The sequence below is a fragment of the Tsukamurella sp. TY48 genome (assembly GCF_019656655.1).
GTDB classification, from domain to species: domain Bacteria; phylum Actinomycetota; class Actinomycetes; order Mycobacteriales; family Mycobacteriaceae; genus Tsukamurella; species Tsukamurella strandjordii.
In genome coordinates this window covers 2,883,434-2,939,757 of the sequence record NZ_BPMV01000001.1, presented here as the reverse complement: position 1 = coordinate 2,939,757, position 56,324 = coordinate 2,883,434, and the positions used below count along the sequence as shown (strand labels likewise).

At 70.3% G+C, this 56,324-nt stretch carries 55 protein-coding genes and 1 tRNA gene (2 of these 56 running past the window's edge); 33 read left to right on the top strand and 23 right to left on the bottom strand.

What is annotated here, in order from left to right; translation table 11 throughout:
- Both TTY48_RS14445 and TTY48_RS14440 read left to right on the top strand, forming a co-directional pair.
- Positions 1-117, top strand: the end of a protein-coding gene (locus TTY48_RS14445) for a hypothetical protein (protein ID WP_220658146.1). 240 nt of this gene lie to the left of the window's left edge; 117 of the gene's 357 nt are visible here — the last part of the coding sequence; its start codon lies beyond the left edge, outside the window; it ends in the stop codon at positions 115-117.
- Positions 118-140: 23 nt separating this feature from the next.
- On the top strand, positions 141-785 hold the full coding sequence (locus TTY48_RS14440; RefSeq protein ID WP_220658588.1) for a TetR/AcrR family transcriptional regulator: 645 nt from the start codon (positions 141-143) through the stop codon (positions 783-785).
- On the opposite strand, the gene TTY48_RS14435 is transcribed toward TTY48_RS14440, so the two are convergent.
- Positions 769-1,320, bottom strand: coding sequence for a helix-turn-helix domain-containing protein (locus tag TTY48_RS14435; protein ID WP_220658145.1), 552 nt, complete (start codon positions 1,318-1,320; stop codon positions 769-771). The two genes, TTY48_RS14440 and TTY48_RS14435, sit on opposite strands and share 17 nt — an antisense overlap.
- A gap of 64 nt (positions 1,321-1,384) precedes the next feature.
- Here TTY48_RS14435 and TTY48_RS14430 point away from each other — a divergent pair, with 64 nt between their 5' ends.
- The gene (locus TTY48_RS14430; protein ID WP_255585679.1) at positions 1,385-2,062 is read left to right on the top strand and encodes an AzlC family ABC transporter permease; all 678 of its coding nucleotides are present in this window, start codon (positions 1,385-1,387) and stop codon (positions 2,060-2,062) included.
- Complete coding sequence (locus TTY48_RS14425) at positions 2,059-2,373, top strand: AzlD domain-containing protein (protein ID WP_220658143.1); 315 nt, start codon at positions 2,059-2,061, stop codon at positions 2,371-2,373. Before TTY48_RS14430 ends, TTY48_RS14425 begins: the two co-directional genes overlap by 4 nt.
- A gap of 1 nt (position 2,374) precedes the next feature.
- On the opposite strand, the gene TTY48_RS14420 is transcribed toward TTY48_RS14425, so the two are convergent.
- Positions 2,375-3,595 (bottom strand): HNH endonuclease signature motif containing protein, encoded by a 1,221-nt coding sequence (locus TTY48_RS14420; RefSeq protein ID WP_220658142.1) that lies wholly within the window; start codon positions 3,593-3,595, stop codon positions 2,375-2,377.
- 190 nt (positions 3,596-3,785) lie between these two features.
- Complete coding sequence (locus tag TTY48_RS14415; protein ID WP_220658141.1) at positions 3,786-5,180, bottom strand: lipase family protein; 1,395 nt, start codon at positions 5,178-5,180, stop codon at positions 3,786-3,788.
- Positions 5,181-5,356: 176 nt separating this feature from the next.
- Between TTY48_RS14415 and mfd the strand changes: the two genes are divergently transcribed.
- The 4 genes from mfd (at position 5,357) to TTY48_RS14395 (ending at position 10,950) form a co-directional block, all read left to right on the top strand.
- On the top strand, positions 5,357-8,947 hold the full coding sequence (gene mfd, locus TTY48_RS14410; protein WP_374758711.1) for a transcription-repair coupling factor: 3,591 nt from the start codon (positions 5,357-5,359) through the stop codon (positions 8,945-8,947).
- The gene (locus TTY48_RS14405; RefSeq protein ID WP_220658139.1) at positions 8,944-9,909 is read left to right on the top strand and encodes a MazG family protein; all 966 of its coding nucleotides are present in this window, start codon (positions 8,944-8,946) and stop codon (positions 9,907-9,909) included. Before mfd ends, TTY48_RS14405 begins: the two co-directional genes overlap by 4 nt.
- Positions 9,910-9,944: 35 nt before the next feature.
- Positions 9,945-10,673 (top strand): lytic transglycosylase domain-containing protein, encoded by a 729-nt coding sequence (locus TTY48_RS14400; protein WP_220658138.1) that lies wholly within the window; start codon positions 9,945-9,947, stop codon positions 10,671-10,673.
- Positions 10,674-10,737: 64 nt separating this feature from the next.
- Entirely contained in the window at positions 10,738-10,950 is a 213-nt protein-coding gene (locus TTY48_RS14395; RefSeq protein WP_220658137.1) for a hypothetical protein, read from the top strand.
- Here TTY48_RS14395 and TTY48_RS14390 read toward each other — a convergent pair.
- The gene (locus TTY48_RS14390) at positions 10,926-11,276 is read right to left on the bottom strand and encodes a hypothetical protein (RefSeq protein ID WP_220658136.1); all 351 of its coding nucleotides are present in this window, start codon (positions 11,274-11,276) and stop codon (positions 10,926-10,928) included. The two genes, TTY48_RS14395 and TTY48_RS14390, sit on opposite strands and share 25 nt — an antisense overlap.
- An 89-nt stretch (positions 11,277-11,365) precedes the next feature.
- Positions 11,366-11,437, bottom strand: a tRNA-Gln gene (locus tag TTY48_RS14385).
- A gap of 121 nt (positions 11,438-11,558) precedes the next feature.
- Between TTY48_RS14385 and glmU the strand changes: the two genes are divergently transcribed.
- From glmU to TTY48_RS14360, 5 genes are all read left to right on the top strand, one after another.
- On the top strand, positions 11,559-13,010 hold the full coding sequence (glmU, locus tag TTY48_RS14380; protein ID WP_220658135.1) for a bifunctional UDP-N-acetylglucosamine diphosphorylase/glucosamine-1-phosphate N-acetyltransferase GlmU: 1,452 nt from the start codon (positions 11,559-11,561) through the stop codon (positions 13,008-13,010).
- The gene (locus tag TTY48_RS14375) at positions 13,007-13,984 is read left to right on the top strand and encodes a ribose-phosphate diphosphokinase (RefSeq protein WP_220658134.1); all 978 of its coding nucleotides are present in this window, start codon (positions 13,007-13,009) and stop codon (positions 13,982-13,984) included. Before glmU ends, TTY48_RS14375 begins: the two co-directional genes overlap by 4 nt.
- A gap of 21 nt (positions 13,985-14,005) precedes the next feature.
- Entirely contained in the window at positions 14,006-14,350 is a 345-nt protein-coding gene (gene arsC / locus TTY48_RS14370; protein ID WP_220658133.1) for an arsenate reductase (glutaredoxin), read from the top strand.
- 6 nt (positions 14,351-14,356) lie between these two features.
- The gene (locus TTY48_RS14365; protein ID WP_220658132.1) at positions 14,357-15,265 is read left to right on the top strand and encodes a LysR family transcriptional regulator; all 909 of its coding nucleotides are present in this window, start codon (positions 14,357-14,359) and stop codon (positions 15,263-15,265) included.
- Between the two features lie 134 nt (positions 15,266-15,399).
- The gene (locus TTY48_RS14360) at positions 15,400-16,578 is read left to right on the top strand and encodes an NAD-dependent formate dehydrogenase (protein WP_220658131.1); all 1,179 of its coding nucleotides are present in this window, start codon (positions 15,400-15,402) and stop codon (positions 16,576-16,578) included.
- A 13-nt stretch (positions 16,579-16,591) separates the two neighbouring features.
- On the opposite strand, the gene TTY48_RS14355 is transcribed toward TTY48_RS14360, so the two are convergent.
- Together TTY48_RS14355 and TTY48_RS14350 are read right to left on the bottom strand one after the other, a co-directional pair.
- Positions 16,592-17,515: an FUSC family protein gene (locus TTY48_RS14355; RefSeq protein WP_255585678.1), complete on the bottom strand. Its 924-nt coding sequence runs from the start codon at positions 17,513-17,515 to the stop codon at positions 16,592-16,594.
- Positions 17,516-17,682: 167 nt separating this feature from the next.
- Positions 17,683-17,874, bottom strand: coding sequence for a hypothetical protein (locus TTY48_RS14350; RefSeq protein WP_220658129.1), 192 nt, complete (start codon positions 17,872-17,874; stop codon positions 17,683-17,685).
- Positions 17,875-18,001: 127 nt separating this feature from the next.
- On the opposite strand from TTY48_RS14350, the gene TTY48_RS14345 reads away from it, so the two are divergent.
- Genes TTY48_RS14345 through TTY48_RS14335 form a run of 3 tightly spaced genes read left to right on the top strand, consistent with a single transcriptional unit; the run spans position 18,002 to position 22,432 of the window.
- Positions 18,002-19,024 (top strand): Dyp-type peroxidase, encoded by a 1,023-nt coding sequence (locus TTY48_RS14345; RefSeq protein WP_220658128.1) that lies wholly within the window; start codon positions 18,002-18,004, stop codon positions 19,022-19,024.
- Positions 19,021-19,818: a family 1 encapsulin nanocompartment shell protein gene (locus TTY48_RS14340; RefSeq protein WP_220658127.1), complete on the top strand. Its 798-nt coding sequence runs from the start codon at positions 19,021-19,023 to the stop codon at positions 19,816-19,818. Before TTY48_RS14345 ends, TTY48_RS14340 begins: the two co-directional genes overlap by 4 nt.
- Positions 19,819-19,873: 55 nt before the next feature.
- A complete protein-coding gene (locus TTY48_RS14335; RefSeq protein WP_220658126.1) occupies positions 19,874-22,432 on the top strand; it encodes an ATP-dependent Clp protease ATP-binding subunit in 2,559 nt (852 codons plus the stop codon).
- 119 nt (positions 22,433-22,551) lie between these two features.
- Here the strand turns inward: TTY48_RS14335 and TTY48_RS14330 are convergent, their stop codons facing one another.
- From TTY48_RS14330 to TTY48_RS14320, 3 genes are all read right to left on the bottom strand, one after another.
- Complete coding sequence (locus TTY48_RS14330) at positions 22,552-23,379, bottom strand: dienelactone hydrolase family protein (RefSeq protein WP_344186334.1); 828 nt, start codon at positions 23,377-23,379, stop codon at positions 22,552-22,554.
- A 20-nt stretch (positions 23,380-23,399) separates the two neighbouring features.
- On the bottom strand, positions 23,400-24,218 hold the full coding sequence (locus TTY48_RS14325; protein ID WP_220658124.1) for an LLM class F420-dependent oxidoreductase: 819 nt from the start codon (positions 24,216-24,218) through the stop codon (positions 23,400-23,402).
- A 67-nt stretch (positions 24,219-24,285) separates the two neighbouring features.
- Positions 24,286-24,729: a limonene-1,2-epoxide hydrolase family protein gene (locus TTY48_RS14320; protein WP_220658123.1), complete on the bottom strand. Its 444-nt coding sequence runs from the start codon at positions 24,727-24,729 to the stop codon at positions 24,286-24,288.
- A 267-nt stretch (positions 24,730-24,996) separates the two neighbouring features.
- Between TTY48_RS14320 and TTY48_RS14315 the strand changes: the two genes are divergently transcribed.
- The 4 genes from TTY48_RS14315 to TTY48_RS14300 are packed head-to-tail and all read left to right on the top strand — an operon-like array spanning position 24,997 to position 28,345.
- Complete coding sequence (locus tag TTY48_RS14315; RefSeq protein WP_220658122.1) at positions 24,997-25,605, top strand: 50S ribosomal protein L25/general stress protein Ctc; 609 nt, start codon at positions 24,997-24,999, stop codon at positions 25,603-25,605.
- Between the two features lie 5 nt (positions 25,606-25,610).
- On the top strand, positions 25,611-26,195 hold the full coding sequence (gene pth / locus TTY48_RS14310; RefSeq protein WP_220658121.1) for an aminoacyl-tRNA hydrolase: 585 nt from the start codon (positions 25,611-25,613) through the stop codon (positions 26,193-26,195).
- The gene (locus TTY48_RS14305; protein ID WP_255585677.1) at positions 26,192-26,734 is read left to right on the top strand and encodes a GNAT family N-acetyltransferase; all 543 of its coding nucleotides are present in this window, start codon (positions 26,192-26,194) and stop codon (positions 26,732-26,734) included. The genes pth and TTY48_RS14305 overlap by 4 nt, the downstream gene beginning before the upstream one ends.
- A gap of 6 nt (positions 26,735-26,740) precedes the next feature.
- Positions 26,741-28,345: a peptide chain release factor 3 gene (locus TTY48_RS14300; RefSeq protein WP_220658120.1), complete on the top strand. Its 1,605-nt coding sequence runs from the start codon at positions 26,741-26,743 to the stop codon at positions 28,343-28,345.
- Positions 28,346-28,432: 87 nt separating this feature from the next.
- On the opposite strand, the gene TTY48_RS14295 is transcribed toward TTY48_RS14300, so the two are convergent.
- The gene (locus TTY48_RS14295) at positions 28,433-29,077 is read right to left on the bottom strand and encodes a LysE family translocator (RefSeq protein WP_220658586.1); all 645 of its coding nucleotides are present in this window, start codon (positions 29,075-29,077) and stop codon (positions 28,433-28,435) included.
- Complete coding sequence (locus TTY48_RS14290; protein ID WP_220658119.1) at positions 29,077-29,622, bottom strand: DUF6790 family protein; 546 nt, start codon at positions 29,620-29,622, stop codon at positions 29,077-29,079. Before TTY48_RS14290 ends, TTY48_RS14295 begins: the two co-directional genes overlap by 1 nt.
- Before the next feature lie 54 nt (positions 29,623-29,676).
- Here TTY48_RS14290 and TTY48_RS14285 point away from each other — a divergent pair, with 54 nt between their 5' ends.
- Positions 29,677-30,114: a MarR family winged helix-turn-helix transcriptional regulator gene (locus tag TTY48_RS14285; protein WP_220658118.1), complete on the top strand. Its 438-nt coding sequence runs from the start codon at positions 29,677-29,679 to the stop codon at positions 30,112-30,114.
- 1 nt (position 30,115) lies between these two features.
- On the opposite strand, the gene TTY48_RS14280 is transcribed toward TTY48_RS14285, so the two are convergent.
- Entirely contained in the window at positions 30,116-31,111 is a 996-nt protein-coding gene (locus TTY48_RS14280; protein ID WP_220658117.1) for an enoyl-CoA hydratase/isomerase family protein, read from the bottom strand.
- A gap of 73 nt (positions 31,112-31,184) precedes the next feature.
- On the opposite strand from TTY48_RS14280, the gene TTY48_RS14275 reads away from it, so the two are divergent.
- Positions 31,185-32,978: an ABC-F family ATP-binding cassette domain-containing protein gene (locus TTY48_RS14275; RefSeq protein ID WP_220658116.1), complete on the top strand. Its 1,794-nt coding sequence runs from the start codon at positions 31,185-31,187 to the stop codon at positions 32,976-32,978.
- Between the two features lie 20 nt (positions 32,979-32,998).
- Here TTY48_RS14275 and TTY48_RS14270 read toward each other — a convergent pair whose 3' ends face one another.
- The 4 genes from TTY48_RS14270 to TTY48_RS14255 form a co-directional block, all read right to left on the bottom strand.
- A complete protein-coding gene (locus TTY48_RS14270; RefSeq protein WP_220658115.1) occupies positions 32,999-33,913 on the bottom strand; it encodes a 4-(cytidine 5'-diphospho)-2-C-methyl-D-erythritol kinase in 915 nt (304 codons plus the stop codon).
- A 10-nt stretch (positions 33,914-33,923) separates the two neighbouring features.
- Entirely contained in the window at positions 33,924-34,841 is a 918-nt protein-coding gene (rsmA, locus tag TTY48_RS14265; RefSeq protein ID WP_220658114.1) for a 16S rRNA (adenine(1518)-N(6)/adenine(1519)-N(6))-dimethyltransferase RsmA, read from the bottom strand.
- A gap of 15 nt (positions 34,842-34,856) precedes the next feature.
- Entirely contained in the window at positions 34,857-36,314 is a 1,458-nt protein-coding gene (locus TTY48_RS14260) for a resuscitation-promoting factor (RefSeq protein ID WP_220658113.1), read from the bottom strand.
- A gap of 118 nt (positions 36,315-36,432) precedes the next feature.
- A complete protein-coding gene (locus tag TTY48_RS14255; protein WP_220658112.1) occupies positions 36,433-37,269 on the bottom strand; it encodes a TatD family hydrolase in 837 nt (278 codons plus the stop codon).
- 121 nt (positions 37,270-37,390) lie between these two features.
- Here TTY48_RS14255 and TTY48_RS14250 point away from each other — a divergent pair, with 121 nt between their 5' ends.
- Both TTY48_RS14250 and TTY48_RS14245 read left to right on the top strand, forming a co-directional pair.
- Positions 37,391-38,554 (top strand): hypothetical protein, encoded by a 1,164-nt coding sequence (locus TTY48_RS14250; protein WP_220658111.1) that lies wholly within the window; start codon positions 37,391-37,393, stop codon positions 38,552-38,554.
- A gap of 94 nt (positions 38,555-38,648) precedes the next feature.
- Positions 38,649-39,803, top strand: coding sequence for a hypothetical protein (locus TTY48_RS14245; protein WP_220658110.1), 1,155 nt, complete (start codon positions 38,649-38,651; stop codon positions 39,801-39,803).
- 3 nt (positions 39,804-39,806) lie between these two features.
- Here the strand turns inward: TTY48_RS14245 and metG are convergent, their stop codons facing one another.
- A complete protein-coding gene (metG, locus tag TTY48_RS14240) occupies positions 39,807-41,357 on the bottom strand; it encodes a methionine--tRNA ligase (RefSeq protein WP_220658109.1) in 1,551 nt (516 codons plus the stop codon).
- A gap of 66 nt (positions 41,358-41,423) precedes the next feature.
- Entirely contained in the window at positions 41,424-41,702 is a 279-nt protein-coding gene (locus tag TTY48_RS14235; RefSeq protein ID WP_220658108.1) for a hypothetical protein, read from the bottom strand.
- 121 nt (positions 41,703-41,823) lie between these two features.
- Here TTY48_RS14235 and TTY48_RS14230 point away from each other — a divergent pair, with 121 nt between their 5' ends.
- Entirely contained in the window at positions 41,824-42,936 is a 1,113-nt protein-coding gene (locus TTY48_RS14230; RefSeq protein WP_220658107.1) for an aminodeoxychorismate synthase component I, read from the top strand.
- 35 nt (positions 42,937-42,971) lie between these two features.
- A complete protein-coding gene (locus TTY48_RS14225; protein ID WP_220658106.1) occupies positions 42,972-43,442 on the top strand; it encodes a hypothetical protein in 471 nt (156 codons plus the stop codon).
- Here the strand turns inward: TTY48_RS14225 and rsmI are convergent.
- Positions 43,415-44,266, bottom strand: coding sequence for a 16S rRNA (cytidine(1402)-2'-O)-methyltransferase (rsmI, locus tag TTY48_RS14220; RefSeq protein WP_220658105.1), 852 nt, complete (start codon positions 44,264-44,266; stop codon positions 43,415-43,417). The genes TTY48_RS14225 and rsmI overlap by 28 nt on opposite strands.
- A gap of 15 nt (positions 44,267-44,281) precedes the next feature.
- Between rsmI and TTY48_RS14215 the strand changes: the two genes are divergently transcribed.
- Entirely contained in the window at positions 44,282-45,886 is a 1,605-nt protein-coding gene (locus TTY48_RS14215) for a dolichyl-phosphate-mannose--protein mannosyltransferase (RefSeq protein ID WP_220658104.1), read from the top strand.
- Between the two features lie 7 nt (positions 45,887-45,893).
- Here TTY48_RS14215 and TTY48_RS14210 read toward each other — a convergent pair whose 3' ends face one another.
- Complete coding sequence (locus TTY48_RS14210; RefSeq protein WP_220658103.1) at positions 45,894-47,102, bottom strand: MFS transporter; 1,209 nt, start codon at positions 47,100-47,102, stop codon at positions 45,894-45,896.
- A 92-nt stretch (positions 47,103-47,194) separates the two neighbouring features.
- Here TTY48_RS14210 and TTY48_RS14205 point away from each other — a divergent pair, with 92 nt between their 5' ends.
- Genes TTY48_RS14205 through TTY48_RS14180 form a run of 6 tightly spaced genes read left to right on the top strand, consistent with a single transcriptional unit; the run spans position 47,195 to position 54,826 of the window.
- The gene (locus tag TTY48_RS14205; RefSeq protein ID WP_220658102.1) at positions 47,195-47,284 is read left to right on the top strand and encodes a potassium-transporting ATPase subunit F; all 90 of its coding nucleotides are present in this window, start codon (positions 47,195-47,197) and stop codon (positions 47,282-47,284) included.
- Positions 47,284-48,942: a potassium-transporting ATPase subunit KdpA gene (gene kdpA, locus TTY48_RS14200; RefSeq protein ID WP_220658101.1), complete on the top strand. Its 1,659-nt coding sequence runs from the start codon at positions 47,284-47,286 to the stop codon at positions 48,940-48,942. Before TTY48_RS14205 ends, kdpA begins: the two co-directional genes overlap by 1 nt.
- Entirely contained in the window at positions 48,939-50,966 is a 2,028-nt protein-coding gene (gene kdpB, locus TTY48_RS14195) for a potassium-transporting ATPase subunit KdpB (protein ID WP_220658100.1), read from the top strand. The genes kdpA and kdpB overlap by 4 nt, the downstream gene beginning before the upstream one ends.
- Positions 50,967-50,979: 13 nt before the next feature.
- On the top strand, positions 50,980-51,582 hold the full coding sequence (kdpC, locus tag TTY48_RS14190; RefSeq protein WP_220658099.1) for a potassium-transporting ATPase subunit KdpC: 603 nt from the start codon (positions 50,980-50,982) through the stop codon (positions 51,580-51,582).
- 23 nt (positions 51,583-51,605) lie between these two features.
- A complete protein-coding gene (locus TTY48_RS14185) occupies positions 51,606-54,155 on the top strand; it encodes an ATP-binding protein (protein ID WP_220658098.1) in 2,550 nt (849 codons plus the stop codon).
- A complete protein-coding gene (locus TTY48_RS14180; protein ID WP_220658097.1) occupies positions 54,152-54,826 on the top strand; it encodes a response regulator in 675 nt (224 codons plus the stop codon). The genes TTY48_RS14185 and TTY48_RS14180 overlap by 4 nt, the downstream gene beginning before the upstream one ends.
- 6 nt (positions 54,827-54,832) lie before the next feature.
- Here TTY48_RS14180 and TTY48_RS14175 read toward each other — a convergent pair whose 3' ends face one another.
- Both TTY48_RS14175 and TTY48_RS14170 read right to left on the bottom strand, forming a co-directional pair.
- A complete protein-coding gene (locus TTY48_RS14175) occupies positions 54,833-55,744 on the bottom strand; it encodes a hypothetical protein (RefSeq protein ID WP_220658096.1) in 912 nt (303 codons plus the stop codon).
- A 151-nt stretch (positions 55,745-55,895) separates the two neighbouring features.
- Positions 55,896-56,324: the 3' portion of an aspartate aminotransferase family protein gene (locus TTY48_RS14170; protein WP_220658095.1), read on the bottom strand. The gene runs 858 nt beyond the window's last position; only the last 429 of its 1,287 coding nucleotides appear in the window; its start codon lies beyond the right edge, outside the window — the gene reads right to left on this strand; the stop codon is at positions 55,896-55,898.

The window sequence follows — 56,324 nt, the reverse complement described above, 5'->3', positions numbered from 1 at the left end:
GCGGCGCAGAAGGACGATTCCGTCGCCGCGCCCGCCTCGGATTCCGTGCCCACCTCGGATTCCGTGCCCGCCTCCGACCCCGTGCCCGACACCGCCGGGGAGGCGGACACGAAGTGACCACGGCGAAGCCGCGCAAGCGGATGACGGCCGCGGAGCGCCGCAGCCAGTTGGTGGACACCGCGCGGTCGGTGTTCGCCGACCGCGGCTACGCGGCCGCCACCATCGAGGAGGTGGCCGCGAAGGCCGGCGTCTCGAAACCCGTGGTGTACGAGCACTTCGGCGGTAAGGAAGGCCTGTACGCGGTGGTCGTGGACCGCGAGATGGAGATGGTCCTCGAGGTCTTCTCGCGCGCCATGCTAGAGGACCGGTCGAAGTCGCGGATCGAGCAGATCGCGCTGGCACTGCTCACCTACGTCGAGGAACGCTCCGACGGCTTCCGCATCCTCACCCGCAACAGCTCCGTCGAGCATGCGGGCGGCTACTCCACCCTCCTCAACGACCTGGTCGGGCAGGTGGAGAGCCACCTCGAGGGCGAGTTCGAGCGCAAGCACCTCGATCCCACGCTCGCTCCGCTGTACGCCCAGGCGCTCGTCGGCATGGTCGCGATGACCGCGCAGTGGTGGCTGGAGGTCCGCACGCCGCCGAAGGAGGCCGTGGCCGCACACATCGTGAACCTCTCCTGGTACGGCCTGATCGGCCTCAAGGAGAACCCGGTGGCGATCGAACCGAGCGCGCTCGCTCCGGTGGACGCACCTGCGGACCAGCGGCTCAGCGCTGATCGCTGATCAGCACCGCCCGGGTACCCGGCGCCACGGCCTCGAAGACGTGCGGTGCATCGCCGGGATAGGTCATGAAATCGCCCGGCGCCAGGGTCACGGGGCTGTCGGTGGGCCCCACTCGCGCCTCGCCGCTGCACAGCAGGACGTGTTCGACGGTGCCGAGGACGTGCGCCGCCGACTCGCGGCGTGACCCCGGCTCCGCATCGATTCGGTAGACGTCGCGGCGCACGCCCGGCGGTGAGGCGCTGAGCAGGGTGGCGGCGTAGTCGGCGGAATCGGACGGCACTGTGGCACCTTCGCCCGCGCGCACCACCGTGACCTCCACGTTCCCGCCGCCCAGGAGCTGCGCGAAGGGGATCTCGAGGGCGGTCGCCAGTGCCCACAGCGTTTCCACGCTGGGGTTTCCGGTGCCCGCTTCGAGCTGCGAGAGGGTGGATTTGGCGACATTCGCCCGGCGGGCGAGTTCGGCCATGCTCCAGCCCGCCCGGGTGCGTTCACGCTGGATCCCGGCCGCGATGGCCATGATGGGTACGCTCGACATGTTCGGCAGAAACTCCGATCGTTCGACTTGACGAACTGATGTACTTCAGTTCATCGTAGTGGACATGCGTACGACATGGCGAACGATCGCGGCGGATCCGCTGGTCCGGCCCGCGGCGATGCTCTCGGCGGCGGTGGCCTGCATCGGGCTCGCCTACGGGGCGCAGACGGTGGCCGCCGGCCTGCCGTGGTGGTTCGCGCCCGCGCTCGGTCTCACCGTGCTGGCCGCCTCCTCGGAGATGCTCTTCGTCGGACTCATCGCTGCGGGCGGCGCGCCCGTGGTCGCCTTCGCGGCGGGTGCGCTGGTCAATGCGCGCCACCTTCCCTACGGTCTGGCGGCCGCGCCGTATCTCGGAACCGGGGCGGGTCGCGTGGCGCGGATGCATCTCATCAACGACGAATCGGTCGCGCTGGCGCTGGCCCAGCCCGATGTCGAATCGGGCCGCCGCGGGCTGACCTATGCCGGTGGCGGCATCGCCTTCGCCTGGCCGCTGGGCGCCGCGGCGGGGGCGGCGATCGGGTCGGTGATCTCGCCGGAGGCACTCGGCCTCGATGCGGTGTTCCCGGCGGTGATCCTGGCGCTGCTGATTCCTGCGCTGCGCGAGTCGTCCTCGCGAACACCGCTTCTCGTTGCGGCGCTGCTGGCGCTCGGCGCCGTGCCGTGGGCGCCCACCGGTCTGGCGCCGGTGCTCGCGCTGCTGGCCCTGCCCGTTCTGCGGCTGGCGACGGGGTCGTGGCCGTGATCGCCGTTCTCTGTGCCGGAGCGGCACTCGCGGTGGTCACCTTCCTGTTTCGCGCTGCGGGCCCGATGGTGGTGGGCAGGTTCGAGCTGAGCCCACGTGCGCGGCGCACCGTGGATCTGTGCGCCATGGCCCTGCTGGCGGGAGTGATGGCCACCGCCGCCGTTGCGGACGGCCGGGAACTCGCCGGGTTCGCGCGCTTCGCCGGTGTGGCGGTGGCGGGCCTGTTGGCATGGCGACGCGCGCCGCTCCCACTGGTGATCCTGGCCGCGGGCGCCACCGCCGCCGTACTCCGCCTGGGTGGCATCGATTGACCTATGCCGCCTGGGGCGGTGCCGTGGATCGGTGCACATGCCCGGTGGGCGTCCGGGTTTCGACGGTGTGCCTCCCCGACGGGTCGGTGACGGTACGGCTGGACCAGCCGGCGGCTTCCTTGGCGTAGTTGCACGCCACACACAGCCCCTGCCCGTTGGCCAGGCTCGTGGGGCCACCTTTCGCGTGCGCGACGATGTGGTCGGTGTGGGCGATCGGAGCATCGCAATACGGAGTGCGGCAGTACCGGTCGCGAGCGGCGATCACCTCCGCCAACCCCGCCGGGAACAACCGCGACCGGGAATCCAATGCGACCACCGCCCCGGATTCCGGCTGCACGTACAAGCGTTTGACCCAGGCCACCGCGTTCGCGGCAGCTTTCCCGATCAGGTGGCGGGCGATCTCCGCCGGCAGCGTGCCACCGTTCGCGAGATGCGCAGTGCCCGGCTGGTCACCGAGCAGGACCGCTGCGGGAACGGTGAGATTCACCGTGACCGGCTGCCCGTCGGCGGCATCACGGCCGGTGAGACACGCGAACGCGGTATCGGCCATCACCTGCGCCCGACTCCGCACCTCCCCCGGAGCACCGAACACCGCCTCGGCGGCGCCCTTGAGTGCGGCGTACACGCCGACGGCCTGCGCGACCGGCAGCAGGATCGAAACCCGCGCCATGCAGTCCGGCGCCGGACGAATGGTGACTCGCCGGTCCTTCGCCGCCTGCCCGATCCGATCCACCGTGGCCCGCGCATCCAACCGGTACGCGATCTCCCGCACCCGATCCTGCAATCGCCGCAACCCCAAACCGGCAGCAGCGAAGGTCTCACCACACAGGGCGGAATCGGCCTCGGCTCGCAGTCGCGGTTCCAGATGCGAGAGACCGGAGATGATCACGTCCACCGCCTCCGGCGAGACATCCCCATCGCGTAACCGTGCCGATGTGGCGGGCAGATCCGCCGCCAACACCCGAGCGCGGTTGAGCATGGAAGCGGCGCGATGCGGGGAGACCCGCAACGCCAACCCCACCTCCGCTGCGACACCGGTCTCCCACCGATCCTGCGCGACACCGGCAGCGATCCGCTCACACACCCGCACCCGCAACAACTCCGCGATCAACCGGTACTGATCGAAGACCACCCGCGCCCGAGCCCGCTCCAACCCGGCAAGACTGGCAACAACATCACCGCCATCCCCTGCGGCGGAACCGGATTTGTCTTCCTCGTCCATGACCCGACACTACGACCACCCACTGACAAGTTTTTGACTTGAAACTTCAAGCGGGTCAGGTTGTTTCAGGGCGAGCGACAGCGCAAGCCGGGCCCAGCGCAGGCAATCACCGACTAACCGCCCCACCGACGCATGTCCGCACGCACCGCGTACGCACCGCACGCGCACACACCGTGCGCGCCGAGCTTCGTCAACTCCCGATCGGTGCGCCCACGAGTCCGGCGACGATCGCGCCGACTCCCTGGCCGAAGGCCTGGGCCGCGGCGGGTGCGAGTCCGCTACTGAAGACGTTCCGGATATCGCACCCCTTCGGCGCCGGACCGGTGGAGTTCATCCGCTGCTTGATCCAGTCGAAGGCGCCGCCGGCGCCGGTCACCACCACCACGCCGTGGGTGGTCATGAGCTGCTTCACGGGGTTGGGCGGGAACTCCTCGCGGCGGTAGGTCACCGACGCGCCACCCGCGCAGTACGAGTTCACCAGCTTGTCGGTGCCCGTGATCGGGGCGACCTCCTCGGTGATGCCGTTGTAGACGTACGCGGGCACGGTGGGCACCTTGCCGCTCACTCCGCGCTCATCGATCACCTTCTTGATCGCGGGGATGCGGAGCACCTCGTCGACGGGCTTGGTGAGGAAGCGGTTGTAGTCGAACCACAGGTTCGAGACCACGTTCTGCGGCATGCAGTGGCGGCGCGTCTCGTTCACGCGGTACCGGCCCTCCGGGGTGAGCACCTTGTCCAGCGCGGTGCGGAACTCCTCCGAATCCTTGCCCAGCGCCGACAGCGCGAGCGGGATCAGCCCCGCGAGCAGCGAGGTGTTCACGCTCTTCAGCGAGGCCGCGAGATCCCGCTCGGGCGCACCGAAGGCGGCGCCGCGGATGTTCAGCTCGGGCGCGTAGCCGGGCTGCATCTCGATGGTCCAACTGCTGGCGATGGCGCCGCCCGAGTAACCCCACAGCGCGACGGGCGTCGAGGCGGACAGCCCCAGCCGGGTGAAGTTCTCCACCGCGCGGATGCCGTCGAGCACTGCGTAGCCGGGCTGGCGCGGGGTGAGGAAGGTGTTCTCGCTGCCGCCGTGGTCGGGCATCGCCACCGCCCAGCCCTCGTTCAGGCCGAGCGTCGCGAACAGCATCTCCGCCCCGGGCATGGCGAAGGTCAGGGGGCCCGACGGGCTGCCGAGGTCGATCGGGCCGCCGCTGGTGAGCCCGTAGGAGGGCTGACACACGCGCAGCGTCGAATCGGTGGCCGCCTGGTATGAGAGCAGCTTCGTCGGCTTCTTGCCGCGCGGGACCAGCACGGTGGTCACGGTGATCGCGGGCTTCTTGTCGGCATCACTGGTGCGGTAGGCCAGCTGCCACGCGTCGACGTTCACCGGCATCACCTGCAGCGATCGCACCGACGTGGTGCGGCTCCGGATCACCGTGCCGGGCGCCAGCTCGGCGAGATTCGCCGGGGCGTCGTAGAAGGAGTCGGCGGGCGGTGCCGGCTCGACGATCGGCGGAAGCGCCGAGGCGGAGGGCGCTGCGATCACCCCCGCCGACAGCAGGACGGTCGAGGTGACCAGCAGCGCGGCGCGGCGAACGACCATCCGGAACGATCGTGTGTCAGTTTTCACATGCTGAACCTAAGGTGGGGTATGTCACCTGTCAAGGGTTGTTTTTGCCTGTCAGCCCCGGCACCTAGACTGATTCGGTGTCTGACACCGCCCCCGCAACGATTCCCGCACTCTCCGGACTGACCAGGGCGGTCGCCGCGGATCCCGATATCGCCGCCTTCACCGCCGCTGCCGGCCGCCCCGAGCTCACCGTGACCGCGGTCGACGGCACCCGCCCCTTCCTCATCGCGGCACTGGCTCAGCGCGCGCCGGTGCTGGTGGTCACCGCGACGGGACGCGAGGCGGACGACCTCACCGCCGAACTGCGCGAATCGCTCGGCGCGGGCGCGGTCACCCAGTTCCCCAGCTGGGAGACACTGCCGCACGAGCGCCTGTCCCCCGGCCCCGACACCGTGGGCCGCCGGCTGCAGGTGCTGCGCCGCCTCGCGCGGCCCGACGATGCCGACTACGGCGAACCGCTGCGCGCGGTGGTCGCCGCCGTCCGCTCGCTCGTGCAGCCCATGGCGCCGGGCCTGGGCGATGCACCGTCGGTCACGCTGCGCGAGGGCGCCGAATTCGACTTCGAGCAGCTCATCGAGACCCTCGTCGAACTCGCCTACACCCGCGTGGACATGGTGGGCAAGCGCGGCGAATTCGCCGTCCGCGGCGGCATTCTCGACATCTTCCCCACCACCACCGATCTACCCGTGCGGGTGGAGTTCTGGGGCGACGAGGTGACCGATCTCCGCGCCTTCTCGGTGGCGGATCAACGCAGCCAGCACGAGGTCGCAGTCGGCACCGTGCACGTCTACCCCTGCCGCGAGCTGCTGCTCACCCCCGCGGTCCGCGACCGCGCGGCCACCCTGAAGGCCGCGCACGAATCCGATGCCGCGCTGGTGGAGATGCTGGAGAAGCTCTCGCAGGGCATCCCGGTGGAGGGCATGGAGGCACTCATCCCGGCCTTGGTTCCGGGCGAGCTGCAACTGCTCACCGATGTGGTCCCCCAGGGCACGCACACCGTGCTGCTCGATCCCGAGAAGATCCGCACGCGCGCAGCGGATCTGGCACGCACCGGCCAGGAGTTCCTGGAGGCGTCCTGGACCGCGGCCGCCCTCGGTTCAACGGCGCCGCTCGACCCCACCGGCATCGACCTCGGCGCGAGCGCCTACCGCAGCCTCGACGAGGTGCACGAATCCGTTTCCGCACAGGGACATCCGTGGTGGACCATCTCCCCGCTCGCCGCGGGACCGGACACGGACGACGACGATCACCTCACCGTGCACATCGAGCACGCACCCGCACCGCGCGGCTCGGAGGCCGAGGCGGAGAAGCTGTTCGCCAGCCTGCGAGCCCACGCGGCATCGGGAGGCAGCGGCGTGATCGTGGTGGCGGGCCAGGGAACCCGCGCCCGCATCCTCGAACGCCTCCGCGATGCGGAGGTCCCCGCCACCGAACTGGAGCCCGGCGATGAGCCGCGCCCCGGCACCGTCGGCGTGCTGCGCGGCAGCCTGCAGACCGGCGTCACCGTGCCCTCGCGCACCCTCGTCCTGCTCGCCGAGCCCGATCTCACCGGTAACCGGGTGGCCGGCGTGGGCGACGGGCGACGGCTTCCGGCCAAGCGGCGCAACCAGGTCGACCCGCTCGCGCTGACCGCAGGCGACCTCGTGGTGCACGACGAACACGGCATCGGCAAGTTCGTCGAGATGATCGAGCGCACCGTGGCCGGCGCGCGCCGCGAGTACCTGGTGATCGAATACGCCCCCGGCAAACGCGGCCAACCGGGCGACAAGCTCTTCGTGCCGATGGAATCGCTCGACCAGCTCTCGCGCTACGTGGGCGGCGAGATGCCCGCGCTGTCCAAAATGGGCGGCAGCGACTGGCAGAACACCAAGCGCAAGGCGCGCAAGGCCGTCCGCGAGATCGCGGGCGAGCTGGTCCAGCTGTACGCCGCCCGCAACGCCGCGCCCGGCCACGCCTTCGCCGCCGACACCCCGTGGCAGCGCGAGATGGAGGACGCCTTCCCGTTCACCGAGACCGTGGACCAGATGACGGTGATCGGCGATGTGAAGGCCGATATGGAGAAGGCGGTCCCGATGGACCGCGTGGTGATCGGCGACGTGGGCTACGGCAAGACCGAGATCGCCGTGCGTGCCGCCTTCAAGGCCGTGCAGGACGGCAAGCAGGTGGCTGTTCTCGTGCCCACCACGCTGCTCGCCCAGCAGCACCTGAAGACCTTCGAGGACCGCATGCAGGGCTTCCCCATCACCGTGAAGGGCCTGTCCCGCTTCACCGATAAGCAGGAGACACAGCAGGTCCTGGAGGGCCTCGCCGACGGCAGCGTGGACGTGGTGGTGGGCACCCACCGGCTGCTGCAGACCGGGGTGCGCTGGAAGGACCTCGGCCTGGTGGTGGTCGACGAGGAGCAGCGGTTCGGCGTGGAGCACAAGGAGCACATCAAGGCACTGCGCACCAACGTGGACGTGCTCACCATGAGCGCCACCCCGATCCCCCGCACGCTGGAGATGTCGATGGCCGGTATCCGCGAGATGTCCACCATCCTCACCCCGCCGGAGGAGCGCCATCCCGTGCTCACCTACGTGGGCCCGTACGCGGAGAAGCAGGTCGCGGCCGCCATCCGCCGCGAGCTGCTGCGCGACGGTCAGGTCTTCTACGTGCACAACCGCGTCAGCTCGATCGACAAGGCCGCCAAGCAGATCCGTGATCTGGTGCCCGAGGCCCGGGTGGCGGTGGCGCACGGCCAGATGGGCGAGGAGGCCCTGGAGAGCACCGTGCAGGGCTTCTGGAACCGCGAGTTCGACGTGCTCGTGTGCACCACCATCGTCGAGACCGGCCTGGACATCTCCAATGCGAACACACTGATCGTCGAGCGCGCCGAGAACCTGGGCCTGTCACAGCTGCACCAGCTGCGCGGCCGCGTGGGGCGCTCGCGCGAGCGGGGCTACGCCTACTTCCTGTACCCGGCCGAGAAGCCGCTCACGGAGACCGCGTACGACCGACTGTCCACGATCGCCCAGAACAACGACCTGGGCGCGGGCATGGCCGTGGCCATGAAGGACCTCGAGATCCGCGGCGCCGGCAACGTTCTCGGCGCCGAGCAGTCCGGTCACGTGGCCGGCGTGGGCTTCGACCTGTACGTCCGCCTGGTGGGCGAGGCGGTGGAGGCGTACCGCGCCGCCGCCGACGGGAAGCCGATCACCATCGAGGAGGAGCAGAAGGAGGTGCGCATCGACCTGCCGGTGGACGCGCACATCCCGCCCGACTACGTGACCAGCGACCGGCTCCGTCTGGAGGCCTATCGCAAACTCGCAGCGGCCCACGACGATACCGCCGTGGCCGAGGTGCTCACCGAGCTCACCGACCGCTACGGCCCCCCGCCCGTGGAGGTGGAGCGGCTGGCCGCCATCGCGCGCCTGCGCTCCCTGGCCCGAGCGGCCGGGGTCACCGAGGTCAGCGTGGCCGGCACCAATCTCCGAGTGGCGCCGATGGAACTGCGCGATTCGCAGCAGCTGCGACTCAAGCGGCTCTACCCGGGCGGCTCGTACCGGGCCACCACGCGCACCGTCACCTTCCCGATCCCCCGCGTGGCGGGCGGCGGTGTGGGCAGCGAGCGCGTGCGCGACATCGAACTGCTCCAGGTGGTCGCGGACTTCCTGGCCGCCATGGACGGCAAGGGCGCCGGCTACTGGCGGCTCGACCAGCCGCCCCGCGCGACCGCGGCGACCAGTGGGGCGAGCGCGTGAGCGGCACCGTCGTCCTCCTCGATCCGGCCCTGCCCGGATACGTCCCGATCGAGGCGGTCACCCGGCTGAGCGACGGCCCGGTGTTCTACACCGAGGAACTGCCCGTCCGGGTGGCCTGGAACCTGCCGGGCGCGCGGCCCGTGCTCGACGGGACCGTCCCCGCGGGCGCCGTGCTGGTCTCGTCCGATCCGGATCACCCCGCCGTCGCCGCCCTCCGCGCCGACGGTGCCGAGGTGATCGCCGGACGCCGGCCCGCCGGGCTCGACGTGCTCGACGCCGTCGCCCTCATCGACACCCTGCGCACCGCGGGGCCGTGGGAGTCGGAGCAGACCCATGCGAGCCTGCTGCGCTACCTGGTCGAGGAGACCTACGAACTGGCCGATGCGGTGGGCGCGCTCGATGCCCCCGCGGCGGGCGAGGCCGAGCGTGCGGAGCTGCGCAGCGAGCTCGGCGACCTGCTGCTGCAGGTGATCTTCCACGCGCGGATCGCCGAGGAGGCCGAGCACGAGCCCTTCGGGATCGACGACATCGCCCGCACGCTCACCGCGAAGGTCCGCCGCCGCACCCCGCACCTCGCGGAGGGCTCCGAGGTCGACGTGGCCACGCAGGCGCAGAACTGGGAGCGGCAGAAGCGCCTGGAGAAGCAGGCCCGGGGCGAGGCCTCGGTGCTCGACTCCATCTCGCTGGCACAGCCCGCGCTCGCGCTCGCCGGGAAGGTCTTCGAGCGGCTGCGCACCGCCGGGTTCCCCGCCGAGCTCGTGCCGGACGAGGTGCGCACCGTCACCGTCGACCCGACCGCGGAGGATCACTCCGCGGAACTGGAGTACCGCGGCACGCTGCTCGCCTTCCTCGACCGGGTGCGCGCAGCCGAGGCCCTCATCGCCTCCGGCGAGGTAGACTCGTGGGCCTTCGCCTGGGACAACGTGGCGGCCGGGAACCCCGAGGGCACCGTCGCACGTTGATCCGGTAATCGGACAAAAGGAAGCTCGACCACACCATGATCAGTACCCGCGTGCGCGCGGCCGTCGTCGTCGCGGCCGCGGCGACGGCGCTCGCCTCCTGCGGCACGATCGGTGAGCGCGTCGACATCCCCGAGGGCATCCCGCCCGGCCCCGGAGTACCCGTGCCGTACATCAACGTCAACGGTCCCGGACGCACCGCCGACCTGCTCCGCGATTGGGCCACCCCGATCAGCGTGGCCACCGGCATCCCCCGGATCTCCCTCGAGGCCTACGGCAACGCCGCCGAGGCGATGCGGCAACGTACGCCGCAGTGCGGGATCGCCTGGACCACGCTCGCGGGGATCGCCTTCATCGAGAGCAAGCACGGCACCTTCCGCGGGGCCACGATCGCGCCCAACGGCAAGGTCTCGCCGCCCATCCGCGGGGTGCCGCTGGACGGCACCAACGGCAATCAGGAGATCCTGGCCACCGGCACCGATCCGCACCGGCCGAACGCCAAGTACGACGCCGCGATGGGCCCCTTCCAGTTCATCCCCGAGACCTGGCAGCGCTACGGCGTGGACGCGAACGGCGACGGCAAGGCCGATCCGGACAACATCGACGATGCGGCGCTCACCGCGGCCCGGTACCTGTGCGTCTCCGGCGGCGATCTGACCACCGCCCGCGGCTGGGAGAAGGGCGTGATGGTCTACAACCAGTCGCGCAAGTACCTGCTGGACGTGCGCGATGCCGCCTCGGCGTACTCGGTGAACGTCCAGCCCTGAACTGCCAGCCGATCGGCACCGCGCTGACACCGCGCTCCCAGCTTCGCGGCGCAGGCTCGGGAGCATGAACATCACAGCCAAAGCCCTCGCCACCGCCGGCATGCTCGTCCTCACCGGCCTCGCCGTTCCCGCCGTCGCCTCCGCCGATACGCCGCAGATGTACGACTCGTGCTCCGCCACGCAGGAGGGGCAGCGGATCACCACCGCGTCCGGCGACACCCTGGAGTGCGTCGGTACCGATGTGGGTACCGGCTACGACTGGGAAGAGCCCAACTGATCGGATCGATCGCCACTGGCCAGCCGGAATTCGAGAGCGCGGGCGGTTTCCGCGGCGTTCCCGGCGGCGACCAGATCGGCATTCGCATCGGTGATCACGCCCTGCAATTCGCCCGGAGTCATTCCCAACTTCTCGGCGTGAATGTACAGATCGGCGGCCACATCGTAGAGCAATGAGCCGAGGGCACGGCGGTAATGCCCCTCCGGGTCCCCGCTGTTCGCAGCGTTCTGCCCGAGTTGATTGAGCAGATTCCGGAGATCATTGCGATTCCGGAGCGATTCCTCGCGGGCGGAATGGTCCTGGTCGGGTAGTGCAGGCTCTGACATGCACATTACGTTATGCAGGATGTTTCGGATGTCGCAACACGAGGACGAGAATTGCAATTCCACTGAGGTGTGAAAAGACGCCGCTGGAGCTCTCCCGCCAGGACTCGAACCTGAAATGTCTGAACCAAAATCAGAAGTGTTGCCGATTACACCACGGGAGACCGCCGGTCCCGCGACACGCGCGCGACCACCGCCAAGCATTGTGCCACGGACGGGCCGGCACGGTGTTCTCGTAGGATTGCGGCCGATGACGACCTGCACCGAACCACGAGGAGCCACCCGATGAGCAACGGCACGGCGGTGGTGATCCTCGCCGCGGGCGCGGGCACGCGGATGCGCTCGAAGACCCCGAAGGTGCTGCACCGCATCGCGGGGCGCACGCTGCTCGGCCACGCACTGCACGCCGCCGCCGGCACCAGCCCGGACCACCTCGTGGTGGTCGTGGGCCACGACCGCGAGCGGGTCTCCGAGGCCGCCCTCGGCACCGCCTCGGAGCTGGACCACGAGATCCTGGTCGCCGTCCAGGAGCAACAGCGCGGCACCGGTGACGCCGTCCAGGCGGGCCTGTCGGTGCTGCCCGCCGACTTCGCGGGCACCGTGGTGGTCACCGCCGCCGACGTGCCGCTCCTCGACACGGCCACCCTGACCGATCTGCTGGCCACCCACACCTCCGGGGACGGCGCGGCGGTCACGGTGCTGACCACCGCCGTCGACGACCCCACCGGCTACGGACGGGTGCTGCGCACGCAGGACGGGCAGGTCACCCAGATCGTCGAGCAGAAGGACGCGACGCCCGAGCAGCTCGCGATCACCGAGATCAACTCCGGCGTGTACGCCTTCGACCACGCGCAGCTGGTCTCCGCGCTGGCGCAGCTGCGCCCCGACAACGTGCAGGGCGAGCTGTACCTCACCGACGTGATCGGGATCGCCCGCGCCGCGGGCCTGCTGGTGCGCGGCGACCACGTGGACGACGACATGCTGGTGGCCGGCTGCAACGACCGCATCCAGCTCTCCCAGCTCGCCCGCGAGATGAACCGCCGGATCATCGCGGGGCATCAGCTAAACGGCGTCACGGTGGTCGACCCGGCGAACACCTACATCGACGTCGACGTGACCATCGCCAGCGATGTGACCCTCGAACCCGGCACCCACCTCCGCGGCCGCACCGTGATCGCGGAGGACGTGGTGATCGGCCCGGACACCACTCTCGTCGACGCCTCCGTCGCCACCGGCGCCACCGTGCTGCGCTCCGAGGTGCACGCCTCGTCGATCGGCCCGAACGCCACCGTCGGGCCGTTCAGCTACCTCCGGCCGAACACCGAACTGGGCGCCAAGGGCAAGATCGGCGCCTTCGCCGAGACCAAGAACGCGCAGATCGGAGCCGGTAGTAAGGTGCCGCACCTGAGCTACATCGGCGACGCCACCATCGGCGAGGGCAGCAACATCGGCTGCGCCGTGGTCACCGTGAATTACGACGGGGTGAACAAGCACCGAACGGTGATCGGCGACCACGTGCGCATCGGATCCGACACGATGCTCATCGCGCCGGTCGAGGTGGGCGACGGCGCCTACAGCGGAGCGGGTACCGTGATCAAGCGCGACGTGCCGCCCGGAGCCCTGGCGGTCTCCGGCGCGGATCAGCGGAACATCGAGGAATGGGTACTGCGGAAGCGCCCGGGCACGAGCTCGGCCGAGGCGGCCCAGAAGGCTATCGCGAGGATTGACGAGCAGTGAACAACTGGATCGATAACCAGAAGAACCTGATGCTGTTCTCGGGTCGTGCCCACCCCGAGCTGGCGCAGCAGGTCGCCGACGAGCTCGGCGTCGAGGTCACCCCGCAGACGGCACGCGATTTCGCCAACGGCGAGATCTTCGTCCGGTTCGAGGAGTCCGTGCGCGGCAGCGACGCGTTCGTGCTGCAGAGCGCCCCGTACCCGGTCAATCAGTGGATCATGGAGACGCTGATCATGATCGACGCGCTCAAGCGCGGATCGGCGAAGCGGATCACCGCGATCCTCCCGTTCTACCCCTACGCCCGGCAGGACAAGAAGCACCGCGGCCGCGAGCCGATCTCGGCGCGCCTGATGGCCGACCTGTTCAAGACCGCGGGCGCCGACCGGATCATCACGGTCGACCTGCACACCGACCAGATCCAGGGCTTCTTCGACGGCCCGGTCGATCACATGCACGCGCAGACCATGCTGGCCGACTACGTGCGCGAGCACTACGGCACCGACAACATGGTGGTCGTCTCCCCCGACGCCGGCCGCGTCAAGGTGGGCGAGAAGTGGGCCGACGCCCTCGACGGTGCGCCCCTGGCCTTCGTGCACAAGACCCGCGACCCCAACGTCGCCAACCAGGTGAAGAGCAACCGCGTCGTGGGTGACGTGGCCGGCCGCACCTGCGTGCTGATCGACGACATGATCGACACCGGCGGCACCATCGCCGGTGCCGTGGGCGTGCTCAAGGAGGCCGGCGCCAAGGACGTGATCATCGCGACCACGCACGGCGTCTTCTCCGAGCCGGCCACCGAGCGGCTCGCGAACTGCGGTGCGCGCGAGGTGATCGCCACCAACACGCTGCCGATCCCGCCGGAGAAGCACTTCGACACGCTCACCGTGCTGCCGATCGCTCCCCTGCTGGCCCGCACCATCCGCGAGGTCTTCGAGAACGGTTCCGTGACCAGCCTGTTCAACGGCAACGCCTAACAGCTCACCGGAGGGGCATCGATGTCCGAGGCGACGATCTACCACAACCCCCGCTGCACCAAGTCCCGCCAGGCGCTCGCGCGGCTGGAGGAGGCGGGGGCCACGGTGACGGTGGTGAAGTACCTCGACCAGGTGCCCTCGAAGGCGCAGCTGCGCACGCTCATCAAGGACGCCGGGCTCACCGTGCGGCAGGCGGTGCGCACCCGCGAGGCCGAGTACAAGGAGCTGGGCCTCGCGGACGCCACCGACGACCAGCTGCTGGACGCGATGGTCGCCCATCCCAAGCTCATCGAGCGGCCCTTCGTGGTGACCGCCAAGGGCACCCGAATGGCGCGCCCCACCGAGGCCATCGACGAGATCCTGTAGCGCGCGGTGCTGTTCCGCCAGCTCGAGTACTTCGTCGCCCTGGCCCGGGAGCGGCACTTCGCCCGGGCGGCCAGCGCCTGCTACGTATCGCAGCCGGCGCTCTCCGAGGCCATCCGCAAGCTGGAGCGCGAGCTCGACGTGCCGCTCGTGGTGCGCGGCTCCTCCTTCGAGGGCCTGACCCCCGAGGGCCAGCGACTGGTTCCGTGGGCCCGGCGCATCCTGGCCGACCGCGACGCCCTCGAACACGAGGTCACCGCGCTCCGCACCGGGCTCACCGGTGAGCTCGACCTCGGTGTGATCCCCGCCGCGGCCACCGCGGTCGCCCTGCTGACCGATCCGTTCTGCTCCGCGCATCCGCTGGTGCGCGTGCGGATCCGGGCCGGACTGCGCTCGTCCGAGGTGGTCGAGCGGATCCGCCGGTACGAACTGGATGCGGGCATCGTGTACTCCGACGGCACCGATCTCGACGGACTCACCGTGACGCCGCTCTACACCGACCGGCACGTGCTCGTGGCGCGCGAGGATCTCCTTCCCGAGGGCGAGGGCACCGTCTCCTGGACCGATGCGGCGCAGCTTCCGATGTGCCTGCTGCACAAGGGGATGCGCGGACGCGACCTGATCGACGAGGTGGCGCAGGCGCACGGTGCACGGTTCGCGCCGCGCCTCGAATCGGATTCGGTCGCCACCCTGCTCGCCATGGTCGGAGCGGGACGGTGGGCCACGATCGTCCCGCGGGCCCGGCTCGCGACCTACCGGGCACCGTCGGGCACCCGCGTCGTGGAGCTCGACGGTCCGCCCGCCGCGCTCGGTGACCGCGCCGAACTGGCGGCGCGCGTGGTGCTGGTGCGGCACGGCGGGGAACCCGAATCGGTGCTCGCCCGGGCGCTCGCGGAGAGTGCGCCGCCGGTGGGCTGAGCCGCCCGCCTGCGGTGATCGGAGCCGCCTATCGGGCGAGCGGAATCCGGTATTGGACGCCCCCGCGGATCGGCGGGAAAGTAGATGCAGAGGGACGAAATCAGTTCTCCCACTCGCCGATTCAAGGAGTGATCATGGCGAAGATTCTGTGTGTACTGTACCCCGACCCGGTCACCGGTTACCCGCCCGAGTACGCCCGCGATTCGATCCCGTTCATCGAGGCCTATCCCGGCGGCCAGAGCATCCCCTCGCCGTCGTCCATCGATTTCACTCCCGGGGAACTGCTCGGCTGCGTCTCCGGCGAGCTCGGCCTGCGGAAGTACCTCGAATCCCAGGGCCACGAGCTGATCGTGACCTCCGACAAGGACGGCGCCGAGTTCGAGAAGCATCTCGCCGACGCCGATGTGGTGATCTCGCAGCCCTTCTGGCCCGCCTACCTGTCCGCCGAGCGGATCGCCAAGGCCCCGAACCTGAAGCTGGCGCTCACCGCCGGCATCGGCTCCGATCACGTCGATCTCGATGCCGCGATCAACGCCGGCGTCACCGTCGCCGAGGTCACCTACTCCAACTCGATCAGCGTCGCCGAGCACGCCGTGATGCAGATCCTCACGCTGGTGCGCAATTTCGTGCCCTCGTACAAGTGGGTCATCGAGGGCGGCTGGAACATCGCCGACTGCGTCGAGCGCGCCTACGATCTCGAGGGCATGGACGTGGGCATCATCGCCGCGGGCCGGATCGGCCAGGCCGTGATGCGCCGCCTGGCGCCGTTCGGGGTGCGGCTGCACTACTTCGACACCCGGCGCCTGCCACTCGAACTGGAGCAGGAACTGAACCTGACCTACCACGAGTCGGTGGAATCGCTGGTGCGCTCGGTGGACGTCGTCGACATCCACGCTCCCCTGCATCCGAAGACCTACCACATGTTCGACGCCGAGCTGCTGGCCACGATGCGCCGCGGCTCCTACATCGTCAACACCGCTCGCGCCGAGATCGTGGTGCGCGACGACATCGTGGCCGCGCTCGAGTCCGGGCAGTTGGCGGGCTACGCCGGTGACGTCTGGTACCCGCAGCCGCCGACCGTCGACCACCCGTGGCGCACCATGCCCCACCACGCGATGACCCCGCACGTCTCGGGCACCACGCTGTCGGCGCAGGCCCGCTACGCCGCCGGGACCCGGGAGATCCTCGAGGACTTCTTCGCCGGTTCCCCGATCCGCGACGAGTACCTCATCGTGGCCGGTGGTGCGCTGGCCGGCGTGGGCGCCGCGTCGTACACCGCCGACGGCAAGGCCAGCCCCGGCGCGGGTTCCTGACGGACGGGCCCCGTCAGGCCGGGCGGACGAGCCCGGTCCGGCGGGGCCTGCCGCGCACCAGGAGCGCCACCAGGATGCCGGCGCACACACCGATGATGGTGTCCACGCCGCGGTAGGTGAGCATCCGGAGCGGATCGGTGGGATCGGCGAGCTCCGTCATCAACATGATCAGGGGCGTGAAGAAGCCGATCGCCACCGCGTAGTGCCGCGCCATGTACAGCTCCGTGGGGAACAACAGCGCGATGGCCACCAGGGCGAGCGCGGTGGGCCCCGGGTCCAGGGCGAGCAGGGCTGCCGCCACCAGCAGGCCCACGAAGGTGCCCACCGTCCGGTGCATCGCGCGCCCCGCCACCGACCGGAACTCGGAATCCGAGGGCCGGCCCGCGTCGATCACCGCGAGCGGGACGGCCGCCGCCGCCATCGCCCAGTTCGCGTGGTCCACACCCAGCAGGATCCCGATACCGCCCGCCAGACCGACGGCGAGCGCGTACCGCAGGGCGTGCGTCCCGACCCCGGGCGCCGGCCGGCGAAGGACCAGTGCGATCCCGTCCCACCAGGGCCGGCCGCGGAACGGATCGGGCCGCCCGATCGCGCCGACGACGATCGCGAAGAGCACCGTGGCCACGCAGATCGCGAGGGCCTGGCCGGGCGGCGCCAGATCGGCCGGCAAGGTCGCGGTGGCACCCATCGCGAAGAGGAAGAAGAAAGGCCCGGCGGGCCGCAGGCGCACCGCATCGGCCAGCACCGAACAGACGGTGGCGAAGACCACCCCGACCAGCACCAGCACCCACGGCGGCGCCTGCTGATGCGACAGCGTGATCCCCAGCAGCTCCCCCACGGTGAGCAGGCCGCCGGCCTGCAACTGGTGCACGATCCGCGGCCGTCCCGATTCGCCGCGGCCGTACATGCCCGCGAAGGCACCGAACTCCGCATACACGAGAAGCTCAGGACGACCCCATGCGATCAGCAGTAATCCAGGAATCAGGAGCGCGAGCGCAACGCGCAGCGCGTGACCTCCATCGCGGAGATCAGGGCGATACCGCTCCGGAACCGCGGCGACGGCGGAGCGTAGCGAGGACCGCACCGGCGGGCGCCGAGGCGGTGTCAGACGCCGGCGGTGAGCACCGCCGCGGCGATCGCACACAGTGCCGAGCCGGTGACCGCGCCCGCCGCGATGAGCGCATTGGTCGAGTAGGTCGCATCGGAGGCGGGGCGGCGAGGCGTCGAGATCGCACAGGCGAATCCGAGCCCGGCCAGTGCGGCGATCCCCAACAGCACCACGGCGATCCAGGTCATCTTCGTCTCCCATCCACAACCGACTGGGAAGGCGGGCTGCGCCCTCCCCGATCGCCCTCATCATCGCACGGCATCGGATTGTCGCGGTCGTTCGCTTCCCCTGCTGCCGTCGCCGGGCTCGGTTAGTGTGAAAAACGTGACGCGCCCGCAACCGGTTCTCACACCGCTGTCCACTGCAGCGATGTTCCTCGTGGCCACGATCGACCGCGATCGCGCCGACGACGTGAGGGATACGCTCGGCGACCTGTCCGGACTCGTCCGATCGGTCTCCTTCCGCTACCCGGAGAAGGGCCTGGCCCTCATCACCTCCATCGGCTCGGACGCCTGGGACCGCCTCTTCGCGGGCCCGAAGCCCCGGGGTCTGCACCCGTTCGTCGAGCTCGACGGTCCGCGCCACCGCGCACCGTCGACACCGGGCGATCTGCTGCTGCACATCAAGGCCGAATCGCTCGACATGTGCTTCGAACTGTCGTCACGGATCGTGGACGCCTTCGACGGTGCGATCACCGTGGTCGACGAGGTGCACGGCTTCCGGTTCTTCGACAACCGCGACCTGCTGGGCTTCGTGGACGGCACGGAGAACCCGTCGGGCGAGGTGGCCGTCGCGGCCACGACGGTGGGCGACGAGGACCCGCACTTCGCGGGCGGCAGCTACGTCCACGTCCAGAAGTACCTGCACGATATGACCGCGTGGCGCGCGCTCACCGTCGAGGAACAGGAGAAGGTGATCGGCCGGTCCAAGCTCGAGGACATCGAGATGGACGACGACGTCAAACCCGCCGACGCGCACATCGCGCTCAACGTGATCACCGACGACGAGGGCAACGAACTGAAGATCGTGCGCCAGAACATGCCCTTCGGGCAGGTGGGCAGCGGCGAGTTCGGCACCTACTTCATCGGCTACTCCCGGGACCCCGGGATCACCGAACGCATGCTGCGCAACATGTTCCTGGGCGATCCGCCCGGCAACACCGACCGCGTGCTCGACTTCTCCACCGCGCACACCGGATGCCTGTTCTTCACCCCGCCCGCCGATTTCCTGGACGATCCGCCCGCGGCACCGGAGGAGGCGGAGGGGTCCCCCGCACCCACCGCCGACGCCGCGGACGGCTCGCTGCGGATCGGCAGTCTGAAAGGAAGCGATCGATGAACAACCTGTACCGCGAACTCGCCCCCGTGACCGCCGCGGCGTGGTCGGAGATCGAGACCGAAGCGACGCGCACCTTCAAACGCAACATCGCCGGCCGCCGCGTGGTGGACCTCGGTGAACCGCTCGGCCCCGGCGCCAGCGCGATCGGCACCGGCCACCTGCTCGAGGTGGGCGGTCCCGCCGAGGGCGTGCAGGCCCACCTGCGCGACAGTCGCCCCCTGGTGCGCCTGCGCGTGCCGTTCACGCTGAGCCGCAAGGCCATCGACTCGGTGGAGCGCGGGGCACAGGACGCCGATTGGGATCCGGTCAAGGACGCGGCACGCAGCCTCGCCTACGCCGAGGACCGGGCGATCTTCGAGGGCTATCCGGCCGCATCGATCCCCGGCATCCGCAACACCGCCGCCGGCGGCGACCTCAAGCTGCCCGACGATCCGCGCGACATCCCCGACGTCGTCTCCCAGGCGCTGTCCGATCTGCGGCTCGCCGGTGTGGACGGCCCGTACTCCGTGCTGCTCTCCGCCGATGTGTACACCCGCGTGAGCGAGACCTCCGATCACGGCTATCCGGTGCGCGAGCACCTCAACCGGCTCGTCGACGGCGACATCATCTGGGCGCCCGCGATCGACGGCGCCTTCGTGCTCACCACGCGCGGTGGCGATTTCGACCTGCGGCTGGGCACCGATGTGGAGATCGGCTACCTCTCGCACACCGCCGACGCGGTGGAGTTGTACCTGCAGGAGACCTTCACCTTCCTCGCCTACACCCCCGAGGCCGCAGTACCGCTCACCGCTTGATCTTGTGCACCACCGCTCCACCCGTCCCACCGACCGATGAATGGAAAGCAGTGAAATGAGTGATTTCGACGGCGTTTTCGATGACATCTTCCAGCGGTTCTTCGGGAACTCGGTGGGCCGGCCCGCCGTGCAGCGGGTCGACCTGAACCGCCTCCTCAACGACCAGGCGAAGACTCTGCTCGTCGAGGCGCAGGTGGCCGCGGCCGACTGGGGCAACAGCGAGATCACGCCCGAGCACCTGCTGTACGCGGCCGCGATGAACGAGCCGACGCGCGAGATCATCGTGCGGGTGGGCCTCGATCCCGATCGGGTCGCCTCCGCGATGGAGACCGCGGCGAAGGCCAGCGCGAGCCCCGACGGGGCCGACGGCGCACCGTCGCTCAGCCCGGCCTCGCGGCGCGCGCTGCGCGTGGCCCAGCAGCGGGCGGCCCAGTCCGGCCAGTCCTACGTGGGCCCCGAGCACATCCTCATCGGCATCGCCGACAATCCGGACACCGTGGCCGCGCAGACCCTCGCGGGCGGCGGCCTGTCCTCCGGCCAGGCCGTGCCCGGCAAATCGGGCAAGCCCGGCAAGACCGCGCAGCAGGCGCAGGCGGCGCAGGGCCCGAGCAGCACGCCCACCCTCGACGAGTACGGCCGCGATCTGACCGCCGAGGCGCGGGCCGGCAAGGTCGATCCCGTGGTCGGCCGCGCCGAGGAGATCGAGCAGACCATCGAGATCCTCTCCCGCCGCCGCAAGAACAACCCCGTGCTGATCGGCGACCCCGGCGTCGGCAAGACCGCCATCGTGGAGGGTCTGGCGCAGCGGATCGTCAACGACGACGTGCCCAAGACGCTCGCCGGGCGCCGCGTGATCGCGCTCGACGTGAGCTCCATGGTGGCGGGCAGCAAGTACCGCGGCGAGTTCGAGGAGCGCCTGACCAAGGTGCTCGACGAGGTGCGCGAGCACTCCGACGAGCTGGTGGTGTTCATCGACGAGTTGCACACCATCATCGGTGCGGGCGGCGGGGGCGAGGGCTCCATGGACGCGGGCAACATGCTCAAGCCGGCGCTGGCCCGCGGCGAGCTGCACGCGATCGGCGCCACCACCATCGACGAGTACCGCAAGTACATCGAGAAGGACGCCGCCCTGGAACGCCGGTTCCAGCCGGTGATGGTGAGCGAGCCGACCGTCGAGGACACCATCGAGATCCTGCGCGGCCTGATCGACGTCTACGAGGAGCACCACCAGGTGCACTACGACGACGACGCCCTGATCGCCGCCGCCGAACTCTCGGACCGCTACATCACCGACCGGTTCATGCCCGATAAGGCGATCGACCTCGTCGACCAGGCCGGCGCCCGGGTCCGGCTGCGCACCAAGACCTCCGACCAGGGCACCCGCACCGTCGAGGACGAGCTGGCGCGGCTGAACCGGGAGAAGGACAGCGCCGTCGAATCGGAGGACTACAAGACCGCGGACGAGCTCAAGGTCAAGATCGCGGAGGCCGAGCAGCGGCTCAAGAACATCTCCCCCGACGGTGAGCCGTCCGGCCCGGATGTGACGGTGACCGACATCGCCGAGGTGGTCTCGCGGCGCACCGGCATCCCGGTGGCCGATCTGACCTCCGAGGAGAAGGAGAAGCTGCTCCGCCTGGAGGACGATCTGCACGCCCGCGTCGTGGGCCAGGACGAGGCCGTGCTCGCGGTCTCCGAGGCCGTGCGCCGGGCGCGCGCCGGGCTCAAGGACCCGAGCCGGCCCATCGGCTCGTTCCTGTTCCTCGGCCCCACCGGCGTCGGCAAGACCGAGCTCGCGAAGGCCCTGGCGGCCACCGTCTTCGGCGACGAGGACCGGCTGATCCGGTTCGACATGAGCGAGTTCCAGGAGAAGCACACCGTCTCGCGACTGGTGGGCGCGCCTCCCGGCTACGTGGGCTACGAGGAGGCCGGCCAGCTCACCGACAAGGTGCGCCGCCAGCCCTACTCGGTGATCCTGTTCGACGAGATCGAGAAGGCCCACCCGGATGTCTTCAACATCCTGCTGCAGCTGCTCGACGACGGCCGCGTGACCGACGCCCAGGGCCGCACGGTGGACTTCAAGAACACCATCGTGATCCTCACCAGCAACATCGGCGCCGATCTGATTCTCGAAGCGCCCGAGGACGATTGGGAGTCGGTGGTCCCGAAGGTCAAGGAGCGGCTGCACGCCCACTTCCGGCCCGAGTTCCTCAACCGCATCGACGACACGGTGATCTTCCACCGCCTCGACAAGCAGCAGATCCGCAACATCGTCGAGTTGATCCTGGAGAGCACCCGCGGCCTGCTGCGCGGCCAGGACGTGGAGCTGGACGTCACCGAGAAGGCCGAGGACTGGCTGGCCGACGAGGGCTTCCAGCCCCAGTTCGGTGCCCGCCCGCTGCGCCGCACCGTGCAGAAGGAACTCGACAACCGGCTCTCGTCGATGCTGCTCAAGGGCGAGATCGTGCCCGGCGACACCGTGCGCGTGGACGCCGACGACGACGGCCTGGTGATCTCGGTGGTCGAGGTGGGCAAGGACGGAACCGTGACCGAGGGCAGCCTCCCGGCTTCCGACGACAAGACCACCGAGACGACCGACGAACAGGAGAAGGCATGAGCAACAAGAACGCCCGCGAAGAGGCCATCGAGCACGAGGAGAAGCGCCGCCAGGAGGAGCGCGACCGCCTGGAGCGGGAAGAGGAGAAGCGCCTCGAATAGGCCGGACGGCCCGCCCGCCTAGCGCAGGGTGCTGCGCATCAGGTCGATGACCTGATCCAGCGCCGCGCGGGTGGGCTGTCCCGGCTCGTCGATCAGGTGCTCGGTGAGTACGGAGTGCGGTGGCGTGGGCGCATCGGGATTCGCGTCGGCGTCGTCGATCTCGACCGCGATGAAGGCATCGCCCAGCTGCTCACGCAGGAAGGCGAAGCGCTCGCCGGGCACCATCTTGTCGCCGGTGAACCGCATGCCCAGCACCTTGAGGCCCTGTTTGGCGCAGCGCACCTTCACGGTCTCCAGGTCTTCCGGCGAGATGTCGATGTTGTGCCGGCGGCTGGGCGTGATGCCCAGCGGCAGCGAGGGCTGGCTCAGCACCGGCGCCAGCAGCACATCGTCGACCGCCATGCCCAGCGCGAAACCGCCGGTGAAACACATCCCGACGGCGCCGACGCCCTTGCCGCCGCACCGCTCGTGCTCCTGGCGGGCCAGCGCGCGCAGCCAGGTGATCACCGGGGAGGACTTGCCGACGGCGAGGATGGTGAACTCCTTGCTGACGCACAGCGGGGCGACCGACGCGACGGCCGTCGCCGTGCCCTTGATGCCCACCTTCCGCGGGTCGGCGTCGAGGCCGGGCACGCCGAACAGGTGCGGCAGCACCGCGGTGAATCCCGCGTCCACCAGCTTGCGTGCGAAATCGAGCACCTTCGGGGTGATGCCGGGGATCTCGGCCATCACGATCACCGCCGGGCCGGTGCCCTTGCGGTACACGTCGTGCGTGGTCCCGTGCGCCGTGAACGGCTCCACGGCGAAGTCGGCGATGTTGCGGGCTGCTTGCGCTGTGACGGTCACGGCACCATAGTGCCGCACGCTCAGAGCAGGCGCTGCGCGATCGCCTCCAGAGCGGGCCACGGGTCCTCGCCAAGCGCCTGCACCACCACGTGATCGGCACCCGCGTCGAGATGCGCCCGCACCCCGGCCGCGACCACATCGCCGTCGCCGTGCACGGCGAGGGCATCGATCAAGCGGTCACTTCCCGGAGATGCCACGTCGGCGTCCTCGTAGCCGAGACGCTGCAGATTGGCCACGTAGTTCCGCAGGCCGAGGTAGAACTTCACGGTCTTCCGTCCGGTCTCCCGGCCCCGGGTGTCGTCCGGATCGAGCACCACCTTCTGCTCGGGCGCGAGCAACGGACCGGCGCCGAGGATCTCCCGCGCCCGCCGGGTGTGCTCCGGCGTCGTCAGGTACGGATGCGCACCGGCGGTCCGATCGGCGGCGAGCCTGAGGACCTTCGGCCCCAACGCGGCGAGCACGATCCGGTCGGACGGGACGCCCTCGGCCGCGAGTGCGTCCAGATAGTCGACGAGTGCCTGGTAGGGGGAGCGGTACTCGGCGGTCGCCTCACGGTGCCCGGCACCGATCCCGAGCAGGAACCGGCCCGGGTGGGCCTGCTCGATCCGGTGGAAGGCCTTCGCCGCCGAGGCGGGGGTGTCCTGCCAGATGTTGAGGATGCCGGTGGCCACCTGCAGCGTCTCGGTGGCCTCGAGCAGCTCGTCGGCGATCGCGAGGTCGCCGCCCGGGGAGCCGCCCAGCCACACCGCGCCGTAACCGAGCCCCTCCGCCTTCGCCGCGAAGGCACCGTCCACCTGCGTGGACGCGCGCCAGATTCCGAGACTGCCCAGATTCGTCATGCTCTGTGCAACGCCGCGGCCGGCGCGCTGCTTCCCCTGGACCCGCGCTGCACGAAAACCTTCCCCGTCACACCACGGCGCGCGGCAGCTCCGGGCGGGCCGGGGCGTAGACCGCGCCCGCCACGGCCCGTGCCGCGGCCTTCGCGATGTCCAGGAAGTCGAAGTAGTCGCGCCAGGCGACGATCCGGCCGTCCTGCACGTCGAACCGCGAGCACACCCAGAACTGCAGGCGCAGCGGCCCGTACACCAGCGAGGTCACCCGCTCGGTGAGGGCCACCCCGTCGGCGGCCGTGGCCGAGAGCAGCACCGACCGCAGCTGCACCCGGGAGTGCTCGTGGCGCCGGAAGTTGCGAGACACCGCGCGCCGGCCGCGCAGCGTGCGCCACGACGTGCGGGTGTACACCACGTCCTTCGCCAGCAGGTGTTCGGCGATCTCGTAATCGCCGCTGCCCAGCGCCTCGACGAAGCGCTCGGCGACGTCCTGCGGCGACCACAGCGGGGAGTTGTTCACCAGACCATGGTCCGGGCGCGGCGTGGCAACGGGGCGAACTGGACATGACGCGTTGGCGAAAACATTCCCCGTCGCCGCGCTCGCCCGACCGGCTCGATTTCACTGACGACCGGCGGATTCGGTAAGCTGAGCGACGACCTTCTCGGCGAGGGCGGCTCCGGCCGCCGTGATCGACGCGAACTTGCGCTCCACCCCGCGGGCTCCCCCGGTGCGTGCGAGAGCGGGCCGCCTCGGATCGCCGAGGCCGCACCGCACATTTGGAGCATCATGTCTAACGCCAACAAGCTCACCGCTTCCGTCCGCACCGAGTTCGGCAAGGGCGCCGCCCGCCGCACCCGTCGCGACGGCCTCGTCCCCGTGGTCCTCTACGGCCACGGCACCGACCCCCAGCACCTCACCGTGGTGGCTCGCGACTTCGCCGCCATCCTGCGTAAGGACGGCACCAACGCCGTGCTGAGCCTGGACATCGACGGCAAGGAGCAGCTCGCGCTGACCAAGCAGGTCGTCGTGCACCCGCTGCGCAACTACATCGAGCACACCGACCTCCTGGTGATCAAGAAGGGCGAGAAGGTCACCGTGTCGGTGCCCGTCATCGTCGAGGGCGACCCGGCCGGCGGCACCCAGGTGGCGCAGGACCTCAACGAGGTCGAGATCGAGGCCGATGCGCTGAGCATCCCCGAGAACATCGTGGTCAACGTGCAGGGCCTCGAGGTCGGCACCCAGATCGCCGCGGGCCAGCTCGAGGTCCCGGCCGGCGTCACCGTGATCACCGATCCCGAGGCGCTGATCGTCAACATCACCGAGATCGCCGCCGCCGAGACCGAGGGCGACGACGCCGCCGAGGGCGACGAGGCCGCCGCCGAGGCTGCCGAGTAACTGCTGTGACCGACCGGCCGCTGATCGTCGTGGGGCTGGGTAACCCCGGCGAGAAGTACGCCGGTACCCGCCACAACATCGGTTTCGACGTGGTGGACGAGCTCGCATCGCGCGCCCGCACCTCCTTCTCCCGACACAAGAAGTCGGGAGCGGAGGTCGCGGGCGCGCGGCTCGCGGGCCGCCAGGTGTACCTCGCGAAACCGCAATCCTTCATGAACCTCTCCGGGCAGCCCGTCTCCGCGCTGGCCCGGTTCTACTCGGTGGAACCCACCGATGTGATCGCCGTGCACGACGAGCTGGACATCGACTTCGGTCTGGTGCGGCTCAAGCGCGGCGGCGGCGAGGGCGGCCACAACGGCCTGCGCTCGCTGACCCAGCACCTGGGCACCAAGGACTACCTGCGCGTGCGCGCCGGGATCGGGCGTCCGCCCGGTCGCCAGGACCCCGCGGATTACGTCCTCAAGCCCTTCTCCTCCGCCGAGCGCAAGGAGGTCCCGCTGCTGGTCACCAACGCCGCGGACGCGGTGGAGCTGCTGATCTCCCGCGATCTCGACCTGGAGTCCGCGCAGAACACCGTGCACGCCTGGTGATCACGTTCCGACGCGTGACGCGGGACGATTTCGGCCTGCTCGCGGTGTGGCTGTCCGAGCCGCACAACCGGCGCTGGTGGAACCACGAGACCTCGCCCGAGGCCATCGAGCGGGACTTCGGGCCGTCGGTCGACGGTGCCGAGCCCAGCACGGACTTCCTCGCGATCGACGACGCCGGTGCGCCCGTGGGCCTGATCCAGCGGCAACGCTGGGTGGACTACCCCGACGAGGACGAGACCGCCGCGGTCGGGCGGCTGGTGGACCTGGGGCCGCGCGACTACGGCATCGACTACCTCGTGGGCCTGCACTACGCCACCGGGCGCGGCCTGGGCACCGCGATGATCCGGGCCATGTGCGCGGAGATCTTCGAGCAGCTCGACGGTGCGCGCGTGGTGGTCGCGGTGGCCGCCGGCAACCGGCGGTCCTGGCGGGCCCTCGAACGCGCCGGATTCACCCTCGTCGGCCACACCGACATCCCGGCCGAGAATCCGATCGACCCGCCCGACCACGTGGTCTACCTGCGCGAACGGGTAGACTGACTCTTCGTGAGTTCCATTGCCGACGAGGTCGCCCGCCGCCGCACGTTCGCCATCATCAGCCACCCCGACGCGGGTAAGTCGACGATGACGGAGGCGCTGGCACTGCACGCCCGGGTGATCAACGAGGCCGGCGCCATCCACGGCAAGGCGGGCCGCAAGTCCACCGTGTCCGACTGGATGGAGATGGAGAAGGCCCGCGGCATCTCGGTGAGCTCGACGGCGCTGCAGTTCAACTACACGCCCTCGGGCGCGGCCGAGGGCGACGAGCCCACGGTGATCAACCTGGTGGACACCCCCGGCCACGCCGACTTCTCCGAGGACACCTACCGCGTGCTGACCGCGGTCGACGCGGCGGTCATGCTGATCGACGCCGCGAAGGGCCTGGAGCCGCAGACGCTCAAGCTGTTCCAGGTGTGCCGCCATCGCGGCATCCCCGTGATCACGGTGATCAACAAGTGGGACCGGCCGGGCCGCACGCCGCTGGAGCTGCTCGACGAGATCTCCGAGCGCATCGGCCTGACGCCCACTCCCCTGTTCTGGCCCGTGGGCATCGCGGGCGATTTCCGCGGCCTGCGCGACGTGCGCAAGGACGAGTACGTGCACTTCACCCGCACCGCCGGCGGCGCGAAGATCGCTCCGGAGGAGCATCTTTCGACCGATGCCGCACTGGATCGAGAGGGCGACGTGTGGACCGAGGCGGTCGAGGAGACCGAGCTCATGACCGAGATGGGGCAGGGCCACGACCAGGAGATGTTCCTGGCCGGCCAGACCTCGCCCGTGATCTTCACCTCGGCCATCCTGAACTTCGGTGTGCGGCAGCTGCTGGAGGCGCTCGTGGAGCTGGCTCCGGCGCCGCACTCGCGGGCCGCGATCGACGACTCCGAGCGCGAGGTGACCGACCCGTTCAGCGCCGTGGTCTTCAAGGTGCAGGCGGGCATGGATGCCGCGCACCGGGATCGCCTGGCGTTCATGCGGATCGTCTCCGGCGAGTTCGAACGGGGCATGGTGGTCCAGCACGCGCAGACCGGCAAGCCCTTCGCGACCAAGTACGCGATGACGGTGGTGGGCCGCGATCGTGAGACGGTCGAGACGGCGTACCCCGGCGACGTGGTGGGCCTGGTGAACGCCAACGCGCTCGCCCCCGGCGACACCCTGTACGACGGTGCCAAGGTGCAGTTCCCGCCGATCCCCTCGTTCGCCCCCGAACACTTCGCCGTGGTGCGCGCCGACTCCGCCGGCAAGTACAAGCAGTTCCGCAAGGGCATCGAGCAACTGGGCACCGAGGGCGTGGTGCAGCTGCTGCGCAACGATGTCCGCGGCGACGCCTCGCCCGTCATGGCCGCCGTGGGCCCCATGCAGTTCGAGGTGGTGGTCGCGCGGATGAAGACCGAGTTCAACGTGGACGTGCAGGTGGAGCACCTCGGGTACAGCGTGGCCCGGCGCACCGATGCCGCCAGTGCCGACGAGCTCAACCGGCAGCGCGGCGTGGAGGTCTTCGAGCGCACCGAAGGCGCCCTGCTGGCCCTGTTCTCGGACAAATGGCGGCTGCAGTACATCGAGAAGGAGCACCCCGACCTCACGCTGGAGCCCCTGGTGGCCGCGGCGGATTGAGTCCGGCGCCAGGGGACCGTTTCGGAAACCGGCGGGCGGACCGATCACGATCGACATGACACGGCCCGACCTGATTCTCGCCCGGTTTCAGACGCGGGCGCGCTGCGGGACCTCGCGGGCGAGCATGAGAGCCACTGCGCCCAACAGCGTTCCGGTGATCCGACGCTGCCACACCGCCCACGCCGGACGCCGCAGGATCAACCCCGCGACCGCTCCCGCGGCCACCACGATCGCGGCGTTCACGGCCACCGATACCGCGATCTGAATGCCTCCGAGCAGGAAGCCCTGCGCCGCCGTGTGACCGCGGGCGGGGTCGATGAACTGCGGGATCAGCGCGAGGTACATGATGGCCGCCTTGGGGTTGAGCAGATTGGTGAGCAGCCCCATGCGGAACAGCTTCCAGCCCGGATCCCGGGGCAGCTCAGCGGTATCGAACAGCCCTCGTCCGCCGGGCCGCAGCGCCTGCCATGCCAGATACCCGAGATAGGCGGCGCCGACCGCCTTGAAGCCCAGGAACAGCCAGGGCACCGCGACGAAGACCACCGCGAGCCCCAGGTTCGCCAGCGTGAGGTACACCAGGAAGCCGACGGCGGTGCCGCCCAGCGAGATCAGGCCCGCGGCGCGGCCCTGACCGATGCTGCGCGAGACCAGGTACATCATGTTCGGCCCGGGGGTGAGCACCATCGCCAGTGCGGTCACCGTGATTCCCGCGATCGCGGCCCACGAAAGGATCATGCGACCCATCCTCGAGGGACCCGTCGACGCAGTACATAGCCAGTCGGGTGTGACTGGCCCTGCCGGGCCACCAGCGCCAGGATCACGATCAGCAGGGGCACCCCGATGTCGAAGACGAGGATGCCGCCGGTGTTACCGGGCTGATGATCGCCGTGCGCGAACCACTGGAAGACGTGCCCGTAGGCGGCGCCCCACAGGAAGATCCCGTACCCGAGGCCGAGGGCGAGCCGCAGTTCCGGCCGTCGATACGCCGCGATCACCGCGAGGAAGGCGAAACCGACATTGGCGAAGGCGATCTCGAACTGGAAGGGGTTGCCGGCGGGGAAGCCGATCGCCTCGGCCATGGCATCGCCCGCGAACAGGAAACTCAGCCCCACCCACACCGAGCCGCCCGCCGCGGCCACCACCAGCCACCAGCGTTGCCAGATCTCCAGCGCCCGGTCGCGGTGGCGCACCGAGCCGATCGAGGCCCCGATCACCGCGAGGAGCGGGAGGAACAGGGGCGCAGCGGACTGGACCGTGAATTCGTATGCATCACTCATGACTTAAATGTAAACCTGTTAACATTAACGTGTCAAGACTGATATTCTCGGTGCATGAGCGAAGCGAACGAGGGCCTCGGCGACGTCCTGAACCACATCACCATGCTGCTCGGGATCGTCACCCGCGAGTACGGCGAACCGGGTGCGCTGAGCTACAGCCGGATGCGGCTGCTGGGCACACTGGAGGAGGTGCAGCCCGCCACGCAACACGAACTGGCGCAGGCGATGCTGGTCTCCGACGCCGCCGTCAGCCGGATGCTCTCCACGCTCGCCGCGGACGGCCTGGTGAGCGTGGAGGTCGACCCCGACCACGCCCGCCGGCGCCTGGTGCGGCTCACCCCGGAGGGCGCCGAGCGGTTCCACGCCTCCAGCACCGACTACGCGGCACAACTCGAAAAGGCGCTCACCGACCGCGGTTTCCCGTACGAGCAGTACCTGCAGGACAGCAAGGTACTGCGCGACATCCTGGCGACCGCGGCCGGTCGCGGCTGACTCAGCCGCCGACGAGCTCGGCGATCTCCTGCGGATCGATCTCGTCGAAGCTGGCCGGGGAGAACTTCGGATCGCGCGTCTTGTCCACCAGCACCGCGCGGATGCCCTCCACGAAATCGGGGCGGCGGATCAGCTTGGCGCCCACCACTGCCTCCTCGGCGAGACACTGCGGCAGCGTGCGCTCGGCGGCCTTGCGGACCAGCGAGAAGGTCACGAACACCGAGGTGGGGCACGCGGTGGCGAGCTGCTCGCGGGCGGTCGCGGCCCAGTCACCGTCGGCCTGCCCGACGGCCGCGAGGATCTCCGGCGCCGAGCCGAGCCCGAACACCGCGGCCACCTGATCGAGGGGCAGCGAGGCCGCCGGGGCGGTACCGCCGAACCGGGCGAGCGACTCGTCGAGGTCGCCGCCCTCCAGCAGCGTGTCCTTGAGCTCGCCCATGTTCTCGGACGGCACGAAGTGCGTGGCGAGCCCGACGGCCAGCGCATCGCCCGCGCCGATCCGGGCGGCGGTCATACCCATCAGCTCGCCGACCCCCTCCGGCAGGCGGCCGAGGATGTAGGTGGCGCCCACATCGGGAAGGAAGCCGATCGCCACCTCGGGCATCGCGATGAGCGCCTTCTCGGAGACCACGCGGTGCGATCCGTGGATCGAAACACCCACGCCGCCACCCATGTTCACACCGTCGATCAGCGCGATCACGGGCTTGGGGAATTCCGCGAGCCGCAGATTCATCTCGTACTCGTCGCGGAAGAACGGGGTGAAGTCCTCCCCCGCCACCACCTGATCGCGGATGGCCCGGATATCGCCGCCCGCGCAGTAGGCCTTCGGCGAGGCGGAGGTCAGCAGGACGCGGGTCACCGCATCGTCGGACTCCCAGGCCTGCAGGGCCGCATCGATCGCGTGCACCATGTCCATGGTGAGCGCGTTGAGCGCCTTCGGCCGGTTCAGTTCGATGTGCCCGGTGCCCCCGGACACGGAGGTGACGATGTCGGTCACTGCACGCCTCTCAGAATTAGTCGCATATCCAACTAGTTCAGTCTGACAGGCGCCCGCGTAATCTGGAACCGCGATGGCGAATCTTCTGGGCGCGGATGCGCTCCACCTCGAGTACCCGACCAAAGTGGTCTTCGATTCCGTCTCCCTCGGTGTGAACGAGGGAGACCGGATCGGGATCGTCGGCCGCAACGGCGACGGCAAGTCCAGCCTGCTCGGCATGCTGGCCGGCACCCGCGAACCCGACTCCGGCCGCGTCACCCGGCGCGGCGGCGTCCGCGTGGGCGTGCTCACCCAGACCGACCTGTTCGACGACACCGACACCGTCGGGCATTCCGTGGTGGGCGAGACGCCCGAACACGAGTGGGCGGGCAACCCCAAGGTGCGCGACATCATCGCCGGGCTCCTCGCCGACCTGCCCTGGGACGCGACCCTCGGCTCCCTCTCCGGCGGCCAGCGGCGGCGCGTGCAGCTCGCCCAGCTGCTCGCGGGCGACCACGACGTGCTCGCCCTCGACGAGCCGACCAACCACCTCGACGTCGAGGCCATCGAATGGCTCGCCGGCCACCTCAAGACCCGCTGGCCCGCCGGCCAGGGCGGCCTGCTCATGGTGACCCACGACCGGTGGATCCTCGACGAGGTGTGCACCGCCACCTGGGAGGTGCACGACCGCATCGTCGAGCCCTTCGAGGGCGGCTACGCCGCGTACATCCTGCAGCGCGTGGAACGCGACCGGCAGGCCGCGACCATCGAGCAGAAGCGGCAGAACCTCGCCCGCAAGGAGCTCGCCTGGCTGCGCCGCGGCGCCCCCGCGCGCACCAGCAAGCCGAAGTTCCGGATCGATGCGGCGAACGCGCTGATCTCCGACGTCCCCGAGATCCGCAACAAGACCGAGCTGGCCTCGCTCGCGGTGTCCCGGCTCGGCAAGGACGTGGTCGACATCCTCGACGTCTCCGTCAGCTACGGCGACAAGCAGGTGCTCAGCGACATCGAATGGCGCATCGCGCCCGGCGAGCGCACCGGCATCCTCGGCGTGAACGGCGCCGGCAAGTCGACCCTCCTCGGGCTGGTCGACGGTGCCGTCTCCCCCACCTCCGGCACGGTCAAGCGCGGCAAGACCGTCAAGGTGGTCACGCTCACCCAGCGGCTCGACGAGCTGGAGGAACACCAGGACGATCCGGTCCGCGTGGTGCTCGCCGATCTGGCCGTGAGCTTCACCGTGGGCAGCGGCTCCAAGGCGCAGGACCTCACGCCCTCGCAGCTGCTGGAGCGCCTCGGCTTCGCCTCCGAGCAGCTCTCGACCCCGGTCAAGGACCTCTCCGGCGGCCAGAAGCGGCGGCTGCAGCTGCTGCTCATCCTGCTGGACCAGCCGAACGTGCTGATCCTCGACGAGCCCACCAACGACCTCGACACCGACATGCTCGCCGCGATGGAGGACCTCCTCGACTCCTGGCCCGGCACGCTGATCGTGGTGAGCCACGACCGGTACTTCCTCGAACGCGTCACCGACCAGCAGTACGCCATCCTCGACCGCCGCCTGCGGCACCTGCCCGGCGGCGTGGACGAGTACCTCGCGCTGCGCCGCGCCCAGCAGAACACCACCGCGGCCGCGGCCGCCGCACCCGCGGCGCCCACGCCCGGGCTCAGCGGCGCCGAACTGCGGGCCGCGCAGAAGGAGGTCACCGCCGTCGAGCGGCGGATGGCCAAGCTCACCGAGCAGATCGACAAGGCCAAGATCGCGCTCGCCGACCACGATCAGGGCGATTACGCCGGCCTCGCCGACGAGATGAAGAAGATCTCCGCACTGGAAGACGAGCTCGCCGATCAGGAGACCCGCTGGTTCGAGCTCACCGAGGCGCTCGACTCCTAGCCGGTCCAGCGGAGGCTGATCTAGCGGAGCACCTCGGCGCCGGCCACCGGGCCGGAGGCCACGCGCACCGTCCGGCACACGCCCGCACCGGCGAGCTCCGAGCCCACCTCGACGGCCGAGTCGGCGTCGATGCACAGAAAGGCACAGGTGGGACCGCTGCCGGAGACGATGCCCGCCAGGGCGCCCGCCTCCATACCCGCCCGCAGCGTGCGCCGCAGACCCGGCTGCAGCGACAGCGCCGCGGCCTGCAGATCGTTGGCGAGCAGCGGCGCAAGGCGATTCGGATCGCCCGAGGCGACGGCGGCGAGCAGATCGTCTGGACTGCCCGCGCGCGGCGGATCGCCCACCTCGCGCAGCCGGTCCAGCTCGCGGTAGACGGCCGGCGTGCTCAGGCCCTCGCGGGCCAGCGCCAGCGTCCAGTGGAACTCGCCGCGCGAGAGCGCGGGGATCAACTGCTCACCGCGGCCGGTACCGAGCGCGGTGCCGCCGTGCAGCGAGAACGGCACATCGGAGCCGAGGGTCGCGGCGATCTCGTCGAGCTCCGGCCGGGACAGGTCCAGGTGCCACAGCGTCGCGGCGCCCAGCAGCGCGGCGGCCGCATCCGCGGATCCGCCGGCCATCCCGCCGGCCACCGGGATGCCCTTGGCGATGGCGATCCGCAGCGCGGGATCGAGGCCGTACCGCTCGGCGAGCGCCACCACGGCCCGCGCGGCCAGGTTGGTGGGATCGGTGGGCACGTCCTGCGCGCCCTCCCCGGAGACGTGCAGGGACAGCTCCTCGGCGCGGCTGAGCGTGACCTCGTCGTGCAGCGACAACGCCTGGAAGACGGTCTGCAACTCGTGATAGCCGTCGGGGCGCACATCGCCGACGCCGAGGTGCAGGTTCACCTTCGCGGGTGCGCGCACGGTGAGCGACGGGGGAACCACGGAAAGCACGCGGTCCAGACTACGGTGCCGGGGCGGTATCGGCGTCCGCGGCGGGCCGCTCGACCTTGGCGCGGGCGATCGCGGCGAACTGCTCCACCGTGAGCTTCTCGCCCCGCTCCCGCGGATCGATACCGGCCGCGACCAGCGCCTCCTCGGCCAGCACCGGGGAACCCGCCCAGCCGCCGAGTGCGGCGCGCAGGGTCTTTCTGCGCTGGGCGAACGCGGCGTCGATGGCCGCCCACAGGTCGGCGCGGGGCACATCGGGCCGCTCCTCGGGCGCGCGCAGGTCGATCCGCACCAGCCCCGACTCCACGTTCGGCTCCGGCCAGAAGACGGCGCGCCCCACGGTGCCGGCCTTGCGGACATCGCCGTAGTAGGCCGCCTTGACCGACGGGACGCCGTACACCCGGGAGCCCGGTCCGGCGGCCAACCGATCGGCCACCTCCAGCTGCACCATGACGAGCACGGTGCGCAGCGTCGGCACCTCGGCGAGCAGGTGCAGCAGGACGGGCACCGCCACGTTGTACGGGAGGTTCGCCACGAGCACCGTCGGGGCGCCTGCGGAAGCCACCTGCTCGCCCGTCACCTTGAGCGCGTCCTCGCCGATCACGGTGAGGTTGCCCGCCAGATCCGGAGCGCGATCGGCGACCGTCCGCGGAAGCTGCTGCGCCAGAACGGGATCGATCTCCACCGCGGTCACCGAGGCGGCGGCGTCGAGCAGCGCCAGGGTGAGCGATCCGAGCCCCGGCCCCACCTCGAGGGCCACATCGTCGGGCCGGACGCCCGCGGCCGTCACGATCTTGCGGACCGTGTTCGGGTCGTGGACGAAGTTCTGCCCGAGCTGCTTGGTGGGCCGAACGGACAACTGCCCGGCCAACGCGCGGATCTCCGCGGGGCCGAGCAGTCGAGCCTGATTCTTGAATTCGGCGCCGGTCACAACGGCTGAGTCTACTTACTCCGAGTTGCCGGACAGTCCGAGCTTCGACGAGCAGGACGGCCAGGCACCCCAGCCCTGCGCCTTGAGCGTCTTACGGGCGATGTCGATCTGCTCCTCGCGGGTGGCCTTGTCGGCGGTGGGGGCGTACTTGCCGCCGCCGTGGCGCAGCCAGGTGCCGTAGTCGAACTGCACGCCGCCGTAGAAGCCGTTGCCGGTGTTGATGGCCCAGTTGCCGGTGGCCTCGCACTGCACCAGCTTGTCCCACACCGAACCCGCCGGCACGAAGGGCGCGCCCGGGGCGGTGCCGACGGCGGTGACGCCGGGAACGCCCGGATCGGTGACCGTGGCGGACAGCTTCTCGCGGGAGACGACCTTGCCGTTCACCACGTGCTCGCGGTACTGCACGTCCTGCTTGCCGAGCTTGCCCGGATCCTTGATCTCGGTCTTGCCGTTGATCAGCTTCGGATCGTCGACCTTCTTCGGCGGCGCGGTGTAGGGCTCGGTGACGGACACCGTGGTGATGCGGTTGCGGACCACGCTGATGGTCATGCCCGGGCGGATCGGGGCGGACGCGGCGGGCGTCACCGAATCCTGCTGGATCAGCGGGGCGCCCATCTTCGCGAGGTACTCGCCCACGGTGCGGCCCGCGGCGTTGGCGCCCACCGTCGTGCCGCTGTCGGAGACGGTGAGCGCGACCGGGGTGACCACGGAGACGGCCGCACCGTCGAGCGGGACGGGCGCATCGGCGGGCACGGAGACGAAGTTCTTCGGATCGCCCAGCCCGGCCGCGGCGAGGGCGGCGCCCATCGACAGGTCGGTGGTCTTCACGGTGCGCACGGAGCCGTTGACGTCGACCGCGATGTCGCGGGCGTGCTGCACGGTGATCGGCTGGTCGGGCGAGACGGTCTGGTTCAGGGCCGGGACGACCTTGTCGTCGGCACCCGCGGCGATACCCGCAGAGTTGAGGATCGACTTCACCGAGCGGCTCATCGTGGAGACCTCGCGCGGCTGACCGTCGACGTTGACGGTGACCTCGGTGTACATGGCCGCGGCGGTGCCGCCGCCCGCCATGACGGCGATGAGCATCGCGCCGGTCAGGGCGCGGACGGGGCCGTTCTCCAGGCGCGTCGCCGCGGCGGCGAGGCGCGACTTCGACGGTGCCGCCTCGGTCTCGGGGGTCTCGTCGGCCGCAGCGGCCTCCGCGACGGGAGCAGCCGTCTCGACGGGGACGTCGACGCCCTCAGGGGTCTCGGGGGTCTCGTCGTCGCCGTAGACCTCGGACTCGAGGTCCATGATCTCCTGGTCGACCTCCAGGTCGACCGTGGTGCCGTCGATGCCGGCCATCCGCGACTGCACGCGGGCGACATCGAATTCGGCGGTCCGCTGACCGGTCTGCGGGAGGACCTCGGGGCGCGACTGGGCGCTGTCTCGCTGATCCGCCGTTGTGGTGTTGTCTGCGTCGAGCTCAGGCACTGTGACTTCCCGGGTGGTGGACTGCGAGTGATCAAGTGGCGACGTTTCGGTCGCCATTACATCACGGTACGGTAACGGAGAACCGGGCGACGTGCCAGTTTCCGTACGTATTCGCAGGTCAGAAGCGTGGCCCGAAGACACGATCCGCCGTTGCAGTGGTAGAAGCCGCGATCCGCTCCGGCGTCGTCCCGCGCAGCTCCGCGAGGAAGCGCGCGGTGTACGGGATGCAGTAGGACTCGTTCGGGGTGCCGCGGAACGGGTGCGGGGTGAGGTACGGGGCATCGGTCTCGACAAGGAACTGATCGTCGGGCACCAGACGCGCGGCCTCCTGCAGTTCGGCGGCGTTCGAGAAGGTGACGGTGCCGGAGAAGCTCAGCACGTAGCCGCGGTCGACGCACTCGCGCGCCATCTCCGCATCGCCGGAGAAGCAGTGGAAGATCACCGTCTCGGGGGCGCCGAAGCGCTCCAGGTCGGCCAGGATGTCGGCGTCGGCCTCGCGGTTGTGGATCATCAGCGGCTTGTCCAGCCGCTTCGCCAGGTCGATGTGCCAGCCGAAGGCCCGGTGCTGCTGCTCCGGGGTGGCCACATCCTCGCGCTTGTCGAGCCAGTACCAATCGAGCCCGGTCTCGCCGATCGCGACGCAGCGCGGATCGGCCGCGAGCCGCTCCAACTCCTCCGGCGCACCGCCGAGTTCCAGTTGGTGGGCGTCCGTCGGGTGCAGGGCCACGGCGGCGTACACGCGGTCGTCCCACCGCGAGGCCTCGATCACGTAGCGCGCCTGCTCCAGATCGCAGGCGACCGTGACCACCCGCTCCACGCCCACCGAGGCGGCGCGGTCCACGAGCGCGCGCACGTCCTCCGGAGTGCGGGCCCGGCAGCCGTCGAGATGGGTGTGGGCGTCGACCAGGCCGCCCAGCGGCGCGGGCAGCGGAGGCGGCGGCTTCTTCTTCCCCATGTCCCCCATTGTTCCCGTACTCCGTGCACGGCCCGCACGGGGACCATGTTTAATCCGGCCTTAAGCGCCGTCGAAGCAGCACCTGGTCGACTCGGCGCAACCGAACCGAGGAGCAAGTCACATGAAGAGGTCCATCCTGCCGTCGCTGATCGTGGCGAGCGCGGCCCTGCTGGCCGCCTGCGGCACCACTGTGACCGGCCAGCCCACCACCGCGCCGAGCTCGACCGGCACCTCGACCTCCGAGGCGCCCGTCATCGTCCCCGCCGGTCTGGACACGGGCACCTTCCCCATCACCGCACAACCGCTTCCGGCGCCCACGGCCGAGGCCGCCTGGGTGGTTGAGGGCAATCGCATGGGCGACGACGCGCTGATCCAGGTCAACGAGGTGGATCCGCGCCTCATCATGGGCGGCGCGATCATGCGCTCCTACCCCGTCCTGAGCGGCAACGACCTCGTGGAGCGGGTGCCCGACGCCACCGCGACCGCCTTCGCGGCGAACTCGATGCGCGTCGGCATGACCACCACGCGTGGCGACAAGCTCGACTCCCCGACGGTCGCCGTCCGCATCGGCCTTTACCGGTTCGACGATCCCCAGACCGCGCTCAAGGCACTCGAGGACGTCCGGCGCGCCACCACCGCGCAGCCCCGGATCGCGATCACCGGCACCGACAACGTGCTCGCCGGCGAGTTCAAGCCGGGCACCGTGGACACGTACCGGACCGAGGGACCGTTCGTCATCAACATCAGCGGCACCGGCCCCACCACCGACGAGGGCGCCGCACTCGTCGCCAAGGCCTACCAGGCGGAGCTGCCGAAGCTGAAGGCCTTCCAGCCGACCGCCACCGACCGGGTCGCCACACTCCCCACCGATGTGGATGCGATCGTAAGCCGGACCCTGCCGCTCGACGGCACCGAATCCACGCCGCTCCTCCTGGTCGGGCACTACGGCCTGAACGGCGTGCTCCACCGCATCGCCGACATCAGCAAGGACGCGGACTACCGCAACGCCGGCATCGATCTGGTCGGACAGCGCGGCAACGTGGTCTACCGGACCCGGGACGCCGCCGCGGCGACCGCACTCGCCGCGGGGCTGAACGGGCGGAACCAGCAGATCTCCGGCATCCCGCAGCTGCCCTCGGTGACCTGCGGAACGCACCGCACCACGAACTACACGTGGTGCTACGTCCCCGTCGGCCGCTACCTGTCGACCGTGAGCGACAGGACGGAGGCGACCGCCAAGCAGAAGGCCGCGGCGCAATTCACCGTGCTCGCGACCACGAAGTAGCACCTCCACACCGACGACCCTGTTTAATCCGGTACCAAGCGCCCGCGCCATCCACAACGGCCGACGCGGCGCCACCGATTCGAGGAGCAATCAGATGAAGAAGTCCGTCCTGCCGGTGCTGGTCGTGAGCACCGCCGCTCTGCTCGGCGCCTGCGGCACCACCGTGAGCGGCCAGCCCACCACCGCGCCCAGCGCATCGTCGGCCGCCGCGACCGTGAAGGTGCCCGCCGGGCTCGACACGGGCACCTACCCCACCACCGCCAAGCCGCAGCCGCCCGCGTCCACCGACACCGCCTGGGTGGTCGAGGGCAACCGGATGGGCGACGAGGCGCTGATCCAGGCCAACGAGGTGGACCCGCGCCTGATCATCGGCGGCGCCGGGCTGCGCTCGTTCCCCGTGCTGCGCGGCACCCAGCTCAGCGAGCGCGTGCCGGACGCGACCTACAAGGCCTTCTCCTCCAACAACATGCGCGTCGGCATGACCACCACGCGCGGCGACAAGCTGGAGGCACCGTCGGTCGCCGTCCGGATCGGCCTGTACCGCTTCGACACCCCGCAGGACGCGACCAAGGCCGTCGAGGCGATCCGCCGCGCCACCACCGCGCAGCGGCAGGTGCCGATCACCGGCACCCCGAACGTGCTGGCCAGCGAGTTCAAGCCCGGCACCGTCGACAGCTACCTCGCCGAGGGCGCCTTCGTGATCAACGTGAGCGGCACCGGCCCGACCACCGACGAGGGCGCGACCTTCGTCAACAAGGCCTTCCAGCTCGAGCTGCCGAAGGTGAAGGGATTCAAGCCCACACCGTCGTCGCAGGTGCCCTCGCTGCCCTCGGACGAGGACGGCATCCTCAGCCGGACACTGCCCCTGAGCGGCACCGAACCGAACCCGGAGCTGCGCATCGGCTACTACGACCTGAACGGGCTGCTGCACCGGATTCCCGACATCAGCAAGGCCGCCACGTACAAGGACGCCGGCGTCGATCTCGTGGGCCAGGCCAGCAACGTGGTGTACCGCACCCGGAGCGAGAAGGCCGCCACCGATTTCGTCAAGGCCCTCGCGGCGCGGGACCAGCCGATCGCGGGCATCCCGGCGCTGCCCTCGGTGACCTGCACGAACCAGCCCACGACCAAGGTCTTCTGGTGCTTCGTGCCGGTGGGCCGCTACGTGTCCACGGTCAGCGACGCCAACGAGGCCGTGGCGAAGCAGAAGGCCTCGGCCCAGTTCTCCGTCCTGGCGACGACGAAGTAGCCGTTACTCGGCGTCCGGCTCCACGTAGCGCGGGAAGACGCCCTGCGGCTTCGGCAGGGCGGTCCCGGCCTTGAGCCGGGTGCCGACGGCCGCGAAGGTCCGCTCGTCGCGCGGCTGCTCCAGCAGGGTGAGCAACTCCTCGGAGGATTCCGGCATCACCGGCTGCAGCAGCAGCGCGACCTGGCGGACCACCTCGGCGGTCACGTACAGCACCGTGCCCATCCGCGCGGGGTCCGTGGCCTTGAGCTTCCACGGCTCCTGCGCCGAGAAGTAGCGGTTGGTCTCGGCGAGCACCGCCCAGATCGACTCCAGGTACAGGTGCAGCGCCTGGTTGTCGACGTGCCCGCGGACCGTCGCGAGCAGTGCGTCGGCCTGGGCCAGCAGCGCGGTGTCCTCGGCGGTGAACTCGCCGGGGGTGGGCACCGTGCCCGCGCAGTTCTTGTTGATCATCGACAGCGACCGCTGCGCCAGGTTGCCGAGCTCGTTCGCCAGGTCGGCGTTGATCCGGCCGACGATGGCCTCGTGGCTGTAGCTGCCGTCCTGGCCGAAGCTCACCTCGCGGAGCAGGAAGAAGCGCACCGCGTCGAGGCCGTAGGCGGCGATCAGCTGGTACGGGTCGACCACGTTGCCGACCGACTTGCTCATCTTCTCGCCCTTGTTGAACAGGAAGCCGTGCGCGAAGACCCGCTCGGGCAGCTCGATCCCGGCGCTCATCAGGAAGGCCGGCCAGTACACGGCGTGGAACCGGATGATGTCCTTGCCGATCATCTGCAGGTTCGGCGGCCAGTACCGCTGGAACTGCTCGGAATCGACATCCGGGTAGCCGGCGCCGGTGAGGTAGTTGGTGAGCGCGTCCACCCACACGTACATCACGTGGTCCGGGTCGCCGGGCACGGGCACGCCCCAGTCGAAGGTGGTGCGGCTGATCGACAGGTCCTTGAGGCCGCCCTTGATGAAGCTGACGATCTCGTTGCGCCGGGTGGCGGGCTCCAGGTAGCCGGGCCGCTCCTCGAACAGCTTCAGCAGCTTGTCCTCGTAGGCCGAGAGCCGGAAGAAGTACGAGGCCTCCTCGGTCCACTCCACGGGGGTGCCGGTGGAGATGGCCGCGCGGGTGCCGTCCTCGAGCAGGGTGGTCTCGTCCTCGGCGTAGTAGGCCTCGTCGCGCACCGAGTACCAGCCGGCGAAGGTGTCGAGGTAGATGTCGCCGTTCGCGGCGAGCTTCTCCCAGATGGCCTGCGAGGCGGTGTAGTGATCGGGGTCCGTGGTGCGGATGAACCGGTCGAAGGTCGAGCCGACGGCGCGCTGCAGCGCCTCGAAGGCGGCGGCGTTGCGGTCGGCGAGGGCCTTGGTCTCGATGCCCTCCTTGGCGGCGGCCTGCTGCATCTTGAGGCCGTGCTCGTCGGTTCCCGTCAGGAAGAAGACGTCGAAACCGTCGAGGCGCTTGAAGCGCGCGATCGTGTCGGTGGCGATGTACTCGTAGGCGTGCCCGATGTGGGGCACGCCGTTCGGATACGCGATCGCCGTGGTGACGTAGAAAGCCTTGTCTGCAGCCATGATGGGCCCAGCTTATCGGGGGCGCGCAAGGCCGTTTGCGCTGGACCCACCGCGATTCGACGATGCTCAGGCCGAGAGCACGCCCGCGACGGGGACCGCGTCGAGGGCCTCGACCGCATCGTCGGCGGTGCGCCGGAAACGGGCGATGTCGCCGCCGTACTGGATGTAGACCACGTCGTGGTCCACGCCGATCACGGTGGTCTCGGGCGTGGGTTCCGCGGCGGCGATGCCGGCGTACGCACCGTCGACGTAGAACCGCACCTGGCTGCGGGCACCGCTGTGCGCCACGTGCACCCAGGTCAGCCGGCCACCCAGTGCGGCGCCGCCGTCGATCACGCGATTCATCTCCACCCTCTGCCATGTCGGTCGATTCGAAGTTCGTCTCACACCCTGTCGTGAAACGGGGTGCCGGCGCATCCGGATAACCACCCATATCCGCCCTGAGTGCACGTGGCACGATGGCGCGGTGCATCCGGTCGAGCTGCTGCGGGCGTTGCGTGATCGCGGCCTGCGTCCCGCGGCGCTGCTGGGTTCCTGGGGCGGCTACCGCGCGGTGATCGCCCCGGCCCCGCAGCTGCGGCCCGGTCGCCTGCCCGACGGTGCGCCCTGGCTGGGGCTGGTCGGCTACCCGGATGCGGTGCCCGGCGACGGGCGGCTCCTCCCCGAGGTGATCGGCGGCGATCCCGGCCCGCTGCTGCTGCAACGCGCCGACGGCACCTGGGAGAGCACCGATCCCGGCATCGGGCTGCCGCCCGCGCCGGGGCGGGCGGGCCGGTGGAGCGCGTCCTGGCGCACGCCCCGCCGCGACGATCACCGGGCGGCGGTGCTCGCGTGCCAGGAGGCGATCCGGGCCGGCGAGGTGTACCAGGTGAACGTGTGCACCCGGTTCGACGGCGACCTCGACGGCGATCCGCTGGACCTGTTCGCGGACATCGTCTCCCGCACCTCACCCGCCAAGGCCGCGTACCTCTCAGGCGAGTGGGGCGCCGTGGCCTCCTTCTCCCCGGAGACCTTCCTCACCGAGCGCGACGGCCTGCTCACCGAGCGCCCGATCAAGGGCACGCTCCCCCTGGCCGAGCCGCCGGAACGGTTGCGCGCCAGCAGCAAGGACGTCGCGGAGAACGTGATGATCGTGGACCTGGTGCGCAACGATCTGAGCCGCGTCGCGCAGACGGGAACGGTGCGGACCCCGGAACTGCTGCGGATCGAGGCGGCCCCCGGGGTGTGGCACCTGGTCTCGGCGGTCACCGCCCGGCAGCGGCCCGGGATCACCCGCGGCGATCTGCTCGACGCCACCTTCCCGCCCGCCTCGGTGACGGGCACCCCGAAGATCGCCGCCCGAACCCGGATCACGGAGTGGGAGAAGCACACCCGCGGCACGTACTGCGGCGCGATCGGGATCGATCACCCCCGCACCGGCCTGGACCTCAACGTGGCGATCCGCACCGTCGAGGCCCGTGACGGGCGCCTGCGGTTGGGGGTGGGTGGGGGCATCACCATCGATTCGGAGCCCGACGCGGAGTGGCGGGAGTGCCTGGACAAGGCCTCGTCGATCGTCGGATATCGCTCTCAGGAGTGATGACGGCGGGCGCCGCGGGGCGCGAGGCTCACCCCATGGTCGATGTCCGCGCTCCCCTGATCCGTCGTTTCCTGCTGCTGCTCGGGGCCGCCTTCGCGGCCGGCGTGGGATTCGGCGGATGGCTGTACACGCGGCGCGATCCGCAGGTGGCGGGCTTCGTCCCGTGGACCGCGGCCTGGCCGCAGCACGCGGTGGTGGCGGTGGTCGGGGTGGTCCTGGTGGCGGTCGTGGTGCGCCGACGGTGGCGGCCGCGCCGCCCGGCGCTCACGCCGCTGCGACTGGCGGTGGCGGCGCCGCTGCTCGGGCTGCTGGTGTTCGCGGCCTTCCGGGCCGGGGTGCAGGTCCTGGCGGGGTTGGATCCGAACTTCACGGTGAACGCCTGGGGCGGCCCCACGTACGCGGGGGCGATGGCCTGCCACTACCTGGATCTCGCGGTGGGCGGGATCGTGGTGGTGGGCGCCCTGCGGCTGATCCTGACTCAGCGCGCGGCGAGCGCCGCCTCGTAGAGCTCGCGTTTGGAGGCACCGGTCTCCGCGGCGACGGCCGCGCAGGCGTCCTTGAGCCGCTCCCCCGCCTCCACGCGGCGCAGCACGGCACCGAGGTGATCGGTGGGGTCGGTGGAGACGGCCGCGGCACCGGCGATGACCACGGTGATCTCCCCGCGCACCCCGTCGGCCGCCCAGGCGGCGAGCTCGCCGAGCGGGCCGCGCCGCACCTCCTCGTAGGTCTTGGTGAGCTCGCGGCACACGGCCGCCCGGCGGTCCGCCCCGAGCACGTCGGCGGCGTCGGCGAGGGTCTCGGCGAGCCGGTGCGGGGATTCGAAGAAGACGCAGGCGCGGCGTTCGGTGGTGAGCTCGGCGAGCCAGGTGCGGCGGGCGCCGGACTTGCGCGGGGCGAATCCGTCGAAGCAGAACCGTTCGACGGGGAGCCCGGACAGCGCCAGCGCGGTGGTCACGGCCGAGGGGCCGGGGAGGCAGGTGACGGCGTGCCCGGCCTCGACGACGGCGGCGACCAGGCGGTATCCCGGATCGGAGACCGAGGGCATCCCGGCGTCGGTGATGAGCAGGACGCGGGCCCCGCCGGCGATCTCGTCGAGCAGCTGCGGGATACGACCCTGCTCGTTGTGGTCGTAGAAGCTGAGGACCCGGCCGCGGAGCTCCACACCGAGCTGGGAGGCGAGGGTGCGGGCCCGCCGGGTGTCCTCGGCGGCGATGATGTCGGCCTCGCCGAGCGCCGCGATCAACCGGGCGGTGGCGTCGCCGGGGTTGCCCATCGGGACTCCCGCCACGACGAGAACACCCGCTCCGTCCTGCGCCTCCTGGGATCCCACAGGTAACACCCTACGATGGGGCGGGTGACCGCACTGGCAACGCCCGCGCACGAGCGCCCTCCGGTCCGCGCAGTCGTGAGCCCGGGCCCCACGCTGCCGCCCGCCGTCTTCGGCGCCACCGACCGCGGCTTCGGCTGGACGGTGACCCTCGTGCTCACCGCGGTGGCTGCGGCCACCCGCTTCTTCACCCTGGGCTACCCCAGCAACGACGGCTTCCTCGGCACCCAGGCGGTGCAGACGCCCGTCTTCGACGAGAAGCACTACGCACCGCAGGGCTGGCAGGTGCTCGACAGCGGCCGCTGGATCGAGGACAACCCCGGGTTCGGCCTGATCGTGCACCCGCCGGTGGGCAAGTGGATGATCGCGATCGGCGAGTGGCTCTTCGGCTACGGGCCGATGGGCTGGCGGTTCATGTCGGCTGTGTGCGGCACCCTGCTGGTCCTCCTGGTGATCCGCGCGGCGCGGCGGCTCTCGCGGTCCACGCTGATCGGCGGCCTCGCGGGCCTGTTCCTGATCTGCGACGGACTCACGATGGTCTCGTCGCGGGTGGCACTGCTCGACATCTTCCTGGTCTTCTTCGGCTTCGCCGCGTTCTCGATGATCCTGGTGGACCGGGATCAGATGCGCGAGCGGCTGCACCGGGTGGCGGTCGAGGGCCGGATCGACGATTCCCCGTACGGCCCGCGGCTGGGCTTCCGCTGGTGGCGCTTCTCGGCGGCGCTGATGGTGGGCCTGGCGTGCGGTGTGAAGTGGTCGGGCATCTACTTCCTGATCGGCGTCCTGGTGCTGTCGCTGGCCTTCGATGTGGCGAACCGTCGCGCGTACGGCGTGCAGAAGCCCTGGGTGGGCACGCTGCTGCGCGATGTGGTGCCGTCGGGCATGTCGCTCGGGGTGACCCCGGTGCTGGTGTACCTGGGCACCTTCTGGGCGTGGTTCGCCTCGGAGACCGCGGTCTTCCGGTACGCGGTGGGCAATCAGGTGCCCAGCGGCGGCACGTTCGGCTGGGTGCCGGATTCGTTGCGCTCGCTGTTCTACTACGAGAGCACGATCCTCAAGTTCCACGACAGCCTCACCAACTCGGCGGGCAATCACCATCCGTGGGAATCGAAACCCTGGACCTGGCCGATGGGCCTGCGGCCGATGCTGTACCACTACACCGCCGACCAATCGAGCGGCATGTGCGGCGACGGCCCCTGCGTGCGCGCGGTGATGGCGGTGGGGACGCCCGCGCTCACCTGGATCGCGGTCCCGGTGGTGCTGTGGTCGCTGTGGAAGATGTTCGTCAAGCGGGACTGGGCCTACGCCGCCCCGGTCACCATGTACTTCGCCACCTATCTGCCGTGGTTCCTCAATCTCGACCGGCAGATGTACTACTTCTACGCGCTCACCCTGATGCCCTTCCTGTGCATCATGATCGCCCTGATCTGCCGCGAGGTGCTGGGCCTGGACGGCCGCTCGAAGTACTTCGGTTTCGAGCGCAAGCAGCTCGGACAGTGGGTCGTGGTCTTGTACACGACGCTGGTGGTGCTCAACTTCGCGTGGCTGTGGCCGATCCTGACCGCCGCGCCGATCCCGATGTGGTGGTGGCGCCTGGAGCTGTGGCTGCCCAGCTGGCAGTAGCGGCGCGTCACCGGGCGACGGTGGCGATCCTGGTCTCGCGGGCCAGCATCCATGCCCCTGCGGCGAAGACGCACAGGATCGCGGTGACCACGAACGCCCAGGTGTAGCCGAAGAACTGGGCGATGGCGCCGGCCAGCAGGGGGCCGCTGATGGTGCCCGCGTCCTGCGCCATCTGGTAGGCCGAGAGGGCGCTGCCGCCGCGGCCCTTGCCGTGCAGCACATCGGCCAGCGAGGCCTGGATCGTGGGCGCCACCAGGCCGGTGCCGAAGCCGGCGACCACGGTGACGAGGAAGGCCACGAGCACCGAATCGGTGAAGCCGAGCGCCGCGGTACCCACGGCGATCACCAGCATGCCGGTCACGATGAACGGGCGGCGGCCGAACCGATCGGAGGCGCGGCCGGCGGGGAACATGGCCAGCACGTCCCCCAGCGCATAGGCGGCGAGGGCGTAGCCGGCGATCGCGGCGGGCTGGTGCAGCACGTCGCCGAAGAAGAGCGGCAGCAGCGAGACGCGCATGGAGAACACCCAGCCGTAGATCACGGCGGTGAACAGCGCCGCGCGGTAGGCGGAATCGCCGAGGGCCTCGCGCACCGTCGTCCCCGGTCCGGCGTCGTCGGCCGAGGGCTGGGCCAGCTGCGAGTTGCGCAGCGCGAACCACACCACCGCGGTCGCGATCACCAGCGCGGCGGCGTAGACCACGAAGGGCACCCGCAGGCCGAAGCCCACCAGCGCGCCGCCCAGCAGTGGGCCGCAGATGCCGCCCAGCACGAAACTCGACGAGTAGACGCCGGCCACCCGGCCGCGGATCTCGGACGGGGCGATGCGGATCATCAGGCCCATCGCGGACACCGTGAACATCACCGAGCCCACTCCGCCCAGGCCGCGGAAGAGCAACAACTGCCAGTAGGTCTGCGCGAAGGCCACCGCGAGGGTGGACGCCGCGACGATCAGCAGGCCCGCCATGTAGATCGAGCGCTCGCCGAGCCGCCGCACCAGCGGTCCGGTGGCGGGCGCGAAGGCGAGCCTCATGATCGCGAAGACGCTCACCACGGCGGAGGCCGCGGTGATGCCCACGTCGAAGGTGCGGGCGAAGGCGGGCAGCGCGGGGGCCACCACGCCGTAGCCGAGGGCGATCACGAAACTGGCCGCGACCAGCACCCACACCTCGGGCGGAATCCGCTGCCGTTCGGATGCGAGGGCGGCGGGTTCGGTCACCGAGGAATTATCCGTCAAGAAGTCGTTAAGACCCGCATGGGGGCCGTTAACGACGGGCGTTGTCGTCCGATTCGGGGTGTCAGGTGGAGGCCATGGACATCTCCAACGCGTTGGCCCTCGGGGCCGCGATCCTCACCCTCGCGTACCTGCTGTACGCGCTGCTGCGCCCGGAGCAGTTCTGATGGGGAACACCTCGTCGGGCATTCTGACGATTCTCACGCTGGTCGCCGCGCTGGCGATCTGTTACCGACCGCTCGGTGACTACCTGGCGCACGTGGTGACCACTCCGCGGCATTGGCGCGTGGAGAAGGTCGTGTACAAGGTGGTCGGCGCCGATCCGGAGGCCGAGCAGGGCTACCGCACCTACGCGGTGGCCGCGCTGGCGTTCAGCGCGGTGAGCATCATCGGGCTCACGACCCTGCTGCTGGTGCAGGGCTGGCTGCCCGGTTTCGCGCCGCGGCAGTGGCGTTTCGACGAGGCGCTCAACACCGCGATCTCGTTCGTCACCAACACCAACTGGCAGTGGTACGGCGGCGAGTCGATGGCGAACCTGATCGCGCAGGCCGTGGGCCTCGCGGTGCAGAACTTCGTCTCCGCCGCCGTCGGCATCGCCGTGGCGGTGGCGCTGATCCGCGGCTTCGTGCGCTCGCGCACCGACCGGCTGGGCAACTTCTGGGTGGACCTGACCCGGATCACGCTGCGGGTGCTGCTGCCGATCTCGGTGATCGGCGCGGTGATCCTCATGGCGCAGGGCGTGGTGCAGACGCTGTGGCAGCGGCACGACATCGCGACCATCGACGGCGGCAAGCAGGTGCTCACGGGCGGCCTGGTGGCCTCGCAGGAGGTGATCAAGCTCCTCGGCACGAACGGCGGCGGCTACTTCAACGCGAACTCGGCGCACCCGTTCGAGAACCCGACGGCCGCGACCAATCTGTTCCAGATCTTCCTCATCCTGCTCATCCCGGTGGCGCTGCCGCGCATGCTGGGCAATCTGGTGGGCAGCCACCGGCAGGGCTACGCGATCCTCGGCGCGATGGGCGTGATCTTCTCGGTCTCGCTGGCGATCTCGACGTGGTCGCAGCTCGCCGGGCAGGGCACCGCGCCGCGCGCGGCCGGCGCCCCGCTGGAGGGCCAGGAGTTGCAGTTCGGGCAGTGGGGCACATCGCTGTTCGCGACGGCCACCACGAGTACCTCGACCGGCGCGGTGAACGCCTCGCACGACAGTCTCACTCCCGGGGCCGGCGGTGCCGCCCTGGTGAACATGCTGCTCGGTGAGGTCAGCCCCGGTGGCGTGGGCTCGGGCCTGTACGGGATGTTGGTGATCGCCGTGCTCACGGTGTTCCTGTGCGGTCTCATGGTGGGCCGCACCCCCGAGTACCTCGGCAAGAAGATCGGCCGGCAGGAGATCACCCTGGCGGCGCTGTACATCCTGGTGATGCCGGCGCTCGTGCTGGTGGGCACCGCGTCCACGGTGATCCAGGACCAGGGCACCGCCGCGATGGCCAACGACGGGCCGCACGGCCTGTCGGAGGTGTTGTACGCCTTCGCCTCCGCCGCCAACAACAACGGCAGCGCCTTCCCGGGCCTGTCGGTGGACACCCCGTGGTTCAACTACACGCTCGGCGCGGCGATGCTGCTCGGCCGGTTCGCGCCGATGGTCGCGATCCTCGCCCTCGCGGGTGCGCTCGCGAAGCAGCAGCCCGTGCCGACCACCGCGGGAACCATTCCCACCCATCGCCCGCTGTTCGTGGGCCTCACCGTGGGCGTCGTGGTGCTGGTGGCCGGACTCACGTTCGTCCCCGCCCTCGCGCTCGCGCCGATCTCGGAGGTGACCCGGTGAGCGCTGCGCTCAGCCCGGCTGAACTGAAGTCCGCGCTCCCCCGCGCGGTCGCCAAGCTCGATCCCCGCACGCAGATCCGCCAGCCGGTGGTCTTCGTGGTGTGGCTGTCGTCGGTGTACACCACCGCACTCGCCATCGTGAACCCCTCGGTGTTCGCCTGGTCGGTCACCGTCTTCCTCTGGGCCACGGTGCTGTTCGCGAACCTCGCCGAGGCGGTGGCCGAGGGCCGCGGCCGCGCGCAGGCGGAATCCCTGCGCAAGGCGAAGACGGAGACCGTCGCGCGCCGCAGGACCGCGACCGGCGAGGAGCAGGTGCCCGGCTCGCAGCTGCACGTGGGCGATCAGGTGATCGTCGAGGCCGGCGAGGTGATCCCGGGCGACGGCGACGTGGTCGAGGGCATGGCCACGGTCGACGAATCGGCCATCACCGGCGAATCCGCGCCCGTGGTGCGGGAATCCGGCGGCGACCGGTGCGCCGTCACCGGCGGCACCCGCGTGCTGTCCGACCGGATCGTGGTGGAGATCAAGACCGAGCCCGGTAAGAGCTTCATCGACCGGATGATCGGCCTCGTGGAGGGCGCGAACCGGCAGAAGACGCCGAACGAGATCGCGCTCAACATCCTGCTGACGGTGCTCACCATCATCTTCCTGCTGGCCGTGGCCACGCTGCAGCCGATGGCGATCTACTCCGGCGGCCAGATCGACATCGTGGTGCTGGTGGCCCTGCTGGTGTGCCTGATCCCCACCACGATCGGTGCGCTGCTCTCGGCGATCGGCATCGCGGGCATGGACCGGCTGGTGCAGCGCAACGTGATCGCGAAATCGGGCCGCGCCGTGGAGGCCGCGGGCGATGTCTCGACCCTGCTGCTCGACAAGACCGGCACCATCACCTACGGCAACCGGCGCGCCACGTCCTTCCACCCCGTCGCGGGCGTCACCGAGCACACCCTCGCGGGCAACGCGCTGCTGGCCTCGCTGGCCGACGAGACGCCCGAGGGGCGTTCCATCGTGGACCTCGCCGAGGCGCAGGGCCACGAGGCGCCGACCGTGCAGATCGGCACCGTCGTCCCGTTCACGGCGCAGACCCGCATGTCCGGTGTGGACCTGCCCGACGGCACCCGGGTGCGCAAGGGCGCGTCCGCCGCCGTGCTCTCGTGGGTGGCCACCGAGCACGGTGACACCGAGACGCTGGGCGCCGTGGACACCCGGCTGATCGTGGACGAGATCTCCGCGTCCGGCGGCACCCCGCTGGTGGTGGCCTACGCGCAGCCCGGTGCGGCCCCGCAGTTGCACGGCGTGGTGCACCTCAAGGACGTCGTCAAGGAGGGCATGGCGGACCGCTTCGCGCAGTTGCGCGCCATGGGCATCCGCACCGTGATGGTGACGGGCGACAATCCGCTCACCGCGAAGGCCATCGCCGAGGAGGCGGGCGTCGACGATTACCTCGCCGAGGCCACCCCGGAAGACAAGCTGGCGCTAATCAAGCGGCAGCAGGAGGGCGGCCGGCTGGTCGCGATGACCGGCGACGGCACCAACGACGCGCCCGCGCTGGCGCAGGCCGATGTGGGCGTCGCGATGAACACGGGCACCTCCGCCGCGAAGGAGGCCGGGAACATGATCGACCTGGACTCCGATCCGACGAAGCTGATCGACGTGGTGGAGATCGGCAAGCAGCTGCTCATCACCCGCGGCGCGCTGACCACGTTCTCCATCGCCAACGACGTCGCGAAGTACTTCGCGATCATCCCCGCGATGTTCGTGCCGTTGGCGCCGCAGTTGGACGTGCTCAACGTGATGCGGCTGTCCAGCCCGCAGTCGGCGATCCTGTCGGCGGTGATCTTCAACGCGCTGATCATCGTGGCGCTGATCCCGCTCGCGATGCGGGGCGTGAAGTACACGGCCAAGGCGGCCGACAAGCTGCTCGCCCGCAACCTGACGATCTACGGCCTCGGCGGCATCATCGTGCCGTTCATCGGGATCAAGCTGATCGACCTCGTGGTCTCGCTACTACCGGGCCTGTCCTAGAAAGGGACGACACATGAACGACGTCTTCACCACCGCCCCGCGCCAGTTGCTCGCCGGGCTGCGCATGCTTCTCGTGCTCACCGTGATCCTCGGTGGCCTGTTCCCCCTGGTGATCTGGGGCGTGGGGCAGGTGGCCTTCTCGGGCGCGGCCAACGGCTCGCAGATCGAACGCGACGGGCAGGTGGTCGGCTCGGCGCTGCTCGCGCAGCCCTTCGACGGTCCGCAGTGGTTCCACGCGCGTCCCTCGGCGTCCGAGTACGACACCACCGCCACCGGCGGCACCAATCTGGGCCCGTTCAGCGACAAGCTGGTGGCGCTGATCGAGGAGCGCCGCGCGAAGGTGGCGGCCGAGGACTCCGTCCCGGGAAAGCCCGTGGCCCCGTCCGAGGTTCCCGCCGATGCGGTGACCGCCAGCTTCTCCGGTGTGGATCCGTACATCTCCCCCGCGTACGCGCGGCAGCAGGTGGCCCGGGTCGCGAAAGCGCGCGGGCTGAGCGCCGAGCAGGTGTCCGCGCTGGTCGGCACGCACACGCAGGGCCGTCAGCTGGGCTATCTGGGCCAGGAACGGGTTAATGTGGTGAATCTGAACCTCGCGCTCAGCACTACCGGGAAGTAACTGCGGACGTAAGAAGGGGACCAATGCCGAAGGGGCAGTTGCGCGTCTACCTCGGCGCCGCTCCCGGCGTGGGCAAGACCTACGCCATGCTCACCGAGGGTGCTCGACGGGCCTCGCGCGGCACCTCGGTGGTGGTGGGCTACGTGGAGACGCACGGCCGGCCGCAGACCGAGGCGCAGCTCATGGGGCTGGACGTGATCCCCCGGCGGCGCATGGAGTACCGCGGCGCGGTGCTGGAGGAGATGGACACCGACGCGGTGATCGCGGCCCATCCCACCGTGGCCCTGGTCGACGAGCTGGCGCACACCAACACCCCCGGCTCCCGCAACGAGAAGCGCTGGCAGGACATCGTCGAACTGCTCGAGGCGGGGATCACCGTGATCACTACGGTGAACATCCAGCACCTCGAGTCGCTGGGCGATGTGGTCGAGTCGATCACGGGCGTGCGCCAGCGCGAGACCATCCCGGACGCGGTCCTGCGCGCGGCCGATCAGGTGCAGCTGGTGGACATGACGCCGGAGGCGCTGCGCCGCCGCATGGCGCACGGCAACATCTACGCGCCGGCGAAGGTGGACGCCGCGCTCTCCCACTTCTTCCGGGTCGGAAACCTCACGGCGCTGCGGGAACTCGCGTTGCTGTGGCTGGCCGACCGGGTGGACGAGAAGCTGGAGCAGTACCGCTCCGCGCAGGGCATCTCCACGGTGTGGCCCACCCGGGATCGCACCGTGGTGGCCCTGACCGGCGGGCCGGAGGGCACCACCCTGCTGCGGCGCGGTGCCCGGCTCGCCGCGAAGGGCGCGGGCGGTGAGTTGAAGGCCCTGTACGTAGCGCGCAGCGACGGCCTGTCCGGCGCCTCCCCCGCCGCCCTCACGCAGCTGCGGCAGCTCACCGAATCCCTCGGCGGCACCTTCCAGATCGTGACCGGCGACGATGTGGCCGCGGCGATCCTGCAGTACGCGCAGTCGATCAATGCGGCCCGGATCGTGCTGGGCCAGTCGCGGCACCGTCCGATCGCGTCGCTGTTCCGGCGATCGGTGTCGGACGCGGTGATCGACGGTTCGGGCGATATCGACGTGAACGTGGTGACGCACGAGCGCGCCGCGGGCGCGCAGCGCCGCCGCGGCCTGCCCCGGTTGGATCGCTCCGATTCGGCGCTCCTGGGAAAGCGGCGCACCATCGCCGGCTGGGTGCTGGCGCTCGCCGGTCCGCCGGCGCTCACCGCGGTGCTCGCCAACACCCGCGACTACCACTCCTTCGCCACCGAGCTGATGCTGTACCTGATGCTGACGGTGGCGGTGGCCCTGGTGGGCGGCATCCGCCCGGCGGTGCCGGCGGCGCTGCTGGGCTCGGTGCTGCTCAACTACTACTTCGCTCCGCCGCTCTACACGTTCACGGTGTCGTCCGGGGAGAACGTCTTCGCGGTGGTGATGTTCGTGCTCACCGCGATAGCCGTGGCCAGCGTGGTCTCGCTGGCCGCGCGGCAGACGGCCCGCGCGGCACGGGCACGGGCGGAGGCGGACGTGCTGTCGGGTCTGGCGGACACACTGCTGGCCGCCGACGACGAGCTGCCCGCCCTGCTCGACGAGGCGGTGTCCACGTTCGGCTTGCGCGGTGCCTCGCTGCTGCGGCGCGAGACCCCGTCGGACCCGTGGACGGTGGTGTACTCCGACGGTGACGCCCCGTCGACCCCGGAGGACGCGACGGACGCCTCGGTGATCGGCGATACCGTCGCGCTCGCCGTGAACGGCGCCCCGCTGTCGGCGTCCGAGCACGGACTGCTGGTGGCTTTCGCGGCGCACGCCGCGGCGCGGATGGACCGGGATGCGCTGACGGCCGCGGCGAGCCAGGCGCGGGCCCTCGCCGAGGGCAACCGTGCCCGAACGGCGCTGCTGAGCGCGGTCTCCCACGATCTGCGCACCCCGCTGGCCGGGATCAAGGCGGCCGTCACCTCGCTGCGGAGCGACGATGTGGAGTGGTCCGAGCAGGACGAGGCCGATCTGCTGGAGACCATCGAGGAGAGCGCCGACCGGCTCGATTCCCTGGTGGGGAATCTGCTGGACATGTCGCGGCTGGAATCGGATTCGCTGACCCTGCTCACCCGCGAGGTGGGGATCGAGGAGGTGCTGCCCGCGATCTGGACCGCGCTCCCCGATGCCGATCTGTCGTTCGAGTTCGCCGACGATGCGCCCACCGCGATGGCCGATCCCGGCCTGCTGGAGCGGGTGCTGGCGAATCTGGTGGAGAACGCGGTGCGGCACTCGGACGGCACGCCGGTCACGGTGGGTGTGTCCGGGGTGCACACCCCGGACGGCGATCGCCTGCAGGTGCACGTGCGCGATCACGGTCCCGGTGTCCCGGAGGCGCAGCGCGAGACGATGTTCGCGCCCTTCCAGCGGATGGGCGATGCACCCGCGGGCAATGGTGTGGGTCTGGGCCTGGCGGTGGCGCGCGGTCTCACCGAGGCCATGGGTGGCACGATCACCGCGGAGGACACCCCGGGTGGCGGCCTCACGATGATCGTCGACCTACCGGCGGCACAGCCGGTTTCACCGGATGCGAAGGAGATGTCGTGACGTTCGTTCTGGTGGTCGATGACGAGCCGGCGATCTGCCGCACGCTGCGGATCAACCTCAAGGCCCGCGGGTACGAGGTGGAGACGGCGGGCGACGGCCGGTCGGCGCTGCAGATCGCGCGCGAGCGCACACCCGATGTGGTGATCCTCGACCTGGGCCTGCCCGATATCGACGGGGTCACGGTGCTGTCGAAGTTGCGCGAGTTCTGCGCCTCGCCGGTGATCGTGCTGTCGGCGCGGCACGGCAGCGACGACAAGGTGGAGTCGCTGGACGCCGGCGCCGACGACTACGTGACCAAACCCTTCGGCATGGACGAGTTCCTCGCCCGGGTGCGGGCGCAGGTCCGCCGCACCGGGCTGGTGGATGCCCCCGCCCCGGTGACCACCGACGCCTTCGAGGTGAACTTCGAGGCCCGCACGGTGACCCGCGACGGTAAGCCGGTGCGGCTCACGCCCACCGAATGGAAGATCGTGGACCTGTTGGTGCGCAACGCCGATCGGCTGGTCTCGCAGCAGACCCTGCTGCACGAGGTGTGGGGCCCGTCGTACTCGCGCGAGACCAACTACCTGCGCGTGTACCTGGCCCAGCTGCGCCGCAAACTGGAACCCGACCCGGCCCACCCGCGGTACTTCGTCACCGAGCCCGGAATGGGCTACCGCTTCGTGCCCTGACCGACATCAGAGCCCGCGGCGGCGGAAGGGCAGCCCCGCATCGGGCCCGCCCACGGAGACGACGGTGCCCCGTTCCGACGGCTCTCGGATTCTGTCCGTGACGGACAGAATCTCGGTGAACTGCGCGAACACCTCCGCCCGGGCGCGGTGCAGCGCGGCTCCCGCCCCGCGCACATCGGCGTCGCGGTCTCCCCCGCCGAGGCGGGAACGGGCTACCGCCAGCGCCGACAGGGCCGGTTCCAGTTCCCGGGCGGCGCCGGCATAGGCGTGGGCCGCCAGGGCTGCGCTGTGACCTGCGAGGCCGAACACCGTGGCGAGGACGGGAGCGAGCCGCTCGACGTGGGCTTGCGTCGCTGCCGCCAGCCACGCTCCGACGTCGGGTTCGTCGCCCGCGAGTGCACGAATCGCCGCGAGGCGCCGGGCGACATCACCGCCCAGGAGATGCGCCGACTCCACGATGTGCAGGTCGTGCAGGAAGTCCCGGAGCGAGATCGGACACGGTGATGCGTAGTCGAGATCGCCGAGCGGATCCGCGATGCCGGCGGCGGTGAAGAACTCGGCGGACGGCCATTCGAAATCGTCACCCTCGATCACTGAGGCGGCGTCGGCATCCGGGCCCGTGGGCCACACCGGTCCCTGCGGCAGCGGGCGTGGGTGCAACACCCGCGCCGCGGCGGCGTACGGGTCGGGGAGCCACCACGGCGCGCCGAAGATCAGCCTGGCCGGAGTGCCGTAGCGCCTGCGCAGGGTTCGCTCGGACACCTCGAAGTCCGCGGTGACAGTGAGCAGTTCGGCGATCCGGGTCAGGCTCACCGCGCCGAACCCGTCCCGCAGCACGATGTCGAGACCGACCCGCGCCGCAGTGAACTGCAACAGCCGATCGCGTTTCGGCGTCGTCCGTTCCACGAAATTGTGCATGGCTCCCCCCGAAGTCCAGCGTTGCGCCGAGGGTACGCCGCAGGGCCCACAGTGACGAACGACTCTCGGATTTCGTCCGCACCGGACAACTTGTCCGGTGCGGACAGAATCGGAGAGTCACACAGGAGCGGTACCGACCGGCCGGCGCCGCCTATCCGGTCAGGGCGGAATCGAGGATGGCGAGGCCGTCGTCGAGCTCGGCGTCGGTGGCGGTGAGCGGCGGCGCGATCCGGAAGATCGAGCCCATGCCGGGCAGCTGCACCACGTTCATGTGCAGCCCGCGGTCGTAGCAGCGCTGTGTGACCAGCTTCCCCAGCTCGTTGGCCGGTTCCTTGGTGTCGCGGTCGGTGACCAGTTCGATGCCCTGCATGAGTCCGCGGCCGCGGACGTCGCCGATGGCCTCGTGCCGCCGTGCGAGCTCATCGAGTCCCGCGCGCAGCCGGGCGCCGCGGGCGGCGACCTCCCGGGCGACCCCGTCGTCGACGCCATCGCCCAGGACGTCGAGCACCGTTGTCGCGACCGCGGCCACCATCGGATCGCTGACGTGCGTGGTGAAGAACAGGAAACCGCGCTCGTGGCA

Excerpts from the sequence above, each read along its gene's own strand:
- TTY48_RS14255 (WP_220658112.1), bottom strand. The coding sequence starts at position 37,269 with ATGGGGAAGAAGAAGCCGCCGCCTCCGCTGCCCGCGCCGCTGGGCGGC.
- TTY48_RS14225 (WP_220658106.1), top strand. The coding sequence starts at position 42,972 with ATGGTCGATGTCCGCGCTCCCCTGATCCGTCGTTTCCTGCTGCTGCTC.
- metG (WP_220658109.1), bottom strand. The coding sequence starts at position 41,357 with ATGGCTGCAGACAAGGCTTTCTACGTCACCACGGCGATCGCGTATCCG.
- TTY48_RS14275 (WP_220658116.1), top strand. The coding sequence starts at position 31,185 with ATGGCGAATCTTCTGGGCGCGGATGCGCTCCACCTCGAGTACCCGACC.
- TTY48_RS14400 (WP_220658138.1), top strand. The coding sequence starts at position 9,945 with ATGATCAGTACCCGCGTGCGCGCGGCCGTCGTCGTCGCGGCCGCGGCG.
- kdpA (WP_220658101.1), top strand. The coding sequence starts at position 47,284 with ATGGGGAACACCTCGTCGGGCATTCTGACGATTCTCACGCTGGTCGCC.
- TTY48_RS14415 (WP_220658141.1), bottom strand. The coding sequence starts at position 5,180 with ATGGTCGTTCGCCGCGCCGCGCTGCTGGTCACCTCGACCGTCCTGCTG.
- TTY48_RS14395 (WP_220658137.1), top strand. The coding sequence starts at position 10,738 with ATGAACATCACAGCCAAAGCCCTCGCCACCGCCGGCATGCTCGTCCTC.
- glmU (WP_220658135.1), top strand. The coding sequence starts at position 11,559 with ATGAGCAACGGCACGGCGGTGGTGATCCTCGCCGCGGGCGCGGGCACG.
- TTY48_RS14315 (WP_220658122.1), top strand. The coding sequence starts at position 24,997 with ATGTCTAACGCCAACAAGCTCACCGCTTCCGTCCGCACCGAGTTCGGC.
- TTY48_RS14440 (WP_220658588.1), top strand. The coding sequence starts at position 141 with ATGACGGCCGCGGAGCGCCGCAGCCAGTTGGTGGACACCGCGCGGTCG.
- TTY48_RS14390 (WP_220658136.1), bottom strand. The coding sequence starts at position 11,276 with ATGTCAGAGCCTGCACTACCCGACCAGGACCATTCCGCCCGCGAGGAA.
- TTY48_RS14185 (WP_220658098.1), top strand. The coding sequence starts at position 51,606 with ATGCCGAAGGGGCAGTTGCGCGTCTACCTCGGCGCCGCTCCCGGCGTG.
- arsC (WP_220658133.1), top strand. The coding sequence starts at position 14,006 with ATGTCCGAGGCGACGATCTACCACAACCCCCGCTGCACCAAGTCCCGC.
- TTY48_RS14215 (WP_220658104.1), top strand. The coding sequence starts at position 44,282 with ATGGGGCGGGTGACCGCACTGGCAACGCCCGCGCACGAGCGCCCTCCG.
- TTY48_RS14420 (WP_220658142.1), bottom strand. The coding sequence starts at position 3,595 with ATGGACGAGGAAGACAAATCCGGTTCCGCCGCAGGGGATGGCGGTGAT.
- TTY48_RS14350 (WP_220658129.1), bottom strand. The coding sequence starts at position 17,874 with ATGACCTGGATCGCCGTGGTGCTGTTGGGGATCGCCGCACTGGCCGGG.
- TTY48_RS14245 (WP_220658110.1), top strand. The coding sequence starts at position 38,649 with ATGAAGAAGTCCGTCCTGCCGGTGCTGGTCGTGAGCACCGCCGCTCTG.
- TTY48_RS14340 (WP_220658127.1), top strand. The coding sequence starts at position 19,021 with ATGAACAACCTGTACCGCGAACTCGCCCCCGTGACCGCCGCGGCGTGG.
- TTY48_RS14435 (WP_220658145.1), bottom strand. The coding sequence starts at position 1,320 with ATGTCGAGCGTACCCATCATGGCCATCGCGGCCGGGATCCAGCGTGAA.
- TTY48_RS14325 (WP_220658124.1), bottom strand. The coding sequence starts at position 24,218 with ATGACGAATCTGGGCAGTCTCGGAATCTGGCGCGCGTCCACGCAGGTG.
- TTY48_RS14335 (WP_220658126.1), top strand. The coding sequence starts at position 19,874 with ATGAGTGATTTCGACGGCGTTTTCGATGACATCTTCCAGCGGTTCTTC.
- TTY48_RS14205 (WP_220658102.1), top strand. The coding sequence starts at position 47,195 with ATGGACATCTCCAACGCGTTGGCCCTCGGGGCCGCGATCCTCACCCTC.
- TTY48_RS14285 (WP_220658118.1), top strand. The coding sequence starts at position 29,677 with ATGAGCGAAGCGAACGAGGGCCTCGGCGACGTCCTGAACCACATCACC.
- TTY48_RS14250 (WP_220658111.1), top strand. The coding sequence starts at position 37,391 with ATGAAGAGGTCCATCCTGCCGTCGCTGATCGTGGCGAGCGCGGCCCTG.
- TTY48_RS14430 (WP_255585679.1), top strand. The coding sequence starts at position 1,385 with ATGCGTACGACATGGCGAACGATCGCGGCGGATCCGCTGGTCCGGCCC.
- kdpC (WP_220658099.1), top strand. The coding sequence starts at position 50,980 with ATGAACGACGTCTTCACCACCGCCCCGCGCCAGTTGCTCGCCGGGCTG.
- TTY48_RS14235 (WP_220658108.1), bottom strand. The coding sequence starts at position 41,702 with ATGAATCGCGTGATCGACGGCGGCGCCGCACTGGGTGGCCGGCTGACC.
- TTY48_RS14360 (WP_220658131.1), top strand. The coding sequence starts at position 15,400 with ATGGCGAAGATTCTGTGTGTACTGTACCCCGACCCGGTCACCGGTTAC.
- TTY48_RS14290 (WP_220658119.1), bottom strand. The coding sequence starts at position 29,622 with ATGAGTGATGCATACGAATTCACGGTCCAGTCCGCTGCGCCCCTGTTC.
- TTY48_RS14175 (WP_220658096.1), bottom strand. The coding sequence starts at position 55,744 with ATGCACAATTTCGTGGAACGGACGACGCCGAAACGCGATCGGCTGTTG.